At 52.4% G+C, this 57,671-nt stretch carries 56 protein-coding genes; 38 read left to right on the forward strand and 18 right to left on the reverse strand.

Translation table 11 applies throughout. The annotated features are described in order from the left end of the window. Positions 1–306 precede the first annotated feature (306 nt). Complete coding sequence (locus AC0LWM_RS22185) at positions 307–1,500, reverse strand: stalk domain-containing protein (protein ID WP_474677339.1); 1,194 nt, start codon at positions 1,498–1,500, stop codon at positions 307–309. Positions 1,501–1,881: 381 nt separating this feature from the next. On the opposite strand from AC0LWM_RS22185, the gene AC0LWM_RS22190 reads away from it, so the two are divergent. The 7 genes from AC0LWM_RS22190 (at position 1,882) to AC0LWM_RS22220 (ending at position 9,323) form a co-directional block, all read left to right on the forward strand. Then, on the forward strand, positions 1,882–2,205 hold the full coding sequence (locus AC0LWM_RS22190) for a 4a-hydroxytetrahydrobiopterin dehydratase (RefSeq protein ID WP_474677182.1): 324 nt from the start codon (positions 1,882–1,884) through the stop codon (positions 2,203–2,205). Positions 2,206–2,208: 3 nt separating this feature from the next. Then, entirely contained in the window at positions 2,209–2,748 is a 540-nt protein-coding gene (locus AC0LWM_RS22195; RefSeq protein ID WP_474677183.1) for a DNA-deoxyinosine glycosylase, read from the forward strand. A 139-nt stretch (positions 2,749–2,887) separates the two neighbouring features. After that, positions 2,888–4,843 carry an ABC1 kinase family protein gene (locus AC0LWM_RS22200; protein WP_474677184.1) on the forward strand — a complete coding sequence of 652 codons (1,956 nt, stop codon included), beginning with the start codon at positions 2,888–2,890 and terminating at the stop codon, positions 4,841–4,843. A gap of 198 nt (positions 4,844–5,041) precedes the next feature. Beyond that, positions 5,042–6,496 carry a S8 family peptidase gene (locus AC0LWM_RS22205; RefSeq protein ID WP_474677185.1) on the forward strand — a complete coding sequence of 485 codons (1,455 nt, stop codon included), beginning with the start codon at positions 5,042–5,044 and terminating at the stop codon, positions 6,494–6,496. Positions 6,497–6,789: 293 nt separating this feature from the next. Continuing rightward, the gene (locus tag AC0LWM_RS22210) at positions 6,790–7,335 is read left to right on the forward strand and encodes an ADP-heptose synthase (protein ID WP_474677186.1); all 546 of its coding nucleotides are present in this window, start codon (positions 6,790–6,792) and stop codon (positions 7,333–7,335) included. Then, the gene (locus AC0LWM_RS22215; RefSeq protein ID WP_474677187.1) at positions 7,323–7,985 is read left to right on the forward strand and encodes a serine/threonine protein kinase; all 663 of its coding nucleotides are present in this window, start codon (positions 7,323–7,325) and stop codon (positions 7,983–7,985) included. The genes AC0LWM_RS22210 and AC0LWM_RS22215 overlap by 13 nt, the downstream gene beginning before the upstream one ends. 177 nt (positions 7,986–8,162) lie before the next feature. Then, positions 8,163–9,323 (forward strand): hypothetical protein, encoded by a 1,161-nt coding sequence (locus AC0LWM_RS22220; protein ID WP_474677188.1) that lies wholly within the window; start codon positions 8,163–8,165, stop codon positions 9,321–9,323. Positions 9,324–9,396: 73 nt separating this feature from the next. On the opposite strand, the gene AC0LWM_RS22225 is transcribed toward AC0LWM_RS22220, so the two are convergent. From AC0LWM_RS22225 to AC0LWM_RS22235, 3 genes are all read right to left on the reverse strand, one after another. Continuing rightward, entirely contained in the window at positions 9,397–10,434 is a 1,038-nt protein-coding gene (locus AC0LWM_RS22225) for a hypothetical protein (protein WP_474677189.1), read from the reverse strand. A 93-nt stretch (positions 10,435–10,527) separates the two neighbouring features. Continuing rightward, positions 10,528–11,265, reverse strand: coding sequence for a DUF4328 domain-containing protein (locus AC0LWM_RS22230; RefSeq protein WP_474677190.1), 738 nt, complete (start codon positions 11,263–11,265; stop codon positions 10,528–10,530). Positions 11,266–11,292: 27 nt separating this feature from the next. Further along, a complete protein-coding gene (locus tag AC0LWM_RS22235) occupies positions 11,293–12,078 on the reverse strand; it encodes a hypothetical protein (protein WP_474677191.1) in 786 nt (261 codons plus the stop codon). Between the two features lie 144 nt (positions 12,079–12,222). Here AC0LWM_RS22235 and AC0LWM_RS22240 point away from each other — a divergent pair, with 144 nt between their 5' ends. From AC0LWM_RS22240 to AC0LWM_RS22250, 3 genes are all read left to right on the forward strand, one after another. Then, entirely contained in the window at positions 12,223–12,939 is a 717-nt protein-coding gene (locus AC0LWM_RS22240; protein ID WP_474677192.1) for a hypothetical protein, read from the forward strand. A gap of 141 nt (positions 12,940–13,080) precedes the next feature. Next, positions 13,081–13,911: a DNA-primase RepB domain-containing protein gene (locus tag AC0LWM_RS22245; RefSeq protein WP_474677193.1), complete on the forward strand. Its 831-nt coding sequence runs from the start codon at positions 13,081–13,083 to the stop codon at positions 13,909–13,911. Positions 13,912–14,273: 362 nt separating this feature from the next. Continuing rightward, complete coding sequence (locus AC0LWM_RS22250) at positions 14,274–14,948, forward strand: class I SAM-dependent methyltransferase (RefSeq protein ID WP_474677194.1); 675 nt, start codon at positions 14,274–14,276, stop codon at positions 14,946–14,948. Between the two features lie 50 nt (positions 14,949–14,998). Here the strand turns inward: AC0LWM_RS22250 and AC0LWM_RS22255 are convergent, their stop codons facing one another. Beyond that, positions 14,999–15,460, reverse strand: a complete 462-nt coding sequence (locus AC0LWM_RS22255; protein ID WP_474677195.1) for a GNAT family N-acetyltransferase — start codon at positions 15,458–15,460, stop codon at positions 14,999–15,001. A 155-nt stretch (positions 15,461–15,615) separates the two neighbouring features. Between AC0LWM_RS22255 and AC0LWM_RS22260 the strand changes: the two genes are divergently transcribed. After that, a complete protein-coding gene (locus tag AC0LWM_RS22260) occupies positions 15,616–17,019 on the forward strand; it encodes an aminotransferase-like domain-containing protein (protein ID WP_474677196.1) in 1,404 nt (467 codons plus the stop codon). Positions 17,020–17,205: 186 nt separating this feature from the next. Here the strand turns inward: AC0LWM_RS22260 and AC0LWM_RS22265 are convergent, their stop codons facing one another. The 8 genes from AC0LWM_RS22265 to AC0LWM_RS22300 all read right to left on the reverse strand — a co-directional run bounded on the left by AC0LWM_RS22265 (position 17,206) and on the right by AC0LWM_RS22300 (position 24,888). Next, positions 17,206–18,765 (reverse strand): RCC1 domain-containing protein, encoded by a 1,560-nt coding sequence (locus tag AC0LWM_RS22265; RefSeq protein ID WP_474677197.1) that lies wholly within the window; start codon positions 18,763–18,765, stop codon positions 17,206–17,208. Positions 18,766–18,965: 200 nt separating this feature from the next. Further along, on the reverse strand, positions 18,966–19,439 hold the full coding sequence (locus tag AC0LWM_RS22270; protein ID WP_474677198.1) for a GNAT family N-acetyltransferase: 474 nt from the start codon (positions 19,437–19,439) through the stop codon (positions 18,966–18,968). Positions 19,440–19,632: 193 nt separating this feature from the next. After that, positions 19,633–19,902 (reverse strand): tautomerase family protein, encoded by a 270-nt coding sequence (locus AC0LWM_RS22275; RefSeq protein ID WP_474677199.1) that lies wholly within the window; start codon positions 19,900–19,902, stop codon positions 19,633–19,635. After that, the gene (locus tag AC0LWM_RS22280; RefSeq protein WP_474677201.1) at positions 19,903–21,216 is read right to left on the reverse strand and encodes a sensor histidine kinase; all 1,314 of its coding nucleotides are present in this window, start codon (positions 21,214–21,216) and stop codon (positions 19,903–19,905) included. Next, positions 21,216–21,917, reverse strand: a complete 702-nt coding sequence (locus AC0LWM_RS22285) for a response regulator transcription factor (protein ID WP_474677202.1) — start codon at positions 21,915–21,917, stop codon at positions 21,216–21,218. Before AC0LWM_RS22285 ends, AC0LWM_RS22280 begins: the two co-directional genes overlap by 1 nt. A 102-nt stretch (positions 21,918–22,019) precedes the next feature. Next, on the reverse strand, positions 22,020–22,439 hold the full coding sequence (locus AC0LWM_RS22290) for a hypothetical protein (RefSeq protein ID WP_474677203.1): 420 nt from the start codon (positions 22,437–22,439) through the stop codon (positions 22,020–22,022). A 160-nt stretch (positions 22,440–22,599) separates the two neighbouring features. Then, entirely contained in the window at positions 22,600–22,944 is a 345-nt protein-coding gene (locus AC0LWM_RS22295) for a DUF4190 domain-containing protein (protein ID WP_474677204.1), read from the reverse strand. Between the two features lie 240 nt (positions 22,945–23,184). Next, positions 23,185–24,888 carry an alpha/beta fold hydrolase gene (locus AC0LWM_RS22300; protein ID WP_474677205.1) on the reverse strand — a complete coding sequence of 568 codons (1,704 nt, stop codon included), beginning with the start codon at positions 24,886–24,888 and terminating at the stop codon, positions 23,185–23,187. A 214-nt stretch (positions 24,889–25,102) separates the two neighbouring features. Here AC0LWM_RS22300 and AC0LWM_RS22305 point away from each other — a divergent pair, with 214 nt between their 5' ends. The 11 genes from AC0LWM_RS22305 to AC0LWM_RS22355 all read left to right on the forward strand — a co-directional run bounded on the left by AC0LWM_RS22305 (position 25,103) and on the right by AC0LWM_RS22355 (position 36,703). Next, a complete protein-coding gene (locus AC0LWM_RS22305) occupies positions 25,103–25,987 on the forward strand; it encodes a sulfurtransferase (protein WP_474677340.1) in 885 nt (294 codons plus the stop codon). Between the two features lie 376 nt (positions 25,988–26,363). After that, complete coding sequence (locus tag AC0LWM_RS22310; RefSeq protein ID WP_474677206.1) at positions 26,364–27,290, forward strand: AraC family transcriptional regulator; 927 nt, start codon at positions 26,364–26,366, stop codon at positions 27,288–27,290. Between the two features lie 100 nt (positions 27,291–27,390). Beyond that, positions 27,391–28,458, forward strand: coding sequence for a Gfo/Idh/MocA family protein (locus AC0LWM_RS22315; RefSeq protein ID WP_474677207.1), 1,068 nt, complete (start codon positions 27,391–27,393; stop codon positions 28,456–28,458). A 3-nt stretch (positions 28,459–28,461) separates the two neighbouring features. After that, positions 28,462–29,337 (forward strand): sugar phosphate isomerase/epimerase family protein, encoded by an 876-nt coding sequence (locus AC0LWM_RS22320; RefSeq protein ID WP_474677208.1) that lies wholly within the window; start codon positions 28,462–28,464, stop codon positions 29,335–29,337. A gap of 853 nt (positions 29,338–30,190) precedes the next feature. Beyond that, positions 30,191–30,763 carry a PadR family transcriptional regulator gene (locus tag AC0LWM_RS22325; RefSeq protein ID WP_474677209.1) on the forward strand — a complete coding sequence of 191 codons (573 nt, stop codon included), beginning with the start codon at positions 30,191–30,193 and terminating at the stop codon, positions 30,761–30,763. Next, positions 30,747–31,733 (forward strand): BtrH N-terminal domain-containing protein, encoded by a 987-nt coding sequence (locus tag AC0LWM_RS22330; protein ID WP_474677210.1) that lies wholly within the window; start codon positions 30,747–30,749, stop codon positions 31,731–31,733. The genes AC0LWM_RS22325 and AC0LWM_RS22330 overlap by 17 nt, the downstream gene beginning before the upstream one ends. Before the next feature lie 384 nt (positions 31,734–32,117). Beyond that, positions 32,118–32,600 (forward strand): MarR family winged helix-turn-helix transcriptional regulator, encoded by a 483-nt coding sequence (locus tag AC0LWM_RS22335; RefSeq protein ID WP_474677211.1) that lies wholly within the window; start codon positions 32,118–32,120, stop codon positions 32,598–32,600. A 54-nt stretch (positions 32,601–32,654) separates the two neighbouring features. Beyond that, positions 32,655–33,416 carry an SDR family NAD(P)-dependent oxidoreductase gene (locus tag AC0LWM_RS22340; RefSeq protein WP_474677212.1) on the forward strand — a complete coding sequence of 254 codons (762 nt, stop codon included), beginning with the start codon at positions 32,655–32,657 and terminating at the stop codon, positions 33,414–33,416. A gap of 634 nt (positions 33,417–34,050) precedes the next feature. Further along, the gene (locus AC0LWM_RS22345) at positions 34,051–34,557 is read left to right on the forward strand and encodes a methylated-DNA--[protein]-cysteine S-methyltransferase (protein ID WP_474677213.1); all 507 of its coding nucleotides are present in this window, start codon (positions 34,051–34,053) and stop codon (positions 34,555–34,557) included. Further along, positions 34,554–35,999, forward strand: a complete 1,446-nt coding sequence (locus tag AC0LWM_RS22350) for an MFS transporter (protein WP_474677214.1) — start codon at positions 34,554–34,556, stop codon at positions 35,997–35,999. The genes AC0LWM_RS22345 and AC0LWM_RS22350 overlap by 4 nt, the downstream gene beginning before the upstream one ends. A 188-nt stretch (positions 36,000–36,187) precedes the next feature. Next, the gene (locus AC0LWM_RS22355; RefSeq protein ID WP_474677215.1) at positions 36,188–36,703 is read left to right on the forward strand and encodes a DinB family protein; all 516 of its coding nucleotides are present in this window, start codon (positions 36,188–36,190) and stop codon (positions 36,701–36,703) included. 204 nt (positions 36,704–36,907) lie between these two features. Here the strand turns inward: AC0LWM_RS22355 and AC0LWM_RS22360 are convergent, their stop codons facing one another. Next, on the reverse strand, positions 36,908–39,187 hold the full coding sequence (locus tag AC0LWM_RS22360) for a preprotein translocase subunit SecA (protein ID WP_474677216.1): 2,280 nt from the start codon (positions 39,185–39,187) through the stop codon (positions 36,908–36,910). An 89-nt stretch (positions 39,188–39,276) separates the two neighbouring features. Continuing rightward, the gene (locus AC0LWM_RS22365; RefSeq protein WP_474677217.1) at positions 39,277–39,654 is read right to left on the reverse strand and encodes a VOC family protein; all 378 of its coding nucleotides are present in this window, start codon (positions 39,652–39,654) and stop codon (positions 39,277–39,279) included. 190 nt (positions 39,655–39,844) lie between these two features. Here AC0LWM_RS22365 and AC0LWM_RS22370 point away from each other — a divergent pair, with 190 nt between their 5' ends. Further along, on the forward strand, positions 39,845–40,435 hold the full coding sequence (locus AC0LWM_RS22370) for a C40 family peptidase (protein ID WP_474677218.1): 591 nt from the start codon (positions 39,845–39,847) through the stop codon (positions 40,433–40,435). Between the two features lie 174 nt (positions 40,436–40,609). On the opposite strand, the gene AC0LWM_RS22375 is transcribed toward AC0LWM_RS22370, so the two are convergent. Both AC0LWM_RS22375 and AC0LWM_RS22380 read right to left on the reverse strand, forming a co-directional pair. Next, positions 40,610–41,824, reverse strand: coding sequence for an MFS transporter (locus AC0LWM_RS22375; RefSeq protein ID WP_474677219.1), 1,215 nt, complete (start codon positions 41,822–41,824; stop codon positions 40,610–40,612). 106 nt (positions 41,825–41,930) lie between these two features. Next, entirely contained in the window at positions 41,931–42,377 is a 447-nt protein-coding gene (locus tag AC0LWM_RS22380) for a DUF5946 family protein (protein ID WP_474677220.1), read from the reverse strand. A 199-nt stretch (positions 42,378–42,576) separates the two neighbouring features. Between AC0LWM_RS22380 and AC0LWM_RS22385 the strand changes: the two genes are divergently transcribed. From AC0LWM_RS22385 to AC0LWM_RS22415, 7 genes are all read left to right on the forward strand, one after another. Continuing rightward, positions 42,577–43,962 (forward strand): hypothetical protein, encoded by a 1,386-nt coding sequence (locus tag AC0LWM_RS22385; protein ID WP_474677341.1) that lies wholly within the window; start codon positions 42,577–42,579, stop codon positions 43,960–43,962. A 194-nt stretch (positions 43,963–44,156) separates the two neighbouring features. Next, positions 44,157–44,636, forward strand: a complete 480-nt coding sequence (locus AC0LWM_RS22390) for a DinB family protein (protein WP_474677221.1) — start codon at positions 44,157–44,159, stop codon at positions 44,634–44,636. A 25-nt stretch (positions 44,637–44,661) separates the two neighbouring features. Beyond that, a complete protein-coding gene (locus tag AC0LWM_RS22395; protein WP_474677222.1) occupies positions 44,662–45,096 on the forward strand; it encodes a hypothetical protein in 435 nt (144 codons plus the stop codon). Positions 45,097–45,529: 433 nt separating this feature from the next. Beyond that, positions 45,530–45,850 (forward strand): thioredoxin, encoded by a 321-nt coding sequence (gene trxA / locus AC0LWM_RS22400; RefSeq protein ID WP_474677223.1) that lies wholly within the window; start codon positions 45,530–45,532, stop codon positions 45,848–45,850. 71 nt (positions 45,851–45,921) lie between these two features. After that, positions 45,922–46,317, forward strand: coding sequence for an RrF2 family transcriptional regulator (locus tag AC0LWM_RS22405; RefSeq protein ID WP_474677224.1), 396 nt, complete (start codon positions 45,922–45,924; stop codon positions 46,315–46,317). Positions 46,318–46,498: 181 nt separating this feature from the next. Continuing rightward, complete coding sequence (locus AC0LWM_RS22410; RefSeq protein ID WP_474677225.1) at positions 46,499–47,350, forward strand: AraC family transcriptional regulator; 852 nt, start codon at positions 46,499–46,501, stop codon at positions 47,348–47,350. A gap of 144 nt (positions 47,351–47,494) precedes the next feature. Then, on the forward strand, positions 47,495–48,043 hold the full coding sequence (locus AC0LWM_RS22415; RefSeq protein WP_474677226.1) for a dihydrofolate reductase family protein: 549 nt from the start codon (positions 47,495–47,497) through the stop codon (positions 48,041–48,043). Positions 48,044–48,142: 99 nt separating this feature from the next. On the opposite strand, the gene AC0LWM_RS22420 is transcribed toward AC0LWM_RS22415, so the two are convergent. Beyond that, positions 48,143–49,345, reverse strand: coding sequence for an MFS transporter (locus AC0LWM_RS22420; RefSeq protein ID WP_474677227.1), 1,203 nt, complete (start codon positions 49,343–49,345; stop codon positions 48,143–48,145). 241 nt (positions 49,346–49,586) lie between these two features. Between AC0LWM_RS22420 and AC0LWM_RS22425 the strand changes: the two genes are divergently transcribed. The 8 genes from AC0LWM_RS22425 (at position 49,587) to AC0LWM_RS22460 (ending at position 57,656) form a co-directional block, all read left to right on the forward strand. Further along, complete coding sequence (locus tag AC0LWM_RS22425; protein ID WP_474677228.1) at positions 49,587–50,273, forward strand: VOC family protein; 687 nt, start codon at positions 49,587–49,589, stop codon at positions 50,271–50,273. A 358-nt stretch (positions 50,274–50,631) separates the two neighbouring features. After that, positions 50,632–52,272: an ankyrin repeat domain-containing protein gene (locus AC0LWM_RS22430; RefSeq protein ID WP_474677229.1), complete on the forward strand. Its 1,641-nt coding sequence runs from the start codon at positions 50,632–50,634 to the stop codon at positions 52,270–52,272. A gap of 46 nt (positions 52,273–52,318) precedes the next feature. Beyond that, positions 52,319–52,948, forward strand: coding sequence for a fumarylacetoacetate hydrolase family protein (locus AC0LWM_RS22435; protein ID WP_474677230.1), 630 nt, complete (start codon positions 52,319–52,321; stop codon positions 52,946–52,948). A gap of 831 nt (positions 52,949–53,779) precedes the next feature. Further along, positions 53,780–54,232, forward strand: coding sequence for an SRPBCC domain-containing protein (locus AC0LWM_RS22440; RefSeq protein ID WP_474677231.1), 453 nt, complete (start codon positions 53,780–53,782; stop codon positions 54,230–54,232). 340 nt (positions 54,233–54,572) lie between these two features. Continuing rightward, the gene (locus tag AC0LWM_RS22445) at positions 54,573–55,514 is read left to right on the forward strand and encodes an NAD-dependent epimerase/dehydratase family protein (protein ID WP_474677232.1); all 942 of its coding nucleotides are present in this window, start codon (positions 54,573–54,575) and stop codon (positions 55,512–55,514) included. 155 nt (positions 55,515–55,669) lie between these two features. Next, the gene (locus AC0LWM_RS22450; protein ID WP_474677233.1) at positions 55,670–56,212 is read left to right on the forward strand and encodes an AAA family ATPase; all 543 of its coding nucleotides are present in this window, start codon (positions 55,670–55,672) and stop codon (positions 56,210–56,212) included. A gap of 64 nt (positions 56,213–56,276) precedes the next feature. Next, complete coding sequence (locus tag AC0LWM_RS22455; protein ID WP_474677234.1) at positions 56,277–56,939, forward strand: RNA polymerase sigma factor; 663 nt, start codon at positions 56,277–56,279, stop codon at positions 56,937–56,939. A gap of 267 nt (positions 56,940–57,206) precedes the next feature. Continuing rightward, a complete protein-coding gene (locus tag AC0LWM_RS22460; protein ID WP_474677235.1) occupies positions 57,207–57,656 on the forward strand; it encodes an SgcJ/EcaC family oxidoreductase in 450 nt (149 codons plus the stop codon). Positions 57,657–57,671: the final 15 nt, after the last annotated feature.

Genomic DNA, 57,671 nt, shown 5'->3' on the forward strand with positions numbered 1-57,671 from the left:
TCCTCCTCTGAATGGGTCTCGACAACTACATTCTAAACGAGGATTCTGCCTATGGCTCCCCCTTTTTTAGAGAACCTAGCATTTTACACAATTATATAGACTCAACTCCCTCGTATCATGTTCGGCTTGAAAGAACTGCACTATTGCATTTATTTGGTTTGAGACCGGGTGCTCTAGTGCAACTATGGCATGGTGGCACGGCTCGCAAAGCTGATTTAATCGTACCTCGCGCAGCTTGCCAGCCAGCTCGAACGAATGCAAGGCCCGGCCGCCGCTGGAGCCGAGCGGCTCGCCGCGAGGTGCAGGTCAAGCCCGCAGCGGCAGCACGCTGCGCTGGATTTGCTCAGCCGCGGGCTGGCCGATGAGGCCGAGACGCCAGATGGCGATGCCTTTCAGGTCGTAGCGCTTGGCGAGCCCGATTTTGCCGACGACCGATTGCGCGTTTTCGCTGCCCATCGAGATGCCGAGCACGAGCTTGCTTTTCGCCGTTTGCTTCAGCGCCAGCTTGATCGCCTGATCGACGCGGTTCAGCGGCTCCGGCTGCTTCTCGCCTTCATAGGCATACGCCATGATGATGAGCTCGTCGGCGATCGTGCCGAGCGTTTTATAATCGTAGCCTTGGTAGGAGCTGTTGAGCGCGTGCAGCACAAGCGCCAGCTTCAAGCCTTTCGCATGAGCCGATTCTGCCAGCAGCCGGACGAATTCAGTGTAGCTTTGCTGCGCTTTTTTCTTGTCGCCGGTTAGGCCGAGTCCTTCAAAATCAAGCGTGATACCGGCAAAATGCTTGTCCGTCGCCAATTGCATAATGTCGTTCAACGCTTGATCCCGCAGCGTTTCATCTTCCAGCATTTTCGTCAACTCGCCTTTGCCGTCTAAGGCAAAAACCATCAGATAAGGTGCTGTGCCGTCGCTTTGCGCTTCTGCGACAATCGATTCGGGCGTAATGTCGCCCGCAGGCTTCGGCCACCCGTGCTGCTTCTCTTTCGTGGTCAGCTTACTGTCCTCGCCGATTCTCGACCAGCCGAAGGAGACCGTATCGAATCGCTCGATCAGAGATCTTTCGTCAAAGGACGAGAGGGCGTAAAACCCCATGCTGTACATGCGCTCCGTCGGCGACTTGATCGTCACCGTTGAGGTCGTGCCGTCCCAGGCGACCTGCGCGCCGAACTGCCGGCTGAAGAAGCTGAGCGGAATAAGCGTGCTGCCGTTTCGCTCCATCGGTTTCATCGGAAGCTGCACGGCCTCTCCGTTTACCTTGGCGACGGGATTGTTCAATTGCAGCAGGACGGTCTTTTTTCCTTGATCGGTTGTTTTTACCGCCGTGATCGTTTTCGTCTTCGGTTCCCACTGCACCGTAATGCGCAGCGCCTCGGCGATGGCCCGGAACGGCACCATCGTGTTGCCCTGCACGATTTGCGGTTCGACAGGGAACGCGAGCGGATACCCGTCGAGCAGGATGGTGGTCTGGCGTTCCGCGGCCGTGCCGACGGATGTGAACATCGTAAGAATGACAAATATGCTAGAACATAGAATCGATAAAATGCGAGTAAACGACTTGAGCGATTTGTGATTTCTTTCTACCAAAATGATTGCCTCCTCTCATTCTACTACTTGTTAATAATATAAAATTTATAAGTTTTCAGCAGGCAACGCAAGGACCTAAATTCGAATTGGCGATAAAAGCTTCATCTTACGCAGGGTCATTCATCGTAGAGAAGGCTCCGAATGATAGCTTCTCTTCTGCCGACTCAAGAGGTTGAGAGTGCAGCCGAAGCGGATAGAGACCGAGATATTGGCGAACATTGCCATAGGTTCCGCCGATTGTTATATTGAGAGCATAAGAGAATAACAGAATATAGATTTCGAAGGAGGCTTCTCTCCATGGACGGACAAAATATCAAGTTAAGCGAAGACGAAATCGAACGTTATCTCGCCTTGCCGGAGGCGGAGGGTTGGAAGCGGGAGGACGGCAAATGGATCGTCCGCAAATACCGTTTTGCCTCGTTTCCGGAGGCGATCGCGTTCGTGAACGAAGTGGCGGACATCGCCGAGCGGCTCAATCACCACCCGTTTATCGCGATTGACTATAAGCTGGTGACGCTGCGAATCACGTCTTGGCATGCGGGCGGGTTGACGGCGCTTGATTTTACCGCCGTTGCGGCATTTAACCGTACTTTCAACGGTGCGGCCGAAGGGGAAGGCTGAGGGATGTTATCTTCTTTTCCGCCGATTGCGGACCCGAATTCCAGGCTGCTAATTCTAGGCACGATGCCGGGCGAGCAGTCGCTTCGGCTGGGGCAATATTACGGCAACCCGCGTAATCACTTCTGGCGGCTCATCTATACGTTGTTCGGCGAACGGGAGGGAGATCGTCACGAGAGTGGCAGTGGCAACATCGGTCAGATGCCGCACGCGGAGTATGCCGAGTATGCCGAGCGGATCGACTTTGTTCGGCGGCACGGCGTCGCCTTATGGGACGTGCTCGCTTCCTGCGAGCGAGAAGGCAGCCTGGACAGCCGCATCCGGCAGGAGCAGGCGAACGACTTCGCCGCGTTTTTCGCCGCGCATCCGCAGATCCGGCATGTCTTCTTCAACGGGGCTGCGGCTGAGAAGCTGTTCCTAAGGCATGCCGCATCCAGCGTGAGCGGACTGCCGCTCACATTTCACCGGCTGCCGTCGTCCAGCCCGGCGCTCACGGTACCGTTCGAGCAGAAGCTGGCCGCATGGAAAGCGATCCGCGAAGTATAGTCTGCCGGACACCCTCGAAGCATGCGGTTCCATGCGGTCCGCCCGCCGTCAGGGAGCGCCAAGCTGCTCGCTAGAAGGCGCGATTATCGAATGATGTGCGGCACGCGATACAATGATTTTTTTGGGGCGAGGTGAGCGGATGTACTTTCAATTGATTTTATTGGCCATTATCATGACGATCATCAGCGGAAGGCTGATCGGCACGAAAATCAGCTTCGGCAAACAAGTCATGGCATCGGTCTTCAGCGTCATCATCACGACGGTTGTGTACTGGTACACCTTTTTGCGCGATCATCCGTCGGACGAGTTCGGGATGGACGGCGTTATTTGGCTGATCAGCATGGTCGTCGTGTCGATGCTCTTCTACCTGATGTTCGAGATGTTCGATCCGGTAAAGCTGGGACAGCGGGGCGATCGGCTCACGGACAAGCGCAACCCGTTCTCGCGAATGGCGGCTTGGGGCAGAAGGCAAAGACGGTACATGCAGGTGTTCTTCACCGCCGTACGGTACGGGGTAGGCAAACATTTGACGGTCAGAAGAACGCCGGAATCCGACCGCAAGCTTGCCGTTGCACTAAGAAAGACGCTGGAGCGGTGCGGCGGGTTGTTCATCAAATTCGGGCAAGTGCTGTCGACGCGTTCCGACTTGCTGCCGGAGCCGATCATTGAACAGTTGTCCCACCTTCAAGAGAACGTAACCCGCCTGACCGACGAGCAGGTGGAGGCGATATTGGCCCGGGAGCTGCCCAAACCGAAGGAAGACCTATTCCGCTCCTTTGATATGCAGCCGCTTGCTGCGGCTTCCATCGGGCAAGTGCATCGGGCCGTGCTGAAGGACGGCAACCGGGAGGTTGTCGTTAAGCTTCAGCGTCCGGACATCTCGGCGAATATTATGCGGGATATGGATATTCTGGTACGTTTCGCGACGTGGGCTTCCGAGAAATCGGACTGGGCCCGGAACATCGGTCTGCTGGAGCTGGCCAAAGGTTTCGCCGCCGCAATGAAGGAAGAGATCGATTTCCGGATCGAGGCTCGCAATTTCGCCCAAGTGACGGCATCGCTCGAGCATAGCCGAACGAAGGTGAAAATTCCGAAGGTGTACCAGGAACTGAGCAGCTCCAGATTGCTCGTCATCGAATATTTGGACGGAGTCAGCGTCAAGAAAGGCGCCGCGCTGCTTCGCGAACTGAACATCGACCGGCAGGAAGTGCAGCGCCAGCTGTTCGACTGCGTGCTGGAGCAAATCTTCTTCAAAGGGATTTTCCATGCCGATCCGCATCCGGGTAACGTATACATCCTGAGGGACGGGACGCCCGCCTTGCTGGACTTCGGTTCGGTTGGCAGGCTTGGGGCGCTGCAGCAGGATGCGCTCAAACGTCTGCTGGTCGGCTTTGAACGCAAGAGCAGCTACCTCATCATGGATGCGCTGCTCCAGCTGACCCAGCCAAGGCAAGAGCTCGACAAAGAAGCGCTGGAGCAGGCGATCAGCCAATTGCTGATACAGACCTCATATGCTTCTTCCGGAGGCGGATCGGAAGCGTTCGTCCAAAACCTGTTCGGCGTTATTGCCGATTTCGAGCTGTCGTTTTTCCCGATGGTCGCCGGCGCTTTCCGCTCGCTCATTACGCTGGAAGGCACGATGCTGCAGTTGAATCCTGAGTTTGATCTGATGGAGGAAGCCAGACGGTTCGCGCAAAAATACGCCGCCGACTTTATGAATGCCGGCAGCGTGACCGATTTGAAGCAAACGGCGACGAACGAGCTGATCTCCATGCTGCCGGTGATACGCCGGCTCCCGAGAAGGCTCGACAACATCGGGTCGATGCTGGAAAAAGGCGATTTTACGATGAAGGTCGGCTTTTTCTCGGACAAAGAAAATGCTTCGTTCATCTCCCGCATGATGGCGCAAATTTTGCTGACGCTGATCGGAATGGCTTTTGGCGGCATTGCCATCGGGCTTTTGAGTTTGGCTGGCGGTTCGCCCGCCGGCGCAGGTCGCTACTACGAAATGTTCGGGTACGTCAGTCTGCTCATCAGCGCCGTTCTGCTCATCCGGGTGGCGATCCATGCGGTCAGGAGTCTGAAGAAAAACTAGGAAAAACGTTTATTCGCGGCGCGCATGCATCGCCTTCTCGCCGAACTTTTCGAACGCTTCAATTGGGTCGACAAGTCCCAGCAAAAATAGAACGCTTTCACTCCCGCCCTTCGACAAACTTTTGTGAACGGATTTGCTAGGATAGAGATACTAGACTGCTAGTTTCATAGCAGATCTTGAAATCAATGGGGGGACCTTATGAAAAAGCTATTCGCGCTACTGCTCGCAATTGTACTTGCATTCAGTATTGTACCTGCCGTTTCCGCGCAAGGAAACAACGGAAGCTACGGAGGCAACGGAAGCTATACCGTGTCGGTTCTGTTCCATGACAATGCCATTCCGAACAGCTTCGCAAGCGAGGTAGCCAAGGCCGGCGGACAAATCGTGTATACCGTGCCGCAAATCGGTTTTGCGCAGGTGCGGGGCGACAGCGGCGTTCTGTCGCGGATGAAACGGATTTCCAACGTAAGCGCCGTTAACCCGTCCGCCTCCTGGAAGATCCCCGAGTTCAAAAAGCTTGCGGTCCCGCTGCCCGCAGCCACGGCCGGCACAAGCAGCGCCGCATTGTGGGATCTGCAATGGGATATGAAGCGCATTACCGGTGACGGAGCGAGCTACAAGCTCGGCACAGGCTCCCACCGCGTCGTCGTAGGGATCGTCGACACCGGAATCGACCGCGATCACCCGGATTTGGCGCGCAACCTGATGCCGGGCTCCAAAAATTTCGTCCCGGCGGGCGGCTATAAAGGAACGGAGCCGTACGAGAGCGGCAGCATGGCGGCGTTCGATGACCTGGAAGGCCACGGCAGCCATGTCGCAGGCTCGATCGCCGGAAACGGCGCGATTTTGGGCGTGGCGCCCGACACGGGCATTCGCTCCTATCGCGTGTTCGGCAAATCGTATGCCGAGTCGGCGTGGATTTTTGCGGCGATGATTGCGGCGGCCGACGATGGCGTCGACATTCTGTCGATGAGCCTCGGCGGTTATGACGTGCTTGGCAAAATTTATTATACCGACCCGCAAACCGGCGTAAAAACACAGCTCGACAACGATATTGCCGATTTTCTCGCGTACAAGCGGGCGGTCAAATACGTCACGAACCACGGAACGCTGCTTGTCGCTTCGGCGGGCAATGAAGCTTTGAACGCGGCGAATCCGCGTGAGGTTACCCGTTACTTGAACGAAACGTATGCCCAAGACGGACTCTCTTTCGTTGGAGCGAGCATTCAGGTGCCGGGCTCGCTGCCGGGTATCGTCACCGTATCGGCAACCGGCCCAGGGGACCAGTTCGCGGAATATTCGAACTACGGCCCAGGTTTTATCGACATTGCCGCGGTCGGTGGCGATACCAGGCTATACAGCCAATATGAAAGAGAGGGCCGTTTAGGGGAATATATCGCGAATAAGCTGTATGCGGGAGAGTTTTGCCTCAGCACAAGCGAATCCGGCGGTTATTATTACAGCGTCGGCACCTCGATGTCGGCACCGAAAGTATCCGGCGTCGCCGCGCTGCTCGTTGCCAAGTACGGCAAAATGGATCCAAACAAGCTGGCGAACCTGCTATACCGCCAAGCGACGGACCCTGCTTCGGGGAGGGATTCCGACTTGTTCGGCCGCGGCCATTTGAACGCCGTGAAAGCATTGTCGAGATAATTTTGGAGCGGATTGAGCATTTTGATTTGATCTAGAGTCCATCGCAACCGCCGGGGGAAACTCCGGCGGTTTTATTTTATACCTATCCGTCTATTCTTAAAAATAATTAATAGATAGCCTGCTATTCATCCAATCAAATGCGAACTAAGAGACTATACTAATAGAAAAATCTTCACCGGCCTGGAGTTGATGATTTGGCAGCTTAGAGGTAGGAGTCTGCTCGGACCTGTTATAAAATTATGATATAATGTGTAAAAAGATAGTACAGAGTCAAAGGAAGGGAAATCTACGCGATGGAACGTCGATTTGTGATCGAAGCTATACTTATTGCAGCTTACGGGCATTTAATGCAGCCGAGCCGGCCTGTCGAATATATTATTCCGTATTCTACACTGATGGAATTATACGAAATGCTGGATAGCAAGGAGCCGGTCATGCAGCAGATCGAAGACGATGCGCATGTACGGCAGAAGATGGCGGAGCTGATCGCCTTCTTCGAAGAGCCGTTCAATAAGAAGAAGGTCGAGCGCGCGCTTCAGGCGCCATGGCGCAAAAGCCCGCCGCTGCCTGTAAGCGATACCGTGACGTTTACGATCGTCAACGCTGCCGACAACGCGCAGTACGGGGAATTGTTCGATCCGATCGAAACGGAGCTGATTTTGGCGGCGTTCAATGAGAAAGTGCCGCTCATGACGGATCAGTTCGAAATGCTCGATAAAATCATCGATAACGAGGTGCCGATCGAGGCTTACGATGTCGAAGATTTCGAATTTGCCGTAGAGGACGGTTTATCGGTCGAAGCGTGGTCCGACGAAGGGCGGCGCCCGTGGAACAACTGATACGCGCCGTGGAGGGCGGGCTTCTGCCGCAGCTGCTGCTGCATAGCCGCCATCCTCACGAGCCGGTAAGCGTCCTTCACGTTCCGGAGCCGTGGCAGCTGCTCGGCGCCGGCAACTACGCCGCCGTCGTATGCCACCCGGAGCATCCGGAGCTTGCCGTGAAGGTGTATGCGCCCGGACGCCACGGTCTCGAGCAAGAAGCGGAAGTTTATCGTAAGCTGGGCGAACACCCGGCTTATTCGGCGTGTTATTATGCCGACAAGGGCAAATCGTATTTGATTCTGAAGCGGCTGCACGGAAATACGATGTACGACTGCCTGCGTCTTGGCATTCGCATTCCCGAGCAAGTGATACGCGATATTGACGATGCGCTGCGATATGCGCAAGAACGGGGATTATTTCCGCAGGACATGCACGGCAAAAATATTATGGTCGCTGGCGGGCGGGGCAAAGTGATCGACGTCTCCGACTTCCTGCAGCAGGAAGCGTGTTCCATGTGGTCGGATATGAAAAAAGCGTATTACAGGCTGTACGTGCCGTTATTGTCCCGCTGGCCGGTGCCTCTGCCGGATTTCGCCGTCAATTGGATCCGCAAAGGGTATAGGCTCTGGCGCAGACGCAAGCTACCGGTGCGGACAAGCCGCAGCTAGATCCGGAGACCGAACCGGCCAATCGCCCGGAACCGGCTTCCGCGACACGGGCATTCGCGGAATTATATTTGCGGCACCCGGGCAGGAGCCCATAATCGCTGGGTGTTTATCACATATATTGGTGTTGAGCTCGCGTAGGCGATGGTAAACACTAAACATCAGGAAGGACGATATGTGATGACAGCGCAGCAACAATGGGAAATAAGCGGGGATCCGCTAGACCAGCCGAATCCCTATGAAAGGCCGGTAGGTCCAGGCGCTATCGGTGCCCCCGGTTTCCAGCCGGGCAGTATCGGCACTCCAGGTTTTCCGGGTCCGGGCGGTCTGGGCATACCCGGCTCCCCCGGTACGCACGGCTTTCCCGGCACGCACGGCTTTCCCGGCACACCCGGCTTTCCCGGTACGCCTAGCTTCCCTGGCACGCCTGGCTTCCCTGGCACGCCTGGCTTCCCTGGCACGCCTGGCTTCCCTGGCACGCCTGGCTTCCCCGGCATGCCCGGCTTTCCGGGCACATCCGGCTTTCCCGGCACGCCCGGCTTCCCCGGCACATCTGGCTTCCCCGGCACGCTTGGCTTCCCCGGCACGCTTGGCTTCCCCGGCACGCTTGGCTTCCCCGGCACGCTTGGCTTCCCCGGCACGCTTGGCTTCCCCGGCACGCTTGGCTTCCCCGGCACGCTTGGCTTCCCCGGCACGCTTGGCTTCCCCGGCACGCTTGGCTTCCCCGGCACGCTTGGCTTCCCCGGCACGCTTGGCTTCCCCGGCACGCTTGGCTTCCCCGGCACGCTTGGCTTCCCCGGCACGCTTGGCTTCCCCGGCACGCTTGGCTTCCCCGGCACGCCTGGCTTCCCTGGCACGCCCGGCTTCCCTGGCATGCCCGGCTTCCCCGGTACGTCCGGCTTCCCTGGCACGCCCGGCTTCCCTGGCATGCCCGGCTTCCCCGGTATGCCTGGCGTAACCGGCACGCCGGGTAGACCATGGCATCCAGGCGGTGGCCCAGGGTTTCCTTTTGATCCGCCGGCACCTCCAGGACCTCCAGGAACTCCGCCGCCACCACCCCCAGGACCTCCTGGAGGAGGCGGACAATCCGGTCCGCCGGCAGGACCGCCTCCCGCGTTTACGCCGCAGCAGCCGCAAGCCGGGCTGTATGCCGTTGACCCTGGTGCCATAGCCGGCTGCCTTTACCGGTATGTGTACATCTGGCAGCGAAACGGGCAGCAGTACTGGGCTTACCTTACTTTCGTCGGACGAAACTCGATTGCGGGCTACCGCTGGACCGGACTGTTCTGGGTGTACTTCGGTCTTGATCTGAAGCAGATCAACCAGTTTCATTGCTATTGATCGGGTTGCGTCTTTCGCACAAATAACAATCGCTCGCCTTTGGCCGAAACGGCTTGAGGCGAGCGATTTTCATTTATTGCCGGCGATTCTGCTCCATGCGGTTTTGCATAACGGTTTCGACTTCTATTTGGAAAGCCGAGGCTTGGTCTAGTTTCAAATAAATATGGCTGACCGTTTTGCGAATGCCGAACATACCGGCCGTTGCAACGGGCCGATGGCAGCGAATGAGCACGTTGGGCGCTTCGAAAACGGGTGTTACGGCACCATCCTGCTCTTCTTTGGACAGCGTATATTCGCGGGACACGTCAACCGAATCGATGTCGTCGATATGGATATCGGCTCGGATGCGCAGCCCGTATCGTATGCGAACCGTTTCCTTGCCTACGAGCACCGGGTTCAGCCTCATGGCGCGGTAATCGGCGATCAGCAGCGAGAGCAGGTACACATCGCCTGAAGTCAGCATCCACGCGGCAAGATGCGACCATTGGGAAATAAGGAAATGCAGGCCGATGCTTTCGAGCACGATGATTTTGCCGACGATCAGGAGCGTGGAAGGCCAGATGGAATTCGTATGATACGTAAAAGCGGCGGTGCCCTCACGCTCATATCTCCGCGTTTTCCAGGAGGCGTAAGCGTAGTACAAGATCGTCAGCTCGTTTGCGGCGTAAGCGGCAAGCTTCCCTCCGCCGAATGCTGCGGAAGTCGATTTCAGCAGCGAATCGGCGACGTGGCCCGATTGTTCGGTCAGCGTCGCGCGGTATTGCCGCCTCCAGTTTCGCAGCTGCAGCAGCCCGTATACGATTAGCGCGGCTTCGAACGGAACGAGCGCATATCCGAACCATTTCAGGGCGGGCGGAGAACCCGGAATGAGCAGCATGGCGGCCAAATAACCAAGAATGACGAACGGCAGCGCCGCCGCGAGCTTTCGGTTCGAATTACGCAGAACGAACAAGTAATACAAGAAAGGAACAAAGAGCATGAAATCGAGGGTTATGCCGATACTGAGCCAATTCGGCGATTCGTTAAAGTCGCTTGAACGCAATAAAGCGACATCGAACGAAACGATAAACAGCCCGGCAAGAACAAAATAAAGAAGTCGGTTTTTGTGCAATTGTACGATCGCAAACGCCTCCTTGGCAGGAACGCCAGTTAGTTCCCGTTTTACGTTCAGTATAGCGCGACTGGAAGCGCCGTACGTACGGCATCATGGTAGTTTTTGTGAATTCTCCGCTCCATCGGGCGGGGGAGCATGCCCCACTGCCGCTTCCGGCTCTGCGGCGAGCGTCGCTTCAAGCCACCGCAGCCTTTCCTGCGCTTGCTCGGCCGCGAGCTTCAAGCCTTGGCTTGCCCCATAGTACAGGATCAAAAAAACGGCATATTTGCCGGCGTCCAGTACCGACAATGCCAGCAAGCTGGAGAAAGGCGCGTCATCCTGCCGCTGCACCCAGCGGGAGAGCAGGCTCGTTCCGAACAGCGTAATGAACAGCAGCGGGTTGACCGCAACCAAACGTGCGCCGATTCGGCCGAGACGAATGTCGCTCTTGGACGGCTGCGCTTCCTTCACCGGAATGCCCGGCCGCTCATGGCGGTACGTTTGTCCGACGATGTGGAAGGTTCGGGCGACGCCGAAAAAATTCCAAAACGGAACGATAAACGAAGCAAGCACGATGCCCGGCGATCTCGTTAAAGACGGGTAGAGGGCGTTCAGATCCATGTGCAGGCGGTAGAGCCACACGAGGAAAACAATAGCCGTCAAAATATACAGTACATAATTGCAAATGCTCAAGAACCCGTCAATCGGATACAAATTATCGATGTACCATGCCGTGGCTGCTCCGAATACCGACGTCGAGCCGATGTCGTACACGGACAACGCCAACCCGGGCCATAACAACAGACGAAGCAGTTTGCCCACCGTTTCCGATTTCAGCTTCGCATCCATACAATGCCTCCTTATTCATCTTCTTCTTCACCTGAACGACTTGCGCAAGTATTCGAGCGCCTCGTCCAGAGTGCCGACAGGAACGACCTTTAACTGGAGCCGCTCTTCCCGTGCAACCTGTTCCGCTTCTTCTTGGTTGCTTAATACCCCGTATCCGAACCGATCCTTGTCCTTCGGAACGAAGAACAGCTCGGCCCCGCCTTTTTCCGCCGTAAGCAGCTTGTCGCGGATCGAGCCGACGGTCCGGTCGGCATTCAGCGTCCCGGTACCGGCGATGACGGTTTCGCCTCCGTTCGAGAAGTCGATGCCCTCGGACTCCTCGGCCAAACCGATGGCTAGCATTAGGCCAAGCGAATCGCCGTAATATCGGGAGGCTTGCTCCGAGATCCGCCGCACCTTACGTTCCAGCTCGTCATTGTCTTCCTCGTTGGGGCTTTCCGCCGCCGCAGTCTGCTCCGCGGACTCCAGCGCATGGCGGATCGTTTCGTTCCGCTCGGTTTCCCCGGCTTCCGCGAGCGCTTCGTATTCATCCGCGATTTCCGGTTCCGCCGGATCGAAACGAATGTCTCCCTTCAGCGCGTGGCGGAGCGACCACAGCTCGAATCGGTTGCGTGCATAACCTTCCCGCACATAGGTGAAATAGACGCTTCCCTCGACGCCGACCTCGCGTACGGGAACGATTTCGCCGAGAGCCGAGAAGCGGGTATAGCTCGGCATATACAAATAAGCCGCGATGCCGATCGGGATGGCGAACAGAATGGCGGCCCATATGATTTCTTTGCGGAGTCTAAGCTGATTCAGCATACGCATCATGCAAACATCACCTAATCGTACGAATTCGCTGCCGCGGAGAGAAACTCCTCTTTTTGGCGAAAATAGGAAAGGTGCGGCGGTGCGGAAGCGAGCAACAAAACGTTCGGTGCCGTCGTCAGATGGAGTAACAAGGAGGGATTCGACATGGTGAAGGATCGGACGAAAGGACGCCAATGGAAAAAATCCGGCACAGGCGTACGCGGTATCGCAATAGCCGCGGCGCTGACAGTGCTTATGACGACAGGGCTGACGGGGTGCGCGGGTACCAAGTCGGCGGGCCAAGGGGAAGCTGCGACGAATGTTCCCGGCAATACGTCCGCCGAACCGACTCCGACGAAATCCGTAAGCAAGGAGGAGAAGCAGAAGGCGGCGAAAGCTACGGCGGATCGGATTTTACAAGCGATCAAGTCCAAAGATATGAAGCAATTAGCCGCTTATGCCGATTCGAAGACGGGCGTACGCTTTTCGCCATACGGCACGATCGATACGAAGCACGATCTCGTGTTTTCGGCCGAACGGCTGCAGAAACTGACCGAAGGAGATGAGACGTACGTCTGGGGGAGCTACGACGGCTCGGGCGAACCGATCAAGCTGACTTTCGACCAATATTACGGGAAGTTCGTATACGATCATGATTTCGCTAAAGCGCCCAAGGTCGGGATCAATACGATCGTAGGCACAGGCAACTCGCTGAACAATATTGCGGAGGCGTACCCAGGCAGTATATTCGTGGAATATCACTTTCCCGGTTTCGACAAGAAATACGAAGGGATGGATTGGGCGAGCCTGCGGCTTGTGCTTATTGAAGCGAAGGATGGATGGAAGCTAGTCGGGATCGTACACGACCAATGGACGATCTAATCGGCGGAAGCGGTGCCGCATGAGCCAACAAGACTTCGTTGTTCAGGGCACACGAGGGCGAATGTACCGTCGCCATTACGTTAAAGGCGAATATAGTAGTACGATGATATTCGAAATTGACGTATTGGAGCGTGGTATCCGTTGGTTGGCAATCGGAAAAGCGCGTTGCGCCGAAACCTGCAGCAGCGGTCCATCCAATTTCACAGATTTCTGCGCAAGCTCCGCTATAAACCGGATGAAACGATATGGTTCTGCCTTGTCCACGAAGCAAATCGGCTCGCCCAGCACGGTATAGTGGATGCGCCATCCTATAAGTGTTACAAGAGACTTCGGGCGATTGAAAAGCGCGTGAATTTCATCAAACTCCGGACAAACGAGAAGGAAACGATCCACCTCAAATCAAAAAACAGGCAAGGGTATGCAATCCACGTTGTCGTGAACGCCGGAGGCGATACGGACGAAGAAATCCGGAAGGTCCGAGCGCATTTTATCAATATTGATTTGAATAAGCTCGTGGAATTCGCCGAGTCAGAAGAACGGCTATGGCAAAAGGCGAAGGAATTGGAGCGCGTTAGCGGGGAGAAGTTCGAATCCGCGGTTGTGCAGCAGTATCGGGGCGGCGAATACCAGCTGGTTGCGATACGTTCGGAACGCTGGGTGCGCAAGATGAAGCAAGCGTTCCGGATCAAATATTGCCGGCTGCTCCAAGGCGCCATGATCGTCGAGACGCATAGCGGCTTCCATTTGTATTGGCCGATCGCGGGAGGCGATCCGGCGAAATTCACGGACATCCAGCGGGCGCTTGTCCGTAAATTCGGCGGCGATCCCGTCATTGCCAATTTGTCGCGCGTCATGCGGGTGCCCGGCTTTTATCATGTGAAGGACCCTCGCAAGCCCTTTATGACCCGGGTCCTTCAGTGGGGACGGGCGAAAGCATTCACTCAGGATGAATTGTTGAATATGATCCAATGAGCAGCAGCCGAGAAGGCTGCTTTTTGTTTGCGCACATCTCTAGAAGCTGAGCACATCCCTCTTTTTTTGGAAAAAATATCTCTACAAGCTTCCTAAAATATGGTACACTGAGGATGCTCTTAATTTGTAGAAGATTCGCGATAGATCGAGGAAAACGAAGAATATCTACGTTTTCGTACGTTTATGTAACATCTCATGGCAAATTACGCTACGATAAGAGGGGTAAAGTTCCGATTATAACAATAATTGTGCTATGATCATATAAGCTGCAACAAAATGGAAGTGCATGACGTTACTATAAATATCAGCTAGAGTTCGGGCGTAAGTTGTAGAGGAATATATTCAGTGCGAGGTGAGATAAGATGAACGATATGGAAACCGTCCGTCGAGATTTCGACAAAATAGCCGCTTTAGAGGACGTCCGTTGGGATCATAACGCACATTACCACCCTTACCTGCTCCGCAACGTGCCGGACCGCTCCAGTGCGGTTCTGGAAGTCGGCTGCGGCAAAGGCGATTTCTCCAAGCTGCTGGAAGCCAAGTCGAGACAGGTGATTGCGGTCGATTTATCGCAGGCCATGGTCCGCAAGGCGATGGACAAGTACGGTTCGTCCCGGACCATTCATTTTGTCGCCGCGGATATTATGGATTTGCCGCTCGAGCAGAATACGTTGGATTGCATCGTGTCGATTGCCGTATTGCATCATTTGGATATGGATGAAATATTGCCCCGTCTGAAGCGAGCGCTGAAGCCCGGCGGCGTTTTGATCATTATGGATTTGTACAAGCAGAAGAAGCTGTCCGAATATGCGATGAATATCGTGGCCGCCCCGCTGCATTGGATGCATTCCTTGTCCAAGAACGGAACGTTGCGCCCATCGAAGGAATCGATCGACGCGTGGAATGAGCATGGCGGACGCGACGAATATATGACTACGGCCCAATTAAAGGAAATCTACGCCAAGCATTTCAAGGGATTTCAGTTCAGAACGCATCTGTTCTGGAGATATTCGATGATATGGGAGAAGTGGAACTAAGCCTCCCGGCGACCGATCCGTCTGGCCGCACAGGAACATACGTATCGAGATCAATCCCCTACGATATACCCGCTTTTGCCTTGATCCGACTCTTCCCATGCTTCCGGAGCTTCCTGCCTGCGAAGCATGTTTTCATGCCGCTTAAAACCGAATTGCTCATACAACCCATGCGCGTCGCGCGTCCCAAGACCGAAGGTCCGCACCTGAACGGAAGGATGCCTCAGCACGCAGTCGACCACCCATTTGCCAAGCCCTTGGCCGCGATAGTCCGGATGAATGATAACATCGCATAACCAAGCAAAGGTGGCATGATCCGTGATGACCCGTGCGAACCCGATTTGCTCTTGGCCGCGAAACAGTCCGAAGCATAAGGAATGCTGCATGGCAAGTTCCAGTACATGCCGCGGCCGGTCGCCCGCCCAGTAACTGGCCGACAGCATCGCGTAGATTGCATTCGTATCCATTCTCGATAAGTCGTCGCTTATGAAAAAGTCCCTTTGTGTCCACTCCATTACGCAAACCCTCCTTGTTGTTTTTGTTCTGTACCCTTATAATCGGAGTATAAACGATTGCTTTGCGGGCGTACATGTTAAAATTTGAAATCTGTACAGGTACAGATTAAGCGGTGTATTCAGCTAGCGGCAAAGATAAGGGGTTACAGTAAGCAATGTTGAGAGCGATGAAGTACTCGGAATTGATCGCCGAGCTTAAAGCGGAGATGGATGGCGGCCGCCGCGCGCCGGGTTCCAAGCTGCCGTCCATTCGCATCATGTCGGAACAGTACGGCTGCAGCAAGAATACGGTGATCCGCGCTTATGACGAGCTGGAGAAGGAGCATCTCATATACGCCGTTCCGAAGAGCGGCTATTTTGTCGTTGGCGGGTTGACGCAAGAGAAGCGGGGTGCGGGTAGCGAAGACGAGGGCGTGTTCGATTTTGTGTCGGCGACGCCCAGCGCGGACTCGATGCCGTACCAGGAGTATCAAATTTGCCTTAATCAGGCCATCGAACGGTATAGGACGGAACTGTTCGCGTATACCCATCGACAAGGGCTGCCGCTGCTGCGCCAGCAAATTTCCAAGCATCTGCAGAAGCTTCAGGTGTTCGCCGATCCGGACAGCTTGTTCGTCGTATCGGGCTCGCAGCAGGCGTTGTTTCTGCTTGCAGGAATGAGTTTTCCTAACGGGAAAAACAATATTTTGCTGGAGCAGCCGACGTATTTCGGCATGCTGGATTCAGCGGAGCTGCATCAGGTGACGACGCTTGGCATCGAACGCGACGCAAACGGCATCGATTTCGACAATCTGGAAAATGCATTCCGCAACAACGGAATCAAGTTTTTCTATACGGTGCCGCGCTTCCACAATCCGCTCGGGTACAGCTACAGCAACGAGGATAAGAAAAAAATCGTCAAGCTGGCGCAGCAATACGACGTGTACATCGTCGAGGACGATTATCTGGGCGATTTGGAGACGGACGGCAAAAGTGACCCGTTATACGCCTATGATACGTCCGATCGCGTGATTTATTTGAAGAGCTTCTCCAAGTCGTTGATGCCGGGAATGCGTCTTGGCGTGGCGGTCGTGCCGAAGCTGATGCAAGGGACGTTTCTGCGCCACAAGGCGTGTGCGGACCTTACGAGCGGGGCGTTGTCGCAAGGGGCGCTGGAAATTTATTTGTCCAGCGGCCTGTTTGACGTACATGTGGAGCGGATGAAGAAGCTGTATCGCTCGAAGATGCAGAAGGCTCTGGCGGCGTGCAGCACGTTCATGCCGCAGGGCGTGACGTATACGACGCCGGAAACGGGGTTCTTCATCACCGTGGAGCTGCCGCCGGAAGTCAAGGCGGAACGGATCGTGCAGCTGCTGAAGCAGGACGGCATCGGGGTGGCGAATGCGGACCGGATGTTCCTGCCGGAATATCGTCATGAGCATATGCTAAGGTTAAGCATTGCCTCCGTGGAGGAGGAGCGGATCGCCCCGGGGATCGAACGAATTGCGAGGCGGATTGCCGAATGCATGAAGATGCGTTCGCGGGGGGCGCTCGCGCAGGAGCTGTTTCCGCTTGTGTAGCGGGGGATAAGGCTTGACGGGCAGGCGGAAGGGCGTCTGGGAAGACAGGGGAAGACGCTGCGTTCGCAGGTATGGCAACGGAGAGTGGATATGGGGCTGTGCGGCGATACTGAGATCTGAGATTGGTGAAGTTGAAGGTATAGTAATGTAAAATATCCGCCAAATGGCGGATGATTTAATGAATCGTTACTTCGTTTTTATGGATAATATCTGATTTTTGCTCTCCCAGGAAACCTTAACTTTAAAAAGGGATGAAAGTGAATTGACGGGTACCCAGAATTCTTTGTCTGCTGCAATGACAGGTTTATCTTGGTTTATATTTTTACCATTTATAGATATCTTCTTACTTCCATCTTCCAAAACTATAGTTTTTTGTCCTAGTTTCATCAAAAGCTTTGATTTGCTTTGATAAGACGAAGTATAGCCTAACTTCTTGCCTAATTCCCCGGCCGATATATACAGGCTACCATTTATTGTTTTCGGCGCTATATGGAGCGGAACCAATACGTCATCGACAAAAACCTCAATGTTAGTCTTTACAATAGGGGTCTCTCCATTAAATATCAATTGTCTCGGGGTAAGGAACAAGAAACGGTTTTTATTTCCCAACTGGCCGTTATCGTTTCTTCCCCAGCCCCACACAGTTCCATCTTTCTTCAGTGCAAAAGCAGACTCATCGTCATTTTCAATGCCTATTACACCAGACAACACTTTTACCATATTCGGTTCCATATGATCCCGCTTTGTTCCATCCCCTAGTTGACCAAATTTGTTATAGCCCAATGACCAAACCGTACCGTCCTCTTTAAGAATAAGGGTGAAGTAATAGCTGCTCTGAATATCGCGAATTCCGCGAAGTTCAGGTACCTCCTTAGGTATCAATTGATTATCGGTAGCATCATGACTAAAGGACAGCACGTTGTTCTTGCCCCAAAACCAGACCGAACCATCCTGCTTAACGGCGATATTGTACCAGTTCGCTACTGCTATTATTTTCGTTACGTCGGTAAGGTTTTTCACCTTTACTGGAGTATTCTTGTCTTCACTTTCTGTCCCGTCACCAGCTTTCCCGAAGTGGTTCTCCCCCCAAGTCCAAACTTCGCCGTTAACGTCCAGGGCAACACTATGAAACCATCCGGCAGAAATTGCTTTGATCGGCGGGAGACCCTGAACTTGCCGCGGAGTCGGGATGATTAAGGCCGATTCGCCGGTACCCAATTGACCTCCGCCATTTTGACCCCAAGTCCAGACAGTGCCATCTTTTCTTAATGCCAGCAGGTGTCCTCCTTTTGTTGCTATCGCTGAGACATCTGAAAGGCTTTTGACTTGGATTGGCTTTTGGCTATACGGTTTTGGTCCAGCCAGAGGGGATGCGGATTCTTCTGTTTCGATGCTTTGGCCATTCCCCAAAGTGCCGTTCTGATTGCTCCCCCATGCCCATATAGTCCCGTCTTTCTTTAAGGCGACGGAAAACCCGCCTCCATTAGCGATATCGATAATCCCGGACAGCTCTTTTATCTGGATTGGCTGCTTTAATCCTTTTGGTTCAAAAGTACTTCCATCGGAACCGTACGGATTATCTCCCCAAACCCAAACCGTTCCGTTTTGAAACAAAGCCATTTTTCCGGATATTTTGGAAACTTGGACAGGCTGTGAAGCAAAAGCATTGTCGGTAAAAAGATGCGTCATGAATAAAATTACTAACGTAGTAATTGCCAATCTAACACATCGTACGAACTGTTTCATACTCACTTGCTCCCTCGATAACAATGATGGTTACCACTTTATGTATAATTCGTTAAATTTCTTTGGAATCCTTTTCCGTTCCCCGCCGAAATGAAAATTGGGCATAAAGAAAAGCTGCATACGGCCGATAGGCAGAGACGCAGCTTTTCTTTATAAAACCGTCGAGCAGACAGTGACCGTTCAACATTGGGTACAGGAGATTAACCCTTCAGGTACACCATACAATGAAACTGTGCCATACCCGATGGCGTCATCCGGCGGTACGTATCGGTACGTTCAAAACCGGCTTTTTCGTAGGTACGAATCGCTCGATCGTTCCACGTTAGCACCTCAAGGTCGATTTCGTCGTGGGGCGCACGACGGCGCGCTTCCTTCACAATGGCCAAGACGAACTGCTGCCCTTGGCCATGTCCGCATCGATCAGGGTGCATTCCGAGCCCTAATCGGGTGACTCCTTTTAGAGGGAAGAATTGACAAAATCCGACAAGCTCATTGTCCACATTAATCACCGCGGCATACTGGTCGCGCCGAATGTCGGGGTCGGCGAATTCTTCGCCCTCGCTCTGCATTTTTTCCCAGCTATCCCAGTTGTATAAATCATAGGGAGGTTCGTAACGCCAGCTGCATATCGCCTCTGCGTGTTCTACCTCCAGTGGGATTACACGGTATTCCATCGTTCGAACCGCCCTTTTGTCCGCGTTTTTTTCCTTCCGCTAAACGAATGTGCCGCAAGGGCGCCAGCCGTTTATTTTGTCGTATAGCTATGATGACCCAAGGGCGATGCCGTTGTCAATCCGTAAAATGTCTTGTTATTGCTTGCGCGAAAGCGCTAAATAAGAAGGGAGGCCCCGTCGGCCTCCCCTCATTTTATGCTTGCTCTTCTTGCGGCTGCTGCTGCTCGGTGCCGTATTTGATCGAATGCAGCTTGCCTCCGGACGCCCAGTTCGTTCGGTCATACTCCTCGAACGTAATCCAGATCGTCTCGGGATCGACATTCAAGATGCGAGCCGCTTCTTCGGTGAAAACGGCGGTTAGCTCTTGCTTCTGTTCTTCTGTCCGGCCTCGGACAAGCTGTACGTTGATGATTGGCATGGTGGAATCTCCTTTATGGCAAGTATAGTTTCGGTTGATGCACACCTAGGGCGCAATGCGCCTAAAGGTAAACCTTGCTCCTCCAAGGGGCGAAACGCCGCAAATCACTTCGGCGCCGATCCGGTCGGCGATTTGCCGGCAAATCGTCAGGCCAAGGCCCGTTTCGCCGTTTTTTCCTTTGTAGAAACGGTCGAATATCCGTAAGCGCTCCTCTTCCGCCACGCCTTCGCCGTCGTCCTCCACGATGAAGCTCCAGCCTTTCGGCCCCGCATCAACCGAGATGCGAACTTGGCTGCGGGCATGGCGAATCGCATTTTGCACCAGATTGACCATGACCTGAAACAGCTGCTCCGCCGGAACATAAGTTTCGTACGGGTCGGCTTCCCAAGCCAGCGAAACGGCTTTATCGGCGGCGAGAGGAGAGAGAAGCTGGACGGTCTGCTCGGTCATGTCCCGCAAATCGATCAAGCTTTCGCTCCAGGCATCCCGGGTGCTTTCGAGCCGGGTTAGCTGCAGCAGCCGATCGACCATGCGAATAAGCCGCTGCGACTCCTTGGCCATCACTTCGAGCCCCTGCTCCTGCGTGACGACCTGGTCCTTGATCGCCAATGCGTAGCCTTGGATTGACATGAGCGGGGTACGCAGCTCGTGCGAAACGTGGTGAAGGAACTCGACCTGATCGTCATGATGCTTGCGAATCCGTTCCGCCATCGATTGGAACGTATGGATCAGATCGCCGATATCGGAGTTGCCGGACGGCGGAAACATATGCGGATCCTTGTACGGCTCATATTGGCTGACGGCTTGCTGCAGCTGTTTTAACGGCCGCGTCGTTTTCCACATGAACAACAAACCAACCGTAAGGATGACGAGCGAGCTGAGTACTAACGCCAGGATGGACAGCCAGACAAGCTTGCCGCGGATTTCTTTCAGCGACTCCAAAGACGTGTACAGCATGATGCGCAAATGGCTGTCGGTCACCGCTTGTACGGTGTACATGAGCTTATGGTCGTTGATGACCATAATGCCTTCCTTCTTGTGGGGAGATTCGCCGACGACCCGACCGAGCATCGCCGGGTCGCTTGAAGCGACGATTTTGCTGTTCTCGTCCATCAGGAAGTAGTCGGCGTAGAACATGCGGTCCTTGAAGCGCAGCTCCATATCGCGGTAATCGAGATCGGAGACGTCCCCGCCGTCGAGCACCTCGATCGCTTTTTCCATTTGGATGCGCAGCTGGTTTTTGGCCTGGTCAAAAATAATGCCATCCAGCAGCTTGGTGGAGAGGTACAGCGTAACGATGACCGAAAAGCACATGACCACGATCAGCGACAGGAACAGCCGTCCGCGGATCGTCCGCATCAGGGCTTCACCGTTGCTTTGTAGCCGAAGCCCCAAATCGTCTCGATGGCCAGCGTCGCTTGACCTTCGGCGAGCTTCTTGCGCAGCCGCTTGACCAAGTCGTCGACGACGCGCACGTCGCCCAGAAAGTCGTAGCTCCATACTTGCTGGATGAGCTGTTCGCGGCTGAACGGCCGGCCCAAATGCCGCAAGAAAAACAACAGCAGCTCATACTCGCGGGAGGTCAAGTGAAGCTCCAGCCCGTCCACCTCGACTCGGCGAAACGATTCCGCTGCCGTAACGTTCCCGGCGCGAACGGTCGGAGTGGCGGCTTCTTCCGATGCGAGCGGCGTCGCACGCATGTTCACGAGCCGCAGCATCGCTTTGACACGGCCGACCAGCTCCCGCGGATTAAACGGCTTGCGCAGGAAATCGTTGCAGCCGAGCTCCAGACCGATGATCCGGTCGGTTTCTTCGCCGCGCGCCGACACCATGATGATCGGAATTTCCGTAAAATCGCGGAGCTGCGTCAACAATGCAAGGCCGCTCACGCCGGGCATCATAATATCGAGAATGAGGCAATCAGGGCACGCGCTGCGGACTTCATCAACCAGTCCGTTGCCGTTCGAAAACTCGGTGACCTGGAAGCCGTCTTTACGTAAATATTCGGATATTAGCTGTAAAATATGTGGATCGTCGTCCACCACGAAAATCGAAGCCACGAAAGCATCATCCTTCAAATCTAGGATAGCTATACTGTACCAAAATAAGCGAAAGACGAGAAGCGAACCTTCTCGTCTTTATTGTGAACCGGCGTAAGCTTCTTATTTTTTGGACGTTTTTACGGCAGGCTTCGCAGCCGGTTTCGCAGCTGGTTTTTTAGCAGGTGCTGGTGTTTTCGATGTTTTTACGGTTTTATGTTTTTTATGTTTCTTGTGTTTTTTGTGTTTCACAGCCGGCTTCGCCGAAGTTTTTGTCGTTTTTGTTGTTTTTGTTGTTTTTGTCGTTTTTCCCGTCGCTTTTCCGGTGGCGGGCTTTGTCGCAGGTTTTGCAACTGGTTTTGTTGTGGGTTTTGCAACCGGTTTTGCTGCTGGCTTAGCAGTCGTTTTCGTTGCCGAGGCAGCGGCCTTCGTGTCGGTTTTGGTCGTTGTCGCTTTCGTGTCGGCGGCGAATGCCGAGCTCACCCCTGTCAGCATAAAAGCTGCGGATAATAAAGCAATTGCGGTTTTTTTCAATTTGTTCATGGTTAAAATCTCCTCTCCTTTGGATAAATCCATCTTATCTCCGAAACGTGAGAGGATTGTATGGCAAGTATGAGAAAAGTATATGAAAATCATTGCGGTTCAAGTCGAAAAAAGAAACGACCCGAATGCGTTAAGCATAGGGGTCGATCGGAAGTTTTTATTAAAAGGTGCTATAGCTGCTTGCTCCTGCAACGGCAATAAAGGCAATGACGAGTATAGCAATAATAATGGCATACAACGCGGTTCCGATGATCCCGCAGACGAGACCGGCAACGGCCAAGCCTCGGCCTTGCTCGCCGCGCTGGCGAATTTCGGTGAACGATAATTTTGCAAATACGATCGCGATAATGCCGAGTACAAAACCGACGTAAGGAACGACGATTGCAAGAATGCCAAGCACTAACGCAACGATCGATTTACCGTTCGTCTGCGGCGGTGCCGGTGGCGGATAATAGCCTTGATGCCCCGGTGGGGGAGGTGGTGGCGGATATTGCTGGTAACTCAATGGTAATCCTCCTAATGATCATGTTATGACCATTATATCGGTTTTTGGCGGCATCTACTACACAAAATTTAACAAGCCTTCCTTCCGCAAGTGTGCGGAGCCTGTCGGATGATGCCGGAAGATCCTTAATTATGAAGCTGTAAATAACCTGTCGCAATCACAAGACCGACGCTTCACTGTGTGAAGCATCGGTTTGACTAGGCTATTGCGGAGGCATGATTGACCGGCTGGTTACCCCTGTTATTTGCCGGTACCGTTCACCCATGCCGCCACGTCCTTGATGATATCGGCAGACACGTTGGCGCTTTGCACATATTCCGCTCCGATCGATACACCGTCGTATACGGTGAGCAGATGGTTCACCTTCGGGTACGATTTGAACTGCACGTTGGCGCGATCCTTCAATTCCTGCTTCCAGAAGTCGAATTGCTTCATCGAGACTTGCCAGTCGTTCTCGCCTTGAACGATAAATAGCGGCTTAGTTTGTTTCTTGGCGACCTCGCCCGGCACATAATTTTTCTGTTCAAACCACCAATATGGCTGCGGCATCGGGAAGTCGGACGGCATATGGTCTACGGTGTACTGCGGGTCATTCACCATCTTAGCGACCTGGAACCAAGGTGCGGCGGACTGTTCGATCGGCCCGGTAGGAATGCCGAGGCCTTTGGCGCGCTGGATCAGAAGCTGCTGCTGGTCGATTAGCGTATCGGCGTAGCTGAGGCTTGGTCCGGCCAAAATAACGACTCCGGCAATATCGTTTGCTTGGTCGAGCTCAATCATCCGCGGTGCGGCATAACCACCCTGGCTGTGACCGGCAACAAAAATGCGGCTCGAATCGATCGATTTGTTCGTTTTCAGCAGCGCAATCGCCTTGAATGCGTCATCGATCGTTTCCGTCTGCAGCGTCGTTTTCGGATTCGCCGAATATTTAAGCGGATGCTCCTTCGTTACTTTCTCATAACGCAATACGGCAATGCCTTGACCGGCAAGTCCGACGGCCAGGTCACGAAGGGGTTTGGCGCCGCCGACGGACGAGTCTCTGTCGTTCGGTCCCGAGCCGTGGACAAGGATAACGGCAGGGAATGGGCCGTCGCCTTTCGGCATAGTGAGCGTCCCCGGCAGAGCGAACGCGCCTTCGCCGACAACGACCTCCTGCTCCGTATAGCTGTCGGCCTTGTCATAAGCCGGCTTGTTGTAGATCCCCTTCGGTTGGGCCGCCGTAACAAGGAAGTCGTCTACGAGTCCCGCAGGGTCGAGCTTGACGATCACATCAATGGGCATGGCGCCGACCTGATAGCTGAATGTAACCGTATGGTGGACTGCATTTTTCGCCACCTTGGAGGATACGGGCTTACCAAGCTCCCCGACTTGGGCGGCAACCGATTGCCACAGCTGCTTGAGGGCGGCTTCCGGGAACAGGGGTTGCAAATTCGGGCTTAATGTCTTCGCTGCTTCGGCGAATTTTTCACCGTTTAAGTCGCTTACGAACCGGGTCGCTTTTATAACGTCCTCATCTTTCTCGTCGGTTGTATTGCCCGGGGCCGTCGTATCGCCTCCGCCCCCGCCGATTTGCCCGGATTGAAGCCGCTGCAGGAAGCTGATCGGCACCATCGTTTTGCCGCTTACGACTTGTATCGGTTCGCCGATATCGACCGCTGTGCCGTTGACGGTTGCTTCGGCGCTGCCGATCTTAAGCACGAGTGTAACGCCGCCTTGCTTGACCGTAACCTTCTGCGACGGTCCGTCCCACTGGACTTGTCCGCCGGCCTTCTCGATCAAGTCGCGGATGGCGATCCGGCTGGATGGGGCCTCCTCCGCTGCCGCAGTGCCGATTAAGGTCGGGAACGCGAGCAGGGCGGCCAGCGATACCTTGACGATGCTGTGTTTCAGCTTGGAGGATCGTTTGGAAATAGACGCAGGTTTCATCGTTTTCATTTTTTTCATAGGAATAATCTCCCTCTCCAATCGTGTATTTGTTGTTAATACGGATGGGCGGGCGAATCGTTCATTGTGAGGTAAAAATATTTTTTGTTTTTTTCATCCTTCGGATTGCACGTAGCACGAGGCGCTTTCGATTGGGCGCGTCTATGTTACAATAAAGGTAGTGAATGAGGGTTGCCATACCAAGGGAAGAGGAGTGGAGAACATGGGCAATGAAATGGTCAAAAATAACATCGTCAGCGTAGATTGGTCTTCCGCGCATTTGAATGACCCTTCGGTCGTCATTGTCGACTGCCGATTTGCGCTCGGCCAGCCGAACGCAGGACGGGAGCAATACGAGGCTGGGCATATTCCGGGGGCGCGGTACTTCGACTTGGAGCGGGACTTGTCCGCGCCGGTCGGCGCCCATGGCGGCAGGCATCCGCTGCCGGACATCGGTGCGTTCGCGCAAATGCTAGGCCGGGCGGGCATCGGGCGCGACACGCACGTCGTCGCGTACGACGACCAGGGCGGCATGTATGCGTCGCGCCTCTGGTGGCTGCTGCGCTACGTCGGGCATCCCGGCGGGGCGTCCGTGCTCGACGGCGGGTTCACCGCTTGGCGCGCCGCGGGCCATGCGGTGACGACGGATGCGCCTGCGGCAGCGGTGCCGCGCGACTATGCGCCCGAGGTGCAGCCGCAGCTCGTCGCGTCGATGAGCGACGTGCGCGAGAGGCTCGGCGCGGACGGCGTCGTGCTGATCGACTCGCGCGAGGCGCCGCGCTATCGCGGCGAGGTCGAGCCGATCGATCCTGTCGCCGGCCACATCCCGAGCGCGGTCAACCTGTTCTGGAAGGACAGCTTGACCGCCGAAGGACGCTTCCGCAGCGCGGGCGAGCAGCGCAGCCGCTTCGCGGAGAGCCCGGCTGCCGCCAAGCTGAAGGCAGCGGACGAGATCATCGTCTACTGCGGCTCCGGCGTCAGCGCTTGCCCGAACGTGCTTGCGCTCGCGGAAGCGGGATACGCGAACGTGAAGCTGTATTCGGGCAGCTGGAGCGACTGGATTAGTTATGAGGAGAATCCGGTTGCGACGGGAGACGAACAAGAACCGAAAAAAGCATAACAGTATTTCAAGGTCGGAGTCATGCCCCATGGCGATGTATTTTTTATGCCCCGAAGAAGGAGTCAACGACAAGTTCTCGAGAAGCCGTTGGACATGCTGAAGGCTCACACCAAACATACGCTCGTATGCCTCGGGTTGCCCTATACAGACAGACAAAGGGCCGGGACAGCCACCAACTTTCGGCGACAACCCCGGCCCTCATTGTATATATGGATCAATGGTACGAATAAGGATGTTATATTGATAACAGCGGGAAGCGGCGGTTGACCACTTTGGAATGCCGGGAGACAAGCTCTAGGGTAGATCTCTATCATGAGAGGATTGCCGAGACTCGCGCTCTTTCCGGATATAATAAGATTGCGAGGGGTCCCCGAAAATGTCCGAGGAAATCAAAGTCGCAGGAAGAAGGACCAAATTTCATTTCGATAATGTCTATTACAATAATCCCCGATCCTACGACGCCATCCTTCTGTACCAGGTAGGGGATCTCAGCAGCGGTTCCGGATTTTCGATCGGGAGCCATCATCAATTTTGCTACGAAATCAGTTATATCCTGTCCGGAAGCGGCTATTACTGTACCGATGACAAGAGCTATCCGGTCCAGGCTGGCGATCTCTACTTAAGCTTGCCGGGGGAACGGCACGATGGCTATGCGGATGCCAAGGATCCGTTCCGGTACTTCTATATCGGCTTCGACTTCAATCCTTCGGGCAGCGATTACGGCAGCTTCGCCCGCGTGCAGCGAATGTTCGATCAAGTGGATCTGCCGGTAACCGCGGATAAATTTAGAATCGAAACTCCGTTTTTGGGCATTTTCAACGAGCTGGTCAACCTGAAGGAATATTCGGACGTGCTCATTAAATCGTATATTTTTCAAATTATTTTACTCGCTTACCGGAATTATTTCGATAGCTGGGAGAAGCGGTACTCCCATCGGAACGAAGCCGACGCCAATCGCGGAATCGCATACGAAATCATCCAATATATCGACAGCAATCTGGAGAACGGGGCCATCATTCAGTTGCCGGATCTGGGAGAGGCGCTAGGGTATAGCTATTCCCACCTCTCTCACTGCTTTTCCCAAGAGACGGGGTTCACCATCAAGCAATACTTTAATCGCAGACGCTTCGAAAAGGCGGTGGAATGGCTGAAGGAGTCGGCCTACAGTATCACGGAAATCGCCGAAAGACTGGGCTATCAATCCATTCATACGTTCAGCAAAGCGTTTCGCAAAAGCTACGGATTATCCCCGACGGATTACCAACGGATGATCGACAATCGCATAAAAGGAACAATAGATTAGCCGCAAAGGTCAAAGACGCTGTCTGTTCCTTCCTGTTACGATTCGGTTGATGAACATTCCATCGACTCTTAACACTTCAATGAGGAAGGAAGGACCCGTCATGTCCAAGCTTAAAGTCGGTATCGTCGGCGCGGGGGGGATTGCGGAGATTCATATGAGATCTTATGCCACCAATCCCGAGGTCGAGCTGTACGCCATCTGCGATCTCGTAGAGGAGCGGGCTGCCAAGAAAGCTGAAGCCTACGGGATAAGCCGAATCTATTCGGATTATCGCGAAATGTTTAACGATCCTCAGCTCGATGCCATCAGTATTTGTACCCCGAACAGCGCCCATGCCCCGATCTCTATCGCCGCGATCCAAGCAGGCAAACACGTACTGGTCGAAAAGCCCCTATGCATCACCGTCGAAGAAGCGCTGGAGGTAGAGAAGGCGGTCCGCGCCGGCGATTGCGTGCTCCAAGTCGGCTTCGTGCGCCGGTACGGCAGCAATACGAAAGTCGTGAAGCAATTCATCGAAGCCGGAGAAATCGGCGAAGTGTATTACGCGAAAGCCTCCTGCCTGCGCAGGATCGGCAACCCCGGGGGATGGTTCGCCGACGAGGAACGTTCGGGAGGAGGACCCCTTATTGATTTGGGCGTGCACGTTATCGATCTGTGCTGGTATTTGATGGGTAGACCGAAAGTTCATTCGGTGAGCGGAAATACGTACAAGAAGCTCGGCAATCGTGCCAACGTGCGGAACCTGTCCTACTACAAGTCCTCGGATTACGATCCGGACAAGAACGACGTCGAAGATCTGGCAAACGCGCTTATCCGGTTCGAGAACGGCGCTTCGCTTCTCGTGGACGTCAGCTTTTCCCTTCATGCGAAGCAGGACGAGATCACGGCGAAGATCTACGGGGAAAAAGGAGGAGCGGAGCTCGAGCCCGAGCTACTGCTGGTAAGCGAGAACCACGATACGATTTTGAACATATCTCCCCAGGTCGACAATTCGGGGTTCGACGCCATTCAAGGCTTCGCGAACGAGATCAACCATTTCGTCGATTCGTGCTTGGGCCGAGCCCGGACGCTTAGTCCGGTGGAAGACGGCGTGGAAATGATGAAAATCTTATGCGGGATCTACGAGTCGGCGAAGACCGGAAGAGAAATCCGCTTCGGGGAGGGGTAACCGATGAAGCTAAGGAACAAAATCGGCGTTATCGTAGACAGCTTCGGCGTCGGGGTGCGCGAAGGGTTAAAGCTCGCCGCGGAAGTCGGGGCGGAGGGCGTACAAATCTACGCGGTGGGCGGAGAGATGGACCCGGACCGTCTGTCGGCTACGGACCGGCAAGAGTTAAAGGCGTATATCGAATCCCTCGGTCTGGAAGTTGCCGCGCTCTGCGGGGATCTCGGCGGACACGGCTTCCAGGATGCCGCCGCCAATTCGGAACGAATAGAGAAGTCGAAACGGATTCTCGATCTGGCTCTAGATCTCGGCACGAACATCGTGACTACGCATGTTGGCATCATTCCGGACGAATCGCATCCTTATTACAGGCCGATGCTGGAAGCTTGCAGGGAGCTTGCCGATTACGCATCGGAGAGAAAGGCGCACTTCGCGATCGAGACCGGTCCCGAAACGGCATTCCATCTCAAGAAGTTCCTGGACAAGCTGGGCTCCAAAGGCGTCGCGGTCAATTACGATCCGGCGAATTTCGCGATGGTGACGGGTGACGATCCCGTTCAAGGGGTATATACGCTCAGGGATTACATCGTGCATACCCATGCCAAAGACGGCCTCAAGCTTCGCGACTTCGTGGATCCGATTTCCGTCTACGGCTTTCTCGGACACAAAGGCATGTCCCACGAGGAGATCGCCGAAGGCGCATCCATCGGAGAAGCCTATCGCGAAGTCCCGCTCGGACAGGGCAGCGTCAAATTCGGCGACTATTTCGCGGCGCTCGCGGAAATCGGGTACGAAGGTTACCTCACGATCGAACGCGAAGTCGGCGATAGTCCGAAGACCGATATCCTTAACGCGGTGCAATTCATTAAGAAATTTCGGTAGCATAACGGCATAAAGCACGCGAGAATGGCTGTGAGATCACGACAACTGTCGACCCTGATCTCACAGCCATTCTTTTCTGTACCCTTTTCGCTTATACCCGAACATAGCGAAAGGTTTTACAAAAAATCTGTCCGTGCACATTCTCAGTCTCTGAGTGCACATTTCCCGACAGCGAGGCATGGTATATTTAATCCGAGAAAACGGTACCATTACTTCAGAAGGGAGTCATCACATGTCTCTGCCTTATCGAAAAAAGACAATCTTACCCGTCCAAACCCGTCGCTACAGGGGACGAGTAAGAGCGAATAAACCGCGTCGGACGGGCGCTTTCGAACTTGGAGCACGTCAACGTGGGGGCTGCACAGACCATCCCAAAGCCCGCTAAGTCAACACGAGATCAACAAGGCGCTGCTGAAAATACTTTCATGACGGGGACGACCGAGCGAACACTCGTATGGTGAAATCCTCGGATTGGAGCGATTGGATTTCCTACGCGGACAATCCGGTAGCGACGGGAGAAGAGTAAGAGCCGAGAGGCCGCGTCGGACGCGGGATGGAGGGCTGTGATAGGTTGCCGCGAGGCGGACTGTTGCGGCCCTCTTTGGGCTTGTTTGCAAACAGCTTGCAAACAAGAAGCCGGAGAAAGCAGTTGCAGCAGGCCCAGAGCCAGCCACGGTTCAACAATTGAGACAGGTTACTGTTGAAAAGCTCGTCCAGTATATCCATCCACAAACGTGCGCGGTGTCTTTGGCTTGGGAGCAAAAGTCCGACGGTCATGCTAGGGTAGCTCTTCTTGATTTTATATTTCACTAGTGTTATATTACACGTATGGAATATAAAAAGGAGATAAACAATGAATCGTCTTTCCAACGTGGAATTTATGTTGCTGCAAATTATTGCGGAATCCAAACAAGCGTCGGGGTATCAAATCAATAAGTTGATAGAGCTTAGAGGCTACAGGGAATGGGCGAATATAGGTACGACTTCTATTTACGCCGGATTGCAGAAACTGAAAGACAAACGACTGATCCGATCCGAAGATTCCGTCCATAAGTCTGGCAAAGGACCTTTGCCGTCTACGTATGTCATGATGGAAGCCGGTATAGAAACATTAAGGAATGAAATCATCGTAAGCCTAGCTTCTGCGCGGGAACGGGATAACCGTTTCGATCTCGGACTCGCGGCTCTCCCTTTTATAGGGGAAGATGAAGCCGTGGAAGCTTTGCGGAAACGGCAGAACTTTCTTGAGGAGACATTGAGGAACATAGATCAGAAATATGAATCGCAAGGCGGCTATCGATTGCCATTGCACGTTAGGGCTCTTTTCCTTCACCCGATGAGTCTCATCGAGACTGAAAAGACATTTGTCGCAAATCTGATCAGTGAACTAACAGGGGAACTGGAGGGACATGCCCATGTTGATTGAAGGTTTTGCTCTTTTTCAGGGAGAACACTGCGAGACGACAGCGATGGGCAATCTCCTTCAACATAAAGGTGTTCGATTATCGGAGCCGATGTTATTCGGTATAGGGCAAGGTTTGGGATTCATTTATTGGGATTCGAAGGGAATGGACTTTCCTTTTATTGGGGGTAGAGTAAAGCCTGATGAACTGTCTGCTTGCATAGCATCCCGGCTCAATTTGAATATCAGGGTGCAAGAAACCTCGTCTGTTACAAAAGCATGGCAGAACGTGCAAAGCTACATAGACCGTGGAATTCCTGTGGGACTAAAATTAGATTCGTATTATTTAGATTACTTTACGAACAAAATACACTTTGCAGCCCACTATGCGGTGATATATGGCATGGATGACGAATATGCCTATATGGCAGACACAAGCCAACAAGGCGGACTCGTGACAACGCGATTGTCGAATTTGACTATGGCAAGAAACGCAAAGGGGCCTATGAGCTCCAGGAATCGCTCCTTTACGATCGAGCAAACGGATACCCTTCCGCCGCTTGCACCCGCCATACGATCATCCCTTATCAACAATGCTCATGACTATTTGAATCCGCCTATCCGCAATATGGGCAATAAAGGAATCAAAAAAATGAGCGGTGAAATCCTGAACTGGCCTTCTAGAAGCAAGGATTTAGAGAAAGATCTGTGTTTGACCGCTTTATTGATGGAAAGAGCGGGGACCGGCGGCGCCTTATTTCGAAACCTGTATAGAGATTTTCTAAAAGAATGCGTGGATTTGTTCGGTGATTCTAAATTAGAGCAGGCATACTTTCTGTTTACGGAAATCGCGCCGATGTGGAACGGTGTTTCGGCATCGATTGATAATGCGGGAAGAACCGGAAACCAACAGGAGCTAAGACTTGCATCCGAGCTTCTAGTCGACATTGCGGAGAAAGAACGATTAGCCATGGAGTTTCTATTGACAATTTAACGAGCGATTGGATTTCGTATGAGGAGAACCTGATCGCAGCGGGAGAAGAGTAAGAGCCGAGGAGCCGTGCCGGACGCGGGTTTAGGGGCTGTGAGAGGGGAGCGATATGCGACCACCTGTTGCGGCCCTATTTGGCGTTTTCGTTCAACAGCTTGCAAACAAGAGGACGAGGAAAGTAGTTGCAGGAAGCACGGGATTAGCAACGGTCCGGCAGTTGGATTAGTTGTTATAAATTCAGGAGATCCGAACGACAACAATTTTGTTGACCATCTGCTTTCATTTACATATACTTAGGTTACCTATTAAATTATTAACCAAACTATTTAGTGATCTATGTATTATGAGGTACGACGAACCGATATTCGTATTCAAGGGGTGAATGAATTGTCGAATGAGCAGAAGGAAATCGCAAAGCAGTTAATGGAATCGTACTTCCAATCGCAAGTTAGCGGAAATATGATGCAGAATCGCGCGGTGTACAATCAGAAGCCGGGCGAGATCATGGTTCTTTATTTCATCAGCATGAATGTCAAGGATGACGGTCCGGGATTGATGGTTTCGGAAATAAGCGGAAAACTGAATGTTACTTCGCCAACGGTAACGCAGCATATCAACAGTTTGGAAGCACAGGAACTTGTCGAGCGTCATGCCGATCCTACCGATCGGCGAGTAGTCAGAGTCCAGCTTACGGATAAAGGTAAAACGTATATACAACGCATTAATGAGGCCCGCCTTAATATGTTCGTTGATCTCGTCAACCATCTTGGAGAGGAAGAAAGCCAGCTCTTTGCCGAAATGATGAGAAAGGCCTCTGATTATATGCTCAAACAACAGGAATTTTACATCCGGAGTTTCTTTGTGGACTAGTTCAATTGAAGGAATCAGAACAAAGCAATTGATTAAAATTCAGGAGGAACGGATATGAAATATACGGTGATTACGGGGGCCAGCTCGGGAATCGGCTATGAAACGGCTCTTGCTTTTGCGGCTCGTGGAAAAAACTTAATCCTAGCCGCTCGCAGGACGGAGGAATTGGAAAATTTAAAATCAAAGGTGGCTGACCTTAACCCGGACCTGGATGTTGCCATTCGAACGGTTGACTTGTCCGTTGCCACGAATGTTTATGAATTCTACGAAAGTATTCAGGATTACCGGATCGAGACATGGATCAATAATGCGGGATCTGGAAGCTTCGCTTCCGCCCAGGAACAAAATTTAAATAAAGTTACGACGATGCTTCACTTGAATATCGAAGCTTTAACCGTTCTGACTTCTCTTTATGTTCGTGATTATGCAGATGTTGAAGGGACGCAAATCATCAATATTTCTTCGGGAGGAGGATACCAAATTGTCGGCAATTCCGTAGCCTACTGCGCGACAAAATTCTATGTAAGTGCCTTTACGGAAGGTATCGCGCAAGAATTGAAAGAAAAAGGAGCTGCCTTGCGAGTAAAAGTCTTGGCTCCTGCTGCAACTGCGACTGAATTTATTAAAAGCGCTTTGGATTTAGATGCGTTTCATTATGAAGGAGTAGTTCCCAAATTTCATACTGCAAAAGAAATGGCTGGATTTATGTTAGATCTTTATGATAGCGAGAAAGTTGTTGGCATCGTGAATGGAAATACATACGACTTCGAATTAAGAGATCCGATTTATCCGTATGTTGGGAGGTCAAGAGGCTAGTTTTTGAAACAATCAAGGAAATGACCCATCCTGCAAACAACCATTCAACAATCTGCCAAAGAAGAAGAAGGTTCGTGGAGAATACAATACATGGGCAGCGATACAGCTTAAAGGGGAGTTTCGTCCTCAACTAGATGGCGTAAGTTGGCTTCGCTCCGTCCAGAGCAAGGCCAAAGCGGCGCTCGAGGGTCAGGCGCGGCGTAAGCTAAAAAGCGTAAACTCTAAAACATATCCTTTTTGTAGCTATATATTTTTAGATACATGTTTTCTTAGATGTATATGTAAGCGATTGGATTTCGTATAGCGAGAATCCGATCGCGACTGGGGAAGAGTAAGAGCCGAGAGGCCGCGCCGGACGCGGGTTAGAGGGTTGAAGCAGGTTGCTGGTGAGTGACTTGCTGCGGCCCTCTTTGGGCTTTCCGTTCAACAGTCTGCAAACAAGAGGGCGAGGAAAACAGTTACAGGAAACTCGGAGCCAGCCAAAGCAGGGCAGTCGGGTCAGGCGGTTGTAGATGGAATCGTCCGCCTAGCTTACGGTCGTCCACAAACAGGCGCGACGAGTCCTTTTGCATCCATAAAAAATCAATGCTTGATTTTCGGCGGCACTATTTTCCAGAGTCGGTATAATCAAATTATGGCCGATATCAAACTCGTATATTACCAGGCCCTTATCGATAGGAAATCCGAATACGAAGGTATCTTCTATGTCGGCGTGAAGACAACCGGCGTGTTCTGCCGACCGACATGTCCGGCAAGAAAACCCAAATTTGAGAACTGCGATTTTTACGAAACGGCTAAGGAATGCCTTCAGGCATCATTCCGGCCCTGCCAACGATGCCTTCCGCTGTCTCCATTAAGACTATTGGGATCGCCATTTCAGAAGAAAGTATGGGAACAATTGCGGGAGATTGCACCGGGTCAGACAGCTTCATATGCCGACATTGCCGCGGTGATTGGAAAGCCGGGAGCTTATCGCGCAGTGGCCCAGGCGAATGGCGCCAACCAACTGGCGATCGTGATTCCATGTCACCGCGTTATCAACTCAAACGGCGAACTGGGTGGTTATGGAGGAGGATTATCGCGAAAACAATGGCAGCTTGGCCATGAGAAGAAAGGTTCGGAGGAGGCGCAAACAAGATGATAACAGTTTTGCAATCGAGCAAATGGTCCGTTTTATTCGTGGTCGCGCTTGTTTCGTTTATTACCAATCTAGACGCAACGATTGTGGTCACCGGCCTGCCGCCGCTCATGGAGGATTTGCGCCTTTCCATCGGCACGGGGATGTGGACAATCACTTCATTCTACATTACTAGCACCGTTTTCCTGCTTCCTTCCGGCCGTTGGTCGGATATGTTCGGAGCGAGACGCATTTTTCTATGGGGTTTCGCTTTGTTCACGCTTGCTACCGCGTTCTGCGGCATGGCCGACTCCGGCGCAGTGCTGATTGCAGCTCGCCTGCTTCAAGGTATCGGCGCCGCTATGGCGATGGCGGCATCCACTCCGATCTTGATACGGACATTTCCGAGCCATGAACTCGGGGTTGCTCTCGGCATCAACAACATCGCTTGGGTGACGGGCTCACTCATCGGCCCCGTTGTCGGGGGCGCACTAATTGGCGAGTTCGGATGGCGCTCTATGTTCTACTCGGTCGTTCCGATCGGCGTTTTCGGCTTGGCCGCCGGCATGTTCTTTTTAAGGGACACTTTTGCGGGTGAGAAGGCCAGGACTGACTGGCCCGGCATATTGACGTTTGGTCCGGGTTTGACCGCCCTGCTCATAGCCTTGTCCGAGGGGCAAGCATGGGGATGGGCGTCGGGAAGGACACTTGGGCTGTTTGCACTAGCGCTGCTTCTATGGATTGCGTTTGTAATCATTGAGATGAAGGCTCGGTATCCATTATTTCACCTCAGCCTCTTTGCTTATCGGCACTATTGTATAGGGCTCGGAATCACGATGAGCTACTGTATCGGATATTTTGCTGTCACCATTCTTCTGATGTTGTATTTGCAAGGTGCTCAAAATCTCAGTCCATGGGAAGCGGGACTCCTGCTGATCCCGCTATCAGTTCCCCAGTTATTCACAGCTCCATTCGGAGGTAGGTTGGCCGACCGTTTCGGCCCAGCAAGAATGATTCTGCTCGGGTCGCTTCTGATCGGTCTCGCTCTCCTGATGCTAGGGCAGTTAGGTCCCGAGCTTTCGAATATGGCTGTTATTATCCCGCTGACGATCATTTCTGCCGCTACGGGACTTTCCTGGCCGTCACTTGCGAAAGCAGTGCTGTCAGCCGCTCCGCAAGAGCAAGCAGGTTCCGCATCCGGCATGTTCTGGACCGTATACAACATGTGCCGGGCAATCAGTCAGGCGCTTGCGTTGGCTATTGTACAGATAGTCGCCAAGTCCGATGTCGCTTCACAGCTGTTATCCGGGGCCGGAGTTGAAGAATGGGGGCAATCGAAGGACATTCTGATTCGTGCTACGAACACCGGTTTCCGGTTCTTCGCATTATTTCTCGCGCTCGCGGTCATCCTCGGACTATTTCTGCTGCGGCCACAACAGAAGGGCGGAAGCGAGTCACGAGCATAAGTACCCCTACTTTTTAACGTTGGAACTATTAGAGTATCATGTAGCCTGAGAGCCGTGACGGCTTGTTGTGTATGTCCGTATTCAACAAGAAGTCAAGGATGAGTTTTCGGGGTGGCTTTTTCTTTATAGATGATTACGATTTGGTAGTGGTATATAATGAAATAAAACGGTGAAAGAAGGGATATCACATGTTAATTCGTCCTTCGAAAGAGGAGTATGTTGCTCATTTTGGACGATATGTAGATTTGGTCCCGGAAAGGGAGATCCGCGATGTGCTGGAGCAATCCCTCAAGACGACTGCAGAGTTGTATGCAACCTTTACGGAAGACCGGGGCAGTTACCGTTACACGCCTGAAAAATGGAGCCTGAAGCAAGTGCTCGGCCATGTGACAGACAATGAAAGGATTATGAGCTATCGAGCGCTTCGGATTGCTAGAGGGGACCGAACGCAGCTAGCCGGATACGACGAGAATGTGCTCATGAGCAACGCGTCGTTCGATGAAATGCCGCTAACCGCTATCGTGGATGATTATGTGGCCGTGCGACGCGCAACGTTCACCTTACTAAACGGAATTTCCGATGAGGCATGGACGAGAATGGGTGTGGTGAACGGTAATGAAACGTCTGCACGAGCATGGATTTACATACTTGCTGGCCATGAGCTTCACCATCTGAACGTAATCCGAGAACGGTACTTGATATAAAGGAAATGACCATGGATACTGGAATCCATGTAGACGGCTACCGCTTGGGTTGTACGCGGGTTGGAGCGACTGGATTAGCTATGAGGAGAATCCGGTAGCAGTGGAGGAAGAGTGAGAGAGGAAAGACGAATAGCGGGATACGAAAGATAAAATACATCGCCGTGTGGCCCGAGGGCTTGGGCGATGTATTTTTTATGCTACGCTTCATTCAAATTTCGACAACCTGAATACCGGCCTTATAATTTTGCGAAGCCAATAAGCGAATACCGTCATTGGGGTCCATGAGCTGCGTTTCTTCTCGATGTATTGATCGTTGATAATATAAGTCCGAGTGGAAGTAGGGCTCTTCAGCCCGAACTCTTCCCACTTCGCCGGATCATTCGAACCTCCGAGCCTTGCGAGCATATTCGCCGACTCACTATTTATTTTAGCCGGAATTTGCTCGTATGCTTCAATGATTTGCGCATGAAATTCTTCGATCGGATTACGGCTAGCAAGGCTCTCCAAGTGGATGCCTTCTCGAATGTACGAAACGTATGCCAGATGGTCCGCCCAGAACTCGTCGATATAAAAAAGCCGTACCCGCTGCTCCGAAGGGCTCATCGGTGTCTCGCCTTTCAAAATTCCGAGCCGCTCCTCGTATAGAATACGCCTCTGTTCCTCCACCATATCCGAATAACAGTTCAGTTCCTGGCGGATATGGAAGTTTTGGCCCATAATAACGCGCTGAATATGCGAGATTTTGCTGCGGAGCACCGACTCTTCGAGAGCCTCGTCCTGCCTAAGAACGCGAATCGCTTTATCGATGCCGAACTGAAGCATCAACTCGTCCTCCAAGCTTACGAAAAATACGGAAGCTCCCGGGTCGCCTTGGCGGCCGGAACGCCCGCGCAGTTGGTCGTCGATCCGCACGCTTTCGTTCACATGCGTACCGATCACGTACAACCCGCCCAGCTTGGCGACAACTTCTGCTTGCGCGGGGTTGCCGCCGCCGAGCCGAATGTCGACGCCGCGTCCCGCCATATTCGTAGATACCGTGACGGCGCCGATTTCCCCTGCTTTGGCGATGATCTCGGCTTCTTCTGCGTCGTTCTTCGCATTCAGAACATGGCAAGGTACGTCGGCAATCGATAGAGCCTCCGCCAGCATGTCGGACTCCCCGACGCTTGACGTACCAATGAGAATTGGACGTCCCGTCGCATGGACGGACGAGATTTCTTGTACAAGCGCCTTAAGTTTAGCTTCTTTATGAGTATAAATCCGGTGCGGATGGTCGATCCGTATGTTTGGCCGGTTCGGCGGAATTTGCACGACCTGCAGCTTATAAATATCTTCGAATTCCATTGCGGATGCGTGAGCGGTAGCCGTCATTCCGCAAATCTTCGGATATAGGCTAAGGAAGTGTTGAAGGGTGATCGTCCCGAGAATTTTCCCGCCGGCTTTCGACTGCAGCCCTTCTTTGGCCGCGAGCGCGGCTTGCAGCCTGTCCGGCAAATGCCTGTTCTCCGCCACGCGGCCGGTATATTCGTCGATCAGCTCGATTTTACCGTCCCGGACGATGTAATCGACGTCTTTTTTCAATAACGATTCCACATGCAGCGCGCAATTTAACGACGATAACAAATGACTATTATGGCTTTCGTACAAATTGCCGCATCCCAGCAGCGACTCCGCTTTCGCAGAGCCCGCTTCATTCAAGTAAACGTTCCGCTGGAACTCGTCGAAGTCGTAATGCTCATCTTGCTCGAGCTGCCGAGCCACTTCTGCGAAACGAATGCCGTCGTTGCTGGAAGAGCCCGACTCGCCGGCGATGACCAGCGGCACCCGCGCTTCATCGAGAAGCAGTGAATCCGCTTCGTCGACGATGACATAGTGGAAAGGACGATGCACGGTATCGGCTTCGTTTAGTGCGATCGTGTCGCGCAAATAATCGAATCCCGCCTCTTTGGCCGTAACATAGGTTATATCCGCGGCGTACGCTTCTCGTTTCTCGGACGAGCTCATGCCCGCTTGAACCGAGTTTACCGTTAACCCGAGGAAACGATAGATCGGGCCCATCCACTCCGCATCTCGATTCGCCAAATAATCGTTAAAAGTCAGTACATGAACGCCTTCGCCTGTCAGCGCATTTAGATAAGCAGGCATAACAGCAGAGAGTGTTTTTCCTTCACCGGTATGCTGCTCGATCAAAAATCTCTCGTGCAGAGCGATGGCAGCCATGATCTGGACATCGTAAGGCTGTAATCCGAGCTTTCTCTTCGCTGCCTCGCAGACTAAAGCATAAGCATCGACAAGCAGCTCTTCCAAAGGCGTACCCGATTTTGCTTCTTTTTGCAGCCGGAGGGATTCCGCTTGAAGCTGCCCATCGTCCCATGCTTCCAAATTCCGTTTCCTGATGAGCTTCGCTTTGTCCTGATAGACTTTCAGCTTATTCTGGGTATCGCGGTCTTTGAATTTTTGCATCATCTTGACGGCTATATTCATAGGAATTTGATCTCCCCTCGGTTAAAGAAAGAATTTAAAGAGTCGACCCCACACGGTCGACTCTTTTTTTGTTGGCGGAGACGCAGCGGTCACCCTCTCCACACGCATATGCGATTGTCGTCCGGGTCGTTGAGATAGAAGCACCACGGCTTGCCGTCCTCATGCGCCCATTGGATGTCGCCGACTTCGACTCCGTTGTCTTTAATTTTCTTATGCAGTGCTTCCATATCGTTCATATCGACGATGAATCCGACTTGCTCGTGTAGTCCGCCATGCGAATACTGATTCCTCTTGATTTCGCCCATCGCTTTATTGATGAAAAATTTAACTCCTGAAGTCGTCTCCAACATCGCGAAATCGATACCGTTGCTTGCCCCGGTCGCGTTGAAGCCGAAATTGTCTTGATACCACTTGATGGATCGTTCCATATCGGTCGATAGCAATTCGATATACGTTGCCTTGATCAAAGGGACTCCTCCAATTTGCTGAAATCCAAAATTTTCTAGAGTATACCACAATCTACTACGATCGTATAGACTGCTATAGGCAAAAATGAAATAACCTTCTTAATATGAGGCTGCTCGTTCCGCTACGTTTTTTACCCGCCGGAATAAAGATTCCCTCAGTCATGAATACTATCCAACAGGAGGGAAGGATATGGGAAAAAACATATGGGTCACATTGGTTTTCTGTGCGTTTATCGCCGGGGGATTGGGCGCTTGTTCAAACAAGGGGCCCGGATCGCAAGGAAAAGGCGGGGACAAGCCGTATGCGATTCAGGAAGAAAGGCGCTTGAGCATCAAACAACAACAAGGTACCGGACAGTGGAGAAGTATCGCTGACTCGATCATCGCCGAAGGGATGCAATATTTGGGAACCGACTATGTATACGGAGCAGAGCGGTTCAACGACAAAACGTTCGATTGCTCCTCTTACGTCCAGTTCCTCTACAATAAACATGGCATTGCGTTAGGATATAACGCGCGAGAGCAGGCCCTGCAAGGCATCGAAGTTCCGTTTATCAATTTGCGCAAGGGGGATCTGATGTTTTTTTCCGATGAAGATTTCCCGAACGAAACAGGATTGAACAAAGTACGGCACGTCGGCATTTATATGGGCGACGGCAAAATTCTTCATACGTATGAACCCGGAATCGGGGTAGTCGTCAGCAATATTCATCATGACGAGAAGGAAGGGGAATATTGGTACCAAAATTATTTGTTTGCCAAGAGGGTCATTCCGGATTAACAACGAATCCACAATAACGCAAAATGACAAGAAAAAAAACCAGCCGGACACAACGTGCCGATTGGTTTTTTTTCGTCGAACCATATGCATCGATGTTTATTCTTGATGCTCAAAAGTGAAGCCATTTCGGCGGTTCTAAAATCGCCATGCGCCAATTAGGACGGCGCCAGCCGTTTATCTTTGTCTGAGACGTTTCCGGTGTTGCGCTCCTCCTATCGTAAACAAAATTCCGATGACTGTCACGAGTGAAGCGACCCAAGGTACGGCAGGAAGCCCTCCTGCAAAACCCGTATCAATGACAATCCCCCCGATATAGGCGCCAAGCGCATTGCCCAGATTAAAGGCCGCGATGTTCAATGTCGAGGCGAGTGTAGGGGCTTCCTTGGCTGTGTTCAGCATGTGCAGCTGCAGACCCGGGACGGTGCCAAATGCTGCGACCCCCAATGCGAATACGGTGATCAAGGTGAGGATCTTATTTTGATCGGTGAAACTAAATACGGCGAGTACGATCGCCAGCGCGACAAGGATTCCGAGCAGGGAGGGGAATAAGCTGCGGTCCGCCAATTTTCCTCCGTAAATATTACCGATGGTAATCCCCAAGCCGAATAGGACAAGGATGTATGAAACAGAGCCAGGAGAGAAGCCCGTGATATCCACCAGGATTGGCGAGATGTACGTAAAAGCTGTAAATACGCCGCCAAACCCGAATATGGTCATTAACAGCGCGATATGAACCGCCGGGCGTTTGAGCACCCCGAGCTCTGTCCGCAGACTGGATGCTGCGCTCGCGACCTTCGGGACGAGTATGAGAATCCCGAGCAGCGCGATGATTCCAATCATCGTGATCGCCCAAAAGGTGGAGCGCCAGCCGTACGCTTGTCCCAGAAACGTTCCAAACGGCACTCCCAAAATATTAGCCAGCGTTAGTCCTGTAAACATGATGGCGATGGCACCTGCGCGCTTTTCCTTGGGAACCAGCTCCGCGGCAATGACCGAGCCGACCCCGAAGAACGATCCGTGGGTAAGTGCAGCCAAGATGCGAGCCAGCATCAAAACCGAATAATTCGGTGCGAGAGCGGCAAGCGCATTTCCCGCGATAAATAAAATCATGAGCAATAATAAAAGTGCTTTACGCGGCATTTTATGGGTCGCCATTGTGATGAAGGGAGCGCCGATCGCAACGCCCAAAGCATACCCCGTAATAAGGAAGCCAGCCATGGGGATAGAAACGTTCAGACTGGTCGCCACTTCGGAGAGCAACCCCATAATGATGAATTCCGTCATCCCGATAGCAAATGCCCCGAGTGTGAGCGCGTATAGGGCGAGAGTTGATCCTTTGTGATTCACCTGATTTTGTTCAAGGTGACGGGCCATATTCTCCGTTGTCATGGTAGAGATTCGCCATCCTTTGGTATGAAGATGATGAGTATTGTTTTCCCATCTATATTGCCTCCTATACTTTTGAGTTTAAGCACTTGGCCTTTTGTTGGCCGATTTATTGCAGTTCGCTTCTTATCCGTTCTTTCCATTTCATAATGTTGGCGATCGCATTTTTTTCGCCGCCTGCGTAAATGTCTTCAATTGTCATTGACCAACATTTAAGTTTTCGTTTCCTGTCCTGATTTGGGGTGGGATTTGTTATTTTATCTACTTTGGTTATTAACTCTCGATTTCTCTTAAGAATATACGAATTGTCCCAATTATGATCATAAGCTTCTTTAAATAATTGAACCAAATAGCGGTAGCCTTCCTCCGTATAATTTGAAGGATGTTGGATCATATAACAGGAAACAAGCCAAAAATGCAAAGCATATAACTCCGGATCATGGTGCTCCCAAACAAGGGGGAAACCGAATAGTTCGAAGCAAGAAAATCCATCTATCCCCTTAGCCCCGCATTCAATACATATTCCCGACTCCATAATCGTGCTATGATCAACCACTTTGGATTCCCCCTTTAGGAATTAGAATAAGGCTTAACGCTACGTAAATGTCAACGCGGAATATACATATGGTTAAAAACTCGTACAATCGATAACGATAAGCCCCATTAATTACCTGCCTATGTTAATATGAAGGTAGCCTGCAAACGAGAACCTGTTGGACGGTCTCGGGAAATGGAGAACAATCGGCTTGATTTTTATGCAGCTCATTTATTTCGGACTTATGTTCTGGTTCGGCTTATATATGGTGAATCGGGATGCCAGGAACGTTCGGCTAGTGCTCGGCGGTTTAGGCGCATTGGTGTGCTCGCTCGGTTTCGGGGCGGCCGTCTTGCAGCCTTATAGCCAAGGAGCCGAGCTTCCTATTGAGACGGCGCTTGGCAAGGTGCGTGACATCTGCAGTTATCTGCCTTTGGTTTTGTGGCAAGGCGCCGTACTATCGGCATCCTCCGAATCGGAGCCCAAACGCAACCTATTATGGCCGTTATGGAAGTATGGGGTAACGGTATTGGCACTCGGAAGCGCGATTTGGCTCGCCATCGTCACGAATCCGGACATGTACGGCATTTCATACAAAGCCACGGTTTATATGCTTCTATTCCTGTTTACTGCGCTTTCCTTATGGGGGGCTGTATCCGATGAGACGAAGCGGCCGATTGCCTTCTATGTCTTCCGTTATGCGCCGCTTCTTGTATTTGTTTGCATGACGGCCTTGAACCTTTTGGTCCCGGGTGACGTTTCGAATAAATGGATGCTTATGGCAAACGGTGCCGGAATGCTGCTGTTCGGGGTATACACGGTGATCAAGGAAATTAGGGAGCAAGGGGAGTCCTGGCTGCCCGATTTGTTTCGGTCGTTCGATTACTCGGTCTTTTTTACGCTTATCTTTTCCGGGCAGGTCGCGCTTGTTATTTGGCTTGGAACGGGCACGGGCTTCGATTTGACGACGCTATCGTTATTGATGGTCAGCGTAATGGTGTCCATTGCGTTCCAGGTGTTCGTGTATCCGATTCGGGCACTGCTAGACAGCATCGCTTTGATGATGTTCCCGAAGCTGCGCACGGAACGATCCAAGCTGCGTTTGGTCGAAAGCGTACAAGTTCGGATCGATGAAGAATCGAAGCCGGAGGAAATGGACGACGAGGAGCTTTACCGCCATATTCGGCGCGCGCTTAGCAACTTGGGCAACCTGGAGCGGTTGGCGTCCAGTCCGCTCACGCAATTTAAGTTTATTGACGAGAGGCTTCGGCAGCGCAGCGCGGCCGATGGCTTGCTGGAACGTGCCAACGAGCTGAAGTCTCTGCTGATCGAAAATATTAGGCAAATGAAGCCGCGCCAAGAGGAACCGTTCGGCACGACGGACGAATGGAAATTTTACAATGCCTTGCATTTCCCTTACGTGGTTGGCATTAAGCCATACAGCGTACGTTATTCGGATGATCAATTGGACGCCCCTTCGAAAGATGCCTTGGAGTGGTTCCGTACCTATGTTCCCGAACGTACCTGCTACAATTGGCAGAATGCCGGCGCGCGTCTTATCGCGACAAGTCTGAAAGAGAAAAATGCCCTTAGCAAGGCGCAATAACGATCACACGAAATGGCGGTTGTTTCCTGGCGATTATGCGGGAGGCATCCGCTGTTTTTTTGAAACTGAGCTGAATTGCCCGAAAAAAACGCAAGACTGGCACCATTCGGCAGTGAAAAGCATGGTTTTGGCAGTCGTTTGCGGGCTAATCTCGGTGTTGTCAGGACGCAATTAACCATTAGGAGGAATGTAAAATGTCTCAAGCCAGCATTCAAACCGCACAAGCAGCACGTCAATTGGTGATCGGATCGATACATGCGATTCCGGAAGAAATTTACGATACGATGCCTGCAGGATTCAACAATACGATTCGTTGGAACGCCGGTCATATCGTTACGATGTTGAATTGGTTTCTCTCCGCAGGCCCGGCGTTGAATACGAAGCTGCCGGAAAGCTATGCCGGCTTATTCATGACCGGAACGAAACCGGCGGATTGGACCGCCGCGCCTCCGTCGAAGGGAGAGCTGATTCAATACTTATCCGCTCAGCTTGACGAACTGTCCCAGGTAGATCCGGAGGCGTTGAACATGCCGTTGAACACGCCGTTCGAAATGGGGCCGCTGAAGTTCGAGACGACGGGCGAGCTGTTTAACTTCGCGTTCATCCACGAAGCGCTTCATTTGGGGGTCATCTTATCGCAGGTGAAGGCCGTTCAAGGGGGCAATCAAGCTTGAGCCCAACGAGAGAGGTGTTCAAAAAATGAAACCCAATGAAGCACTCAAGCCGGCAGGAGAAACTTTCATACGCAAAGTTCTGCTGACGAATGCCGTATCGTCAGGGGCATGCGGTCTGCTGCTGCTGTTCCTTTCCGGTTACGTCGCCGAATGGACGGGACTGGGCAGCAGATCAGCTTTGGTCGAAACGGGGATTTTCCTGCTCGCGGTCGTCGCATTCCTCGTTTGGACCGCATCCAGAAGCATTGTTTCTCCAGGAGCCGTGCTGTTTATTGCCGTGCTCGACTTCCTTTGGGTCGTCGGCAGTATACTTCTGCTGGAGGATCAGGGCACTACGTCGATGATGACCGTTTTCGGCATATGGGCGGTCGTTCTGGTCGCTGCGGTCGTAGGCGTATTCGGGATTTTTGAAGCGATCTATTGCTGGCGCAACCGTTCTTTCGGCAAAGCGATCCGGTAAGGTTTCGAGGGCGGGGGTTGGAGGGCTGTGACAGATTGCCGAATGGCGAAATGTTGCAGCCCTTTTTGTAACCGGGGTAGCGATTGTCAAACAATTAATCACTTAAGCCAGAACAATGCGATACTTGACATCATTTAAATACAGGGATATTATAGACAATAAATATCCACGATATAATCAAAAAAATGTTAACGTGCTTATACCAACCATGGATGCCCATTGCAAGTGCTTAACAATCACGGGTTTCGAGTTGTTTTGCTTTAATCGTGGATATAGAGGGTCTTCAAAATCCCCAAAATGAATGAAAAACGTGATTATCCAAATTTTAGGCGAATTGCTTGCGAGGAGGTGATGAAATACCCGTCGGTTTTTCCTAAGCAAGACGAACAATCCATTTTATATGAAAACAGAAGACGAATTGGAGGAGAGTTACATGACCATTTGCCATACGACAGATTCCACCTTTAAACAGGATTTGCTGAGCGAAGGGTTTACGTTAGTCAATTTTTGGGCGCCATGGTGCGGGCCGTGCCGCATGTTCGGTTCCGTACTGGAAGCATTTGACCGGGAATATAGCAATGAAGTGAGGGTCCTCAAAGTAAACGTAGATGAATATACCGGCACTGCCGCCCATTTTGGAATTCTGAGCATTCCGACGACCATTCTGTTCAAAAATGGTGAACCGATCGACAAGCTAAACGGAGCGGTACGTATCGAGGAATTGAAACAATTCATAGCCGACAAAAAAAAATAGCGCACCTTTACTTGCTTTTTTGCCGATTCGACTTTATTATGGATAATCAAAGTCCACAATAGAGGTGTGCCATGAAATTTTCGCAAGCAACCGACTATGCGCTCCATGCAATGCTTTTTTTGGTGACCGAAGCGCCGGACAAACCGGTGAGCGTCCAGTTTTTGGCCGAGAAACTCGGCGTTTCTCAAACCTATCTATCCAAAATGCTGACCAAATTGGTCAAAGCAGGGTTAATCCACTCCGTATCGGGCGCGAATGGCGGATACCGGCTCAAGCGCAATCAAGACGATATCTCCTTCCTGGATGTCATTCATGCGATCGAAGGCACCGCCTCCCTGTTTGAATGCAGCTTCAATCATGGCAGCGAATGTCTGATCCAGCAAGTTGTGATAGACGCGGAACGGCAGATGGAGCAGTTCCTGAGGAGCAAAAAAATTTCCGAGTTGGCGAGTCAAATCAAACGGTAACGAAATCATACGGTGCCTAAACTAATGCCGCGCTGGACGCGGGTTTTTGCCATCGGGAGTCGTGTTCGCGCACGGCTCTTTTTTTGTGCGGATGATCGGGCGACCTTGCATTATTGTGCATGGAATGCACGGATCCGGGATTCCCATTGATCTATATTGAATTTGGAAAGGATGATCGCGAATGGATTGGGTCGAAAGAATGAACCGGGCAATCGGCTACATTGAAGATCATTTGGCAGGCGATGTTGATTACGAAGAGGCGGCAAAAGCCGCGTGCTGCTCGGTGTACCATTTTCAACGCATGTTCTCGTTTATTACGGATGTTTCCTTATCGGAATATGTGAGACGGCGGCGATTGACGTTAGCGGCTTTTGAACTGCAAAACAGCGATATCAAAGTGATTGATCTCGCGCTCAAATATGGATACGATTCGCCGGAATCGTTCACCCGCGCGTTTCAAAATTTGCACGGCACGACGCCGACCGCCGCACGGAACGCCGGTACAAAGCTCAAGGCCTATTCACGCATGTCCTTCCAAATCTCAATCAAAGGAGTTGCGGAAATGAATTACAGGATCGAACAATTAAAAGGATTTTCCGTTGTGGGCGTGCAAGAACGGGTTCGCACGACCGGTGCCTCCGCTACTGTTCCTCGCTTGTGGGCCGATGCCATGAATGAAGGACTTTTCGAGAAGCTATGGGACATGCGGAAATCCGACCACAACATCAGAGGGATTTTGGGTGTATGTGCGGACGGCGATCATGGCAGAAATGAAGAGTTCCATTACGTGATGTCCATTGTGTCGGAGCATTCGCCGCCGGAAGGAATGGTCAAAAGGGACTTCACGGAAGCGACTTGGGCCGTATTCGAAGCAGAGGGCGGGCCGGAAGGCATCGGGGAGCTATGGAAACGGTTGTATACTGAATGGGTTCCGACCTCAGCCTATGATCTCGCATATTTACCCGCTATTGAATGTTATTTGCCGCCGGAAGAAAATAAAAACGAGTTGTGGGTGGCGGTTGTTAAAAAATAATGACGCATAGCCAACAGGCTGCAACAATCATGTTGCGGCCTTTCTTTTGCGGGTGAGGAAGAGACAGCAGTCGAAAAGAAACCAGATGATTCAGTTTGATCTATAATCAAAATATCCTTATTTTATATTAAGCAGGTGAAAAAAGTGAAAAAGCTGATTGTTCAAGAAATAGTTTCGCTTGACGGTTTCTTTGCAGGTCCTGACGGAGAAATTGATTGGCATCGCGCGGACGACGAATATGGCGAATATGCCAAAGAGTTTCTTGACTCCGTAGACACGCTGTTATTCGGAAGAGTTACTTACCAGCTTATGAGAAGCTATTGGCCGACGGCAACTGGCGGCATTGCCGACATGATGAATACGTTGCCTAAGATTGTTTTTACAAAAACATTAGAGGAAGTAGATTGGCAAAATACCAGGCTGGTAAAAGAAAATGTTGTTGAAGAAATTGTACATCTTAAGCATCAGCCGGGTAAAGACCTGGCGATATTGGGAAGTGCCGACCTCGCTTCTTATTTATTGAAAGCAGGACTCATTGACGAATATCATATTACCGTTGTACCCATTGTCTTAGGCAGCGGCAAGCCTTTGTTCAAGGACATTCAGGATCGAGTGAACATGAAACTTCTTAAATCAAATGTGCTTCGTTCCGGGAGTATGCAACTTCATTACCAACCGCTTGGCGTAGTATAAAATGTGAGCGGCTGCAAACAACCGCGGAACACGATATAAGGGCTACGACGACTGCCGGATAACAAGTCGCCATAGTCCTTTTATTGATAGCGTTAATGTTTAAGCACTTATATCTTTCATTGCCTTAGCGTCTTTGCGGTCCTGGAGCTTCAGCGTGCCGGCCGTGATGATGAGCAGCAGCCCGTTCAGCGCGAAGACGAAGGGGATCGGCACCCAGCCACCCAGCGCCCCGCCGGCAATCGGCCCCATCATCGTGCCGAGCTGATTGGCGGACTGGTTCAGGCTGAAGGCCCTGCCGCGAAACTCGGGCGTCGTCGCTTTGACGATCAGCGCGTTAAGCGAAGGATATACCGCCGCAAAGAACAGCCCGTATACGAAGCGCAGCACGCCGAAGAGGGCGACCTGATGGAATAAAATTTGCAGCAGGTTGCCGATTCCGCCGCCCAGCAGCCCGATCATGAGCGTTTTGCGGTACCCGATACGCTGGCCGATTTTACCCCACCGCGGGGCTGCAAGCACGGTTGCGATGCCGACGGCGGAGAAAATAATGCCCGAGCTCAGCGACGCATCGCCGTGGGAGACGCCCATATCGAGCACGTAGATCGTCAGCAGCGGCTCCAGCAGCATGACGGAGGCGCTGATGACGAGCACGGTGAACAGCTGACGGCGCAAGGGACGATTCGCCGCCGCTTCTTTAAGGTCGTTAACCACATGGGAGCGCACGCGGCTCTTGTCGAACTTCTCTTCCTTGATGCCGATCCAGGCGATCAACGCTGCGATCAGCACGACGGCACCGGACAGCAGGAAGGTGTCCCGATAGCCGAGATACCGGCTGACGACCCCGCCGACCATCGGCCCGATAATGCTGCCCGCCGCACTGGCGGTTGCCATAATGCCAAGCGCGTGGCCGACTTTATTTTCCGGCGTATTCGTGCCGACAAGCGCGATCGCGGCGGGGACGTAACCGGCGAGCAGGCCGGATAATATACGCACGGCGATAAGTTCATACGGGTTCTGCACGAGCGAGGTCAGCACATAGATGAAGCACAAGGCGAACCCCGACCGGAGCAGCATCGGCTTGCGGCCATACTTGTCCGACAAGGAGCCCCAGAATGGGGCGATCAAGGCGCTCGCGAGGAACGTGATGCCAAAAGAGAGTCCGGACCAAAACGATAAATTCGAATTCACATGAAGATCGCTGCTAATAAACAGCGAAAGGAAAGGCACCGACATCGAAAACGCCGAGCTGCAGAAAAAAACGCCCAGCCACAGCACATACAAATTTCGTTTCCAGGGTTCCATCATGTCACATCCATTCATAATCTGCACGGTCAAAGCGAGTCGTTACGTATTGTACCATGTTTCAAAAGTCCGGAACGTTCCACGACGGCTCGAAAATCGGCAAATCCGACCGATATGCGAAAAGGTTGCCTGGTATATTCGATTTTCCTTGGTTTTTGACCATGGTTCATATAAAGGACTTACAATCATGACGTCGAATTAGCTTTTTAGATTGTTATGGGGCCGTTGGAAGGGGGATGCCATGGAATCGGATAAACAGCTGGTTGAGGCGGCCGTTCAAGGGGACACGGAAATCGAGAACCTGGTGTTAAAGCAAGAAAAGCCTGTCGTAAGCGGAGTTGTCTGCGTGTTCATTCATGTGAGGGATGTAGCTAAATCGAAAAAATGGTACTTGGACCATTTGGGTATCGATTTTGATCAGGAAGGGCCGAATTGCGGGTCGATTAATTTGGGGTTGTGGCCGCACCCTGACCCGGAGCCGTCGAAGCAGCCTCTATTCGTGCTGGATACCCCCGATCTGGCGGAAACTTACCGGATCATGAAAGAAAATGGCGTTAATGTGCTGGGAGAAATCAATTGGTATTGTAGGTCATTTGATTTCACCGACCCGGACGGCAATGTGATTGCCATGTGGCAGCGGGACGAGGAAGCGGTCCTGAATCTTCGTGGCGTTCAATCGTCCGAGCAATTGCATCAACTGATCAAAAATCGGCTGTATCTCAAAAGCTCGTACCACCACGATTGGGAATCTTTCGAGGAAATTTTGTTATCTTGCCGTACGATTAGCCAAAGGCGCATCGTTGTGAAAGGATGGGAGACATTCCAAAGCACGCTGCCGGACGAAGCCAAAACGATGGTCGATCTGATCACGAAACACAACTCCCGTTATCCGACCCATCAGTGGACGCTGGAGGTACGGGAGGACTAGTGGGCAATAGCTAGGGCTATAACAGCGCTAGAAGGACTATTGTTTTCGCGAAAAGAAAAGAGGCCGCGTCTGCCTCCGAATGGGCTGTGATGGTTTGCCGAAAGGCAGGCTGATCACGGCCTTTTGCATGCAATAAGAGGACGATAGGGGAGCAGGACAATTGGTAAGCAAAGGGGAGCAACTGGGGGGGAATTGCAATCTGGCATGGTGATGTCGGATATCGTCATCGATATGATAAAATCATAGTAAGATGATGATTCGCTAACGAGGCCTCGGCGAAACGGAGAACGAATACGACCGGATTGGCTTCGGAAGAATAGGATATTCTTGCTTCAAGCGAAGAACGGGAGGGCCGGATATGGAACCGAATGCGGTGTTCGAAGATATGGATCTGACCGCTATCGAGGGGAGCAAGCGAAAAGTGTTCGCTTGCACGATCCTTGGCGACAATGCGGCTCTGGAAGAGCTGCTGCGCAAGGAGCCGGGGCTTGCCGACTGTGCGTGGGGATATTTCACGCCCTTGCATTTTGCGGTTCGGTTAAGGCATGCCGATACGGTCAAGCTGCTGCTTGCGCACGGAGCGGATGCGACCGCGAGGACGCTCGGATGGCAGGATGATCCGCTGACGAAGGCCCGCGACCGGGGTTACGAAGAAATCGCGCACCTGTTGGAGCTGCATCTCGCGCGGAATTATCAAGTTTCGCCGGCTGGAAGCGAGATTGCCCGGTTGATCCGAGAGGGCCGAACTAACGATGCGCTGCGAAAGCTGGAGGACGCTCCGGAGCTCGTCCATGCCGGCGACGAACGCGGCAATACGCCGCTCCACTGGGCGGTCCTGACCCGGCAGATCGCGCTCATCGACGAGCTGCTTCGCCGCGGCGCGGATATTCACGCGCAGCGGGCGGATGGAGCAACACCCGCGTATTTGGCCATCCACGGCGATTACTGGTATCGCGCGAACCGGGACTTGGACCGGCATGCCTTGCGCAATGCATGGTTCTTGCTCGGATACCTTGTCGCCCGCGGTGCCGCCTATGATATTTGGACCGCCGCAGCCGTAGGTGATGCCGATCGTGTCGCTACTTTGCTGCAAGACGATCCGTCGCTGGTGAATATGCGCAACTCCGTGGACAGAAGGCCTTTGGGCTATGCAGCCAAATATGGGCATGTCGCCACGGTTAGGCTTCTGCTCGAAAGAGGCGCCGACCCGAACGCGGAAGAGAGGGACGCTCCGGGCGGAAGCGCGTTGTGGGCGGCAGTTGCCGGGGGCTACGAGGATTGCGCGAGAATGCTGCTGGCGCATGGAACCGACCCGAATGCGACGGTAGAGGCCGGCGGAACGCCGTTGTACATAGCTACGAGCAACAAACACGACGCGTTGGTGAAGCTGCTTTATGCGCACGGCGCTTCCATTCAACTGGACTCCGCCTGCTGCTTGGGCAGAATCGATCTTGTCGGCGAAATGATTCATGCGAATCCGGCATTGGTGAACAGTGGCGGCGATTTCGGCCCGCTATGCCTGGCTGCAGGATATGGGCATACGGATATCGTGGGCCTGCTGATCCGCCGCGGCGTCGACTTGAACGCCCCGTGGTACGCCAACAACTACATCGGCTATGCCGCCGACTACAGCCTGGACATGGTCCGCCTGCTGCTGGAGGCCGGGGCCGACCCGAACAACGCCAACTGGCTTGGTGTGACCTATCTCCATAAAGCAGCCTATCAAGGCAACATGGAGCTTGCGGAGCTGCTGCTGCAGTTCGGTGCCCGGCTTCATGCGGTAGACAAAGAATACGGCACGACGCCGCTCGGATGGGCAGCGAAATATGGCAAAGCGGACATGGTGCTTTTTTTGCTGGACAAGGGAGCCGATCCGCGTCTTCCGGCCGAAGAACCTTGGACCCAGCCGCTGACTTGGGCGAAGCGAAAAGGCCATGCCGACATCGTTGCGATGTTAACCGGATGGGGATTTTCCGAAGGGGATAAAGATAACGCTTAAGGGTAAAGTTTTGTGGAATAGTCGCTAACGAAAGGAATCATGAACCATGAATATACAAGACTTATTGCCGCTAGTGAGAAAAGTAGTCGCATCCGGACCTAATTTCAAAGCGTTCCGCAAGGAGAAAGGACTCGAGCATACAGACCGATTGACCTTGTCGCTCAAGTCTCCGGATAGCCTGATCGTGTCCGACCGTATCTACTTGTCCGAACAAATCACGGAGTTTATTTGCGAGGTGGAAATGGCGGTCGTGATCGGGAAAACGGCCGATAGGGTCAGCGAAGCCGAGGCGCCGGCTTATATTGCAGGCTATGCGATCGCCAACGATATAACCGCGAGCGATCATTGGGAATCGGGGCGGTTCAAAATGTTCGACCAGACGACGCCGATCGGCGAAATCGTACACGTGGAGGAACCGGGCAACGTTACGCTGGAGATGTGGGTGAACGGGGAATTGATCCAGCGGGACAATACGGCCGAGATGCTGTTTTCGGCGTATGGGCTCGTCTCGCATATTTCGCATGTGATGACGCTCCGTCCGGGCGACGTCATCCTGACCGGTACGCCGGCGAATCCACGCATATGCAGCATCGGCGATGTCGTCGAGATGCGGAGCCCCGAGCTGGGGACGATCCGGCATACGATTCACCGGCTGCCGCCACGCGAGAATGAGTAGCTGGAGAATAACCGGTGTAAACGCTAATAGGGATTCCGCTTGTCCGTGACAACCGAAATCCCTATCCTTGCATAATCGTATTCAATTTTCTTCGATCGCTCCTATCGGCCAGCTTGCGTTGTGCGGCCTACATGCACTGAACATGTACCCGATTTCTAATGCAGCTCCTTTTTGATCTCGACGTGTTGGCACATTCATTTCTTCCTCGTACGCTCTGGGTCCCCACATGCCTATGGTTTACTCCTTCCTCTTAGTGTAGGCATGCTTCGCTAACCTGGTCCATTGGACTATCCCCTTTCGCCGAGTATAGAGCTCCCTGTAAGATACGAATGTATCTTCATCGAAAGACTTCGATCGGAAGCTTTTTATATGCATTTCAATCCGGTGTAGCTTGTTGGATTGAAAAGATATAAACTTTACGATGTACGACCTCGTTTGGGCTTGTCCTCCTTACGGTGTAGCGGGTGAAGTTTGTTGTGGTTCGTACTCTTACTATAATTCATTGTTTAAATATTGTAAATATTCAGATAATTCTAAAAACGATCGTTTTGAATCGAAATTCGATAGTTTTCGCCGAAATGTAAACGTTTACGCATGGTTTTGTCGAATTTTGCGTTTTCATGGTAAGACACGAGCGTGGCTGCCGGCTCATAAGTTACGTTTCGGATCGAGGATTCGACCTTCGTCTATGGCTCCTATCGTCTGCACATTGAAACGAACCTCAGTTCTTGTCGCGTTTTTACAATACGTCGCGGTTCCGCTGTTATAGTATAGGGATAAGCAGGCTGCTGTTGCGGCCGTTCCAACAATACCATTCACGGAGGATAGCATATGGATGATCTCAAATACGAGCTTTACGTAGGCGCAAAACCGGAGGATATTTGGCAAATTTTCGTTTCGCCGGAGGGGACGAGAGCGATTTTTTTCGGCAGCGTCCTGGAATCGACGTTTGAAATCGGATCTCCTTATAAATACGTCGGTCCTGGCAACGATGGCGATGACACGGTCCACGTCTACGGAACCGTACTTGCCTTCGAGGAAAACAAGCTGATGAGCTACACGGAGCATCCGGGACCTTCCTACCGGGAGAACCACGCTGAGCTGGAAACAAGAGTTACGCTCACGCTGGAAACGGTGGGCAATTGCACGAAGCTTACGCTTGTAAACGACCGGTGGCCGGAAAATCATCCGTCCTATGAAAACACGAAACAAAGCTGGCCGATGATCCTGAGCAATGTGAAAACGTTCGCGGAGACAGGGAAGACGCTGGACTTTGGCTGGTAAAAACGGATTCGTATAGCGCATCAAACGCATCAAACGCATCAAACAATAGAGGCTGTGGCGGGATGAAGATCCTGGCGCGGCCTTTTTTAATCTTCCCGGAAAATTGGGCTGCTCATTTACACAAGAACATATATTCGATAAACTGAAATTAAATAGATAACAATAGATTCAAGATATCCGTATCAAACGATGTCGAATAATATAACAGAGCCAGTTTAAAACTGGTTAAAATACGATAGAAAAAAATATTGCTCGGACCTGTCGAGAAAAATGGTTGACGAAACCGGAAAACGCCATAGTATAATGTTGCCAATTCATAGAAAAAAGGTGGTCGCGGGCATTGTCGATTTTTATTACGGGCGGCACAGGGTACATCGGAAGCAGAACAGTGGACGTCGCACTTCGGGAAGGTCATTCCGTTACGGTGCTGACAAGGGATGCGGCGAAGGCGAAGGAGCTCGAGCGCAAAGGCGCCAAAGCGGTCGTCGGCGATTTGCTGACGGATGGCGACTGGCAGCAGGAATTGGCGGAAGCGGAATATGTCATTCATCTGGCCGCGCCGCCGACTTGGGGGAAGAAGGTGACGACGAAGGTTGCCCAATCGTACCAGAAAGGGCATTACGACATGACGGTGCGGCTGCTGGAAAACGTCAATGCGAAACGGCTGAAGAAGCTGGTTTACATTGCGGGTACCAGTTATTTCGGCGACGCAGGCGTCGGGAAACGGGCGACGGAAACGTTCCGTTCACAGCCGAAAGGTTGGGGGCCGTACATTGCGCCTTCCGTCGACGTGTTACCGAGTTATGTCGGCAAAGGGCTGCCGATCGTAACGGCTTTTCCCGGCCAAGTGTACGGTGCGGATTCCTGGTTCCCGCAGCTGTTCCTCGAACCGCTGTCGAAGAACAAGCCGGTCATCGGCTTGAGGGGCCATAACCCGTTATTTTCACCGATTCATGTCGAAGATTGCGCCAGAGCATTCCTATTTTTGCTGGAAGCGGGCAAGCCTGGTGAAAGCTATATTCTGGTCGATGACCAAACGCTTCCCAGCGCCGACATTACGACGCTTGCGGCGAAAGCGCTTCAAGCGCCGGATAAGAAGCGGTACGTGCCGACTTGGCTGTGCCGGTTGCTGCTGGGCCCTGTTTTGACGGAATATGCGACGTCCCATACGAATTTCTCCAACGAAAAACTGAAGCAAGCCGGATTTACCTACCGATATCCGACGATCGAAACGGGGATCGAGGATGTCGTGAACGAGTGGAAGAACCGCATAAAGTCTTGATAAGCTTTGCTCAAAGGGAGCTTGTTCAGTGCAGTTTATAAATAGCAAGGTTGAGTTCAAAAAGACCGCGCCGGTCGCGGAGAAAGTGGGCTGTGATAGGCGGTTTTGCCTGTAGCGGCCCTTTTGTATAACATTTCGGAATGGAGGGACAAGCAATGTCCATAAAGCAGCCGGGAGTTATCTTAGTCACGGGAATAATGGCCAGCGGCAAATCGACGGTCGCCCAACTGCTGGCCGAACGCTTCGAGAAATCGGTTCACTTGCAGGGAGACGCTTTTCGGCGGATGATCGTAAACGACCGGAAAGAAGTCGGCCCGAATGCGGAACAAGAGGTGCTCGAGCAGCTGCGTCTCCGGTATCGGTTAGCTGCTCAAGCCGCGGATACGTATGTTCAAGCCGGATTTACGGTTGTCGTACAAGATGTCGTCATAGGCCGGATGCTGCGTGACTTTGTGTCGTTCATCCGAAGCAGCCCCTTCTATATCGTTGTTCTCTGCCCGAATACTTCCGTCGTAGCCGTGAGGGAAGCCGAACGTTCGAAGAAGGGATACGGAGCTTGGACCGTGGAAGCATTGGACCAAGTATTACGCAATGAAACGCCGGAAATCGGCATGTGGCTGGATACGTCCGAATGGTCGCCTGAAGAAACCGTCACCGCCATTTTGGAGAGAGTGTGGCATGAAGGAAGGGTCCGATAAATTTTTTGTAAGGTAATTTACTCATGCGGAGTCTTTAGTTGTAGACCTTCTTAAGGAGAGTTATATGAGCGACGACGGGACGAAGCGGAAGGATGCCGAGGGAGAATGTGAAGTTGGGAAATTAATCGAACAAGCAAAAGGCGGTGATCCAGAAGCGTATAACGAGCTTATGCGGCAATACTGGAGCAAGGCCCGTCATTGGGCTTACTCTCTTACGCAAGAAGCATATCTAGCGGAAGATGTCGTGCAAGAGGCGTTTACGAAAGTGTATTTGCATTTGAACACATTGCAAAATTCCGAATTATTTCTCCCTTGGCTGAAACGAATTGTCAAAAATACGGCGCTGACCAAAAGGAAGAAATTCGGCCGTTCCGAACAACTTATTGTGGCGAACGAGGAGCGGGCGGATGGTCCTGAAGATCAAGTGTTGATACAGGACGCTTACGAATCGGTCAAGAGCATGCTCGGAAAAGGAGAGGACTATAATCCCGATACGAAGTGCGTTAGCGGAATTAACGCTTACCGTCACTGGATGGCAGCTTTCGAGAAAAGGGGAATCGAGCCTGTAGGCAACGCCTACAATATCCACCTCGTCCATGATGCTAGGAAAATGCCAGCGCTTTTCTGGCAGAGGTCCAACGCTGGATGGAAGAAACGGGTGAACCGGAAGCTGCCAAGCTCGCCGGTGACGCCTCGGAAAAATACAAAACGGCAGCGGCTCAGTTAGCCCCGCTGTGCGAGCTGTTCCCGTTTCCTCAAGGCGGGGCGCCTAACGATCCCGAGGTTGTTTCCTCCGCCGTCAAACAACTACAAATGGCCATGGATGCCGAACAAGAAGGGGTGCAACTGCTTGAACAGTTGCTAAGGGTTTTACTACAACCAGTAGATTGATTTGAACAATTAAGATAGCGATTTCGGATAACTCGGAAGGCAGGATAATTCATTGCCGGCGTGGAACAATGGAGTATGTTGGACATTACTGGAGGTTTTGATGATGGAAAATGCCGCATCCCATGAAGTTCAAACGCTTTATCGGCAGCTGCTCACGGCATGGAATGACCGCAACGCACGCGGGATGGCCGATTTATTCGCGGAGGACGGCGAAATGATCGGTTTCGACGGCAGCCAGGCGATGGGGCGGGAGGAAATTTTTTCGCACCTTGAACCGATCTTTAAACATCACCCCACGGCGAAATTCGTAAGCAAACTGAGAAGCGTTTATTTTCTGGGCTCTGATGCCGCCATGCTGCGGGCCATTGCAGGCATGGTGCCGCCCGGACAAACGGAGCTCAATCCTAAAGTCAACACCCATCACACCATAGTTGCGGATAAAGCGGAAGGTGAATGGCGAATCCAGCTTTTTCAGAATACGCCGGCACAATTCCACGGAAGACCCGAACTGGTGGAACAGATGACGGAGGAGTTAAGGCAGATGCTCGAATAAGCTGCAAAGTTGGAA

The sequence above is a fragment of the Paenibacillus sp. sgz302148 genome (assembly GCF_056120465.1).

Excerpts from the sequence above, each read along its gene's own strand:
- AC0LWM_RS22300 (WP_474677205.1), bottom strand. The coding sequence starts at position 24,888 with ATGAAAAAAATGAAAACGATGAAACCTGCGTCTATTTCCAAACGATCC.
- AC0LWM_RS22340 (WP_474677212.1), top strand. The coding sequence starts at position 32,655 with ATGAAATATACGGTGATTACGGGGGCCAGCTCGGGAATCGGCTATGAA.
- AC0LWM_RS22320 (WP_474677208.1), top strand. The coding sequence starts at position 28,462 with ATGAAGCTAAGGAACAAAATCGGCGTTATCGTAGACAGCTTCGGCGTC.
- AC0LWM_RS22430 (WP_474677229.1), top strand. The coding sequence starts at position 50,632 with ATGGAACCGAATGCGGTGTTCGAAGATATGGATCTGACCGCTATCGAG.
- AC0LWM_RS22390 (WP_474677221.1), top strand. The coding sequence starts at position 44,157 with ATGTCTCAAGCCAGCATTCAAACCGCACAAGCAGCACGTCAATTGGTG.
- AC0LWM_RS22420 (WP_474677227.1), bottom strand. The coding sequence starts at position 49,345 with ATGGAACCCTGGAAACGAAATTTGTATGTGCTGTGGCTGGGCGTTTTT.
- AC0LWM_RS22460 (WP_474677235.1), top strand. The coding sequence starts at position 57,207 with ATGGAAAATGCCGCATCCCATGAAGTTCAAACGCTTTATCGGCAGCTG.
- AC0LWM_RS22410 (WP_474677225.1), top strand. The coding sequence starts at position 46,499 with ATGGATTGGGTCGAAAGAATGAACCGGGCAATCGGCTACATTGAAGAT.
- AC0LWM_RS22205 (WP_474677185.1), top strand. The coding sequence starts at position 5,042 with ATGAAAAAGCTATTCGCGCTACTGCTCGCAATTGTACTTGCATTCAGT.
- AC0LWM_RS22200 (WP_474677184.1), top strand. The coding sequence starts at position 2,888 with ATGTACTTTCAATTGATTTTATTGGCCATTATCATGACGATCATCAGC.
- AC0LWM_RS22280 (WP_474677201.1), bottom strand. The coding sequence starts at position 21,216 with ATGCGGACGATCCGCGGACGGCTGTTCCTGTCGCTGATCGTGGTCATG.
- AC0LWM_RS22375 (WP_474677219.1), bottom strand. The coding sequence starts at position 41,824 with ATGACAACGGAGAATATGGCCCGTCACCTTGAACAAAATCAGGTGAAT.
- AC0LWM_RS22290 (WP_474677203.1), bottom strand. The coding sequence starts at position 22,439 with ATGAACAAATTGAAAAAAACCGCAATTGCTTTATTATCCGCAGCTTTT.
- AC0LWM_RS22235 (WP_474677191.1), bottom strand. The coding sequence starts at position 12,078 with ATGATGCGTATGCTGAATCAGCTTAGACTCCGCAAAGAAATCATATGG.
- AC0LWM_RS22210 (WP_474677186.1), top strand. The coding sequence starts at position 6,790 with ATGGAACGTCGATTTGTGATCGAAGCTATACTTATTGCAGCTTACGGG.
- AC0LWM_RS22220 (WP_474677188.1), top strand. The coding sequence starts at position 8,163 with ATGACAGCGCAGCAACAATGGGAAATAAGCGGGGATCCGCTAGACCAG.
- AC0LWM_RS22385 (WP_474677341.1), top strand. The coding sequence starts at position 42,577 with ATGCAGCTCATTTATTTCGGACTTATGTTCTGGTTCGGCTTATATATG.
- AC0LWM_RS22370 (WP_474677218.1), top strand. The coding sequence starts at position 39,845 with ATGGGAAAAAACATATGGGTCACATTGGTTTTCTGTGCGTTTATCGCC.
- AC0LWM_RS22450 (WP_474677233.1), top strand. The coding sequence starts at position 55,670 with ATGTCCATAAAGCAGCCGGGAGTTATCTTAGTCACGGGAATAATGGCC.
- AC0LWM_RS22260 (WP_474677196.1), top strand. The coding sequence starts at position 15,616 with ATGTTGAGAGCGATGAAGTACTCGGAATTGATCGCCGAGCTTAAAGCG.
- AC0LWM_RS22440 (WP_474677231.1), top strand. The coding sequence starts at position 53,780 with ATGGATGATCTCAAATACGAGCTTTACGTAGGCGCAAAACCGGAGGAT.
- AC0LWM_RS22315 (WP_474677207.1), top strand. The coding sequence starts at position 27,391 with ATGTCCAAGCTTAAAGTCGGTATCGTCGGCGCGGGGGGGATTGCGGAG.
- AC0LWM_RS22255 (WP_474677195.1), bottom strand. The coding sequence starts at position 15,460 with ATGGAGTGGACACAAAGGGACTTTTTCATAAGCGACGACTTATCGAGA.
- AC0LWM_RS22310 (WP_474677206.1), top strand. The coding sequence starts at position 26,364 with ATGTCCGAGGAAATCAAAGTCGCAGGAAGAAGGACCAAATTTCATTTC.
- AC0LWM_RS22185 (WP_474677339.1), bottom strand. The coding sequence starts at position 1,500 with ATGTTCACATCCGTCGGCACGGCCGCGGAACGCCAGACCACCATCCTG.
- AC0LWM_RS22345 (WP_474677213.1), top strand. The coding sequence starts at position 34,051 with ATGGCCGATATCAAACTCGTATATTACCAGGCCCTTATCGATAGGAAA.
- AC0LWM_RS22240 (WP_474677192.1), top strand. The coding sequence starts at position 12,223 with ATGGTGAAGGATCGGACGAAAGGACGCCAATGGAAAAAATCCGGCACA.
- AC0LWM_RS22230 (WP_474677190.1), bottom strand. The coding sequence starts at position 11,265 with ATGGATGCGAAGCTGAAATCGGAAACGGTGGGCAAACTGCTTCGTCTG.
- AC0LWM_RS22355 (WP_474677215.1), top strand. The coding sequence starts at position 36,188 with ATGTTAATTCGTCCTTCGAAAGAGGAGTATGTTGCTCATTTTGGACGA.
- AC0LWM_RS22435 (WP_474677230.1), top strand. The coding sequence starts at position 52,319 with ATGAATATACAAGACTTATTGCCGCTAGTGAGAAAAGTAGTCGCATCC.
- AC0LWM_RS22330 (WP_474677210.1), top strand. The coding sequence starts at position 30,747 with ATGCCCATGTTGATTGAAGGTTTTGCTCTTTTTCAGGGAGAACACTGC.
- AC0LWM_RS22455 (WP_474677234.1), top strand. The coding sequence starts at position 56,277 with ATGAGCGACGACGGGACGAAGCGGAAGGATGCCGAGGGAGAATGTGAA.
- AC0LWM_RS22350 (WP_474677214.1), top strand. The coding sequence starts at position 34,554 with ATGATAACAGTTTTGCAATCGAGCAAATGGTCCGTTTTATTCGTGGTC.
- AC0LWM_RS22425 (WP_474677228.1), top strand. The coding sequence starts at position 49,587 with ATGGAATCGGATAAACAGCTGGTTGAGGCGGCCGTTCAAGGGGACACG.
- AC0LWM_RS22395 (WP_474677222.1), top strand. The coding sequence starts at position 44,662 with ATGAAACCCAATGAAGCACTCAAGCCGGCAGGAGAAACTTTCATACGC.
- AC0LWM_RS22325 (WP_474677209.1), top strand. The coding sequence starts at position 30,191 with ATGAATCGTCTTTCCAACGTGGAATTTATGTTGCTGCAAATTATTGCG.
- AC0LWM_RS22195 (WP_474677183.1), top strand. The coding sequence starts at position 2,209 with ATGTTATCTTCTTTTCCGCCGATTGCGGACCCGAATTCCAGGCTGCTA.
- AC0LWM_RS22360 (WP_474677216.1), bottom strand. The coding sequence starts at position 39,187 with ATGAATATAGCCGTCAAGATGATGCAAAAATTCAAAGACCGCGATACC.
- AC0LWM_RS22305 (WP_474677340.1), top strand. The coding sequence starts at position 25,103 with ATGGTCAAAAATAACATCGTCAGCGTAGATTGGTCTTCCGCGCATTTG.
- AC0LWM_RS22265 (WP_474677197.1), bottom strand. The coding sequence starts at position 18,765 with ATGAAACAGTTCGTACGATGTGTTAGATTGGCAATTACTACGTTAGTA.
- AC0LWM_RS22250 (WP_474677194.1), top strand. The coding sequence starts at position 14,274 with ATGAACGATATGGAAACCGTCCGTCGAGATTTCGACAAAATAGCCGCT.
- AC0LWM_RS22270 (WP_474677198.1), bottom strand. The coding sequence starts at position 19,439 with ATGGAATACCGTGTAATCCCACTGGAGGTAGAACACGCAGAGGCGATA.
- trxA (WP_474677223.1), top strand. The coding sequence starts at position 45,530 with ATGACCATTTGCCATACGACAGATTCCACCTTTAAACAGGATTTGCTG.
- AC0LWM_RS22190 (WP_474677182.1), top strand. The coding sequence starts at position 1,882 with ATGGACGGACAAAATATCAAGTTAAGCGAAGACGAAATCGAACGTTAT.
- AC0LWM_RS22405 (WP_474677224.1), top strand. The coding sequence starts at position 45,922 with ATGAAATTTTCGCAAGCAACCGACTATGCGCTCCATGCAATGCTTTTT.